This is a genomic window from Actinomadura barringtoniae, from assembly GCF_017573505.1.
GTDB classification, from domain to species: domain Bacteria; phylum Actinomycetota; class Actinomycetes; order Streptosporangiales; family Streptosporangiaceae; genus Spirillospora; species Spirillospora barringtoniae.
Map to the genome: position 1 here is coordinate 337534 of NZ_JAGEOJ010000005.1, position 56713 is coordinate 394246.

General features: G+C 71.3%; 50 protein-coding genes and 1 pseudogene (1 of these 51 cut by a window edge). 20 read left to right on the forward strand and 31 right to left on the reverse strand.

Translation table 11 applies throughout. The features are described from left to right. Positions 1-58 precede the first annotated feature (58 nt). The 3 genes from J4573_RS14385 to J4573_RS14395 all read right to left on the reverse strand — a co-directional run bounded on the left by J4573_RS14385 (position 59) and on the right by J4573_RS14395 (position 2794). Positions 59-1015: an LLM class F420-dependent oxidoreductase gene (locus J4573_RS14385; RefSeq protein WP_208255930.1), complete on the reverse strand. Its 957-nt coding sequence runs from the start codon at positions 1013-1015 to the stop codon at positions 59-61. Positions 1016-1049: 34 nt separating this feature from the next. Continuing rightward, on the reverse strand, positions 1050-1817 hold the full coding sequence (locus J4573_RS14390) for an SDR family oxidoreductase (RefSeq protein WP_208255931.1): 768 nt from the start codon (positions 1815-1817) through the stop codon (positions 1050-1052). A gap of 74 nt (positions 1818-1891) precedes the next feature. Beyond that, a complete protein-coding gene (locus tag J4573_RS14395; RefSeq protein WP_208255932.1) occupies positions 1892-2794 on the reverse strand; it encodes a LysR family transcriptional regulator in 903 nt (300 codons plus the stop codon). A gap of 81 nt (positions 2795-2875) precedes the next feature. On the opposite strand from J4573_RS14395, the gene J4573_RS14400 reads away from it, so the two are divergent. From J4573_RS14400 to J4573_RS14410, 3 genes are read left to right on the forward strand one after another with little or no spacing between them, the layout of a single operon-like run. Further along, a complete protein-coding gene (locus tag J4573_RS14400) occupies positions 2876-4099 on the forward strand; it encodes an MFS transporter (RefSeq protein WP_208255933.1) in 1224 nt (407 codons plus the stop codon). Beyond that, a complete protein-coding gene (locus tag J4573_RS14405) occupies positions 4096-4533 on the forward strand; it encodes a Zn-ribbon domain-containing OB-fold protein (RefSeq protein ID WP_208255934.1) in 438 nt (145 codons plus the stop codon). Before J4573_RS14400 ends, J4573_RS14405 begins: the two co-directional genes overlap by 4 nt. 29 nt (positions 4534-4562) lie before the next feature. Next, entirely contained in the window at positions 4563-5720 is a 1158-nt protein-coding gene (locus J4573_RS14410; RefSeq protein WP_243773051.1) for a lipid-transfer protein, read from the forward strand. Here J4573_RS14410 and J4573_RS14415 read toward each other — a convergent pair. Beyond that, a complete protein-coding gene (locus J4573_RS14415; RefSeq protein WP_208255936.1) occupies positions 5707-6075 on the reverse strand; it encodes a DoxX family protein in 369 nt (122 codons plus the stop codon). The two genes, J4573_RS14410 and J4573_RS14415, sit on opposite strands and share 14 nt — an antisense overlap. A 138-nt stretch (positions 6076-6213) precedes the next feature. On the opposite strand from J4573_RS14415, the gene J4573_RS14420 reads away from it, so the two are divergent. Genes J4573_RS14420 through J4573_RS14430 form a run of 3 tightly spaced genes read left to right on the forward strand, consistent with a single transcriptional unit; the run spans position 6214 to position 9576 of the window. After that, positions 6214-6882, forward strand: a complete 669-nt coding sequence (locus J4573_RS14420; RefSeq protein ID WP_243772964.1) for an ABC transporter ATP-binding protein — start codon at positions 6214-6216, stop codon at positions 6880-6882. Then, positions 6879-8996, forward strand: coding sequence for a YhgE/Pip domain-containing protein (locus J4573_RS14425; RefSeq protein ID WP_208255937.1), 2118 nt, complete (start codon positions 6879-6881; stop codon positions 8994-8996). Before J4573_RS14420 ends, J4573_RS14425 begins: the two co-directional genes overlap by 4 nt. Before the next feature lie 4 nt (positions 8997-9000). Continuing rightward, entirely contained in the window at positions 9001-9576 is a 576-nt protein-coding gene (locus J4573_RS14430; RefSeq protein ID WP_208255938.1) for a TetR/AcrR family transcriptional regulator, read from the forward strand. A 90-nt stretch (positions 9577-9666) separates the two neighbouring features. Here J4573_RS14430 and J4573_RS14435 read toward each other — a convergent pair whose 3' ends face one another. Together J4573_RS14435 and J4573_RS14440 are read right to left on the reverse strand one after the other, a co-directional pair. Next, the gene (locus J4573_RS14435) at positions 9667-10002 is read right to left on the reverse strand and encodes a hypothetical protein (RefSeq protein ID WP_208255939.1); all 336 of its coding nucleotides are present in this window, start codon (positions 10000-10002) and stop codon (positions 9667-9669) included. A gap of 70 nt (positions 10003-10072) precedes the next feature. Beyond that, positions 10073-10543 (reverse strand): MarR family winged helix-turn-helix transcriptional regulator, encoded by a 471-nt coding sequence (locus tag J4573_RS14440; protein WP_208255940.1) that lies wholly within the window; start codon positions 10541-10543, stop codon positions 10073-10075. Positions 10544-10811: 268 nt separating this feature from the next. On the opposite strand from J4573_RS14440, the gene J4573_RS14445 reads away from it, so the two are divergent. Then, positions 10812-11252, forward strand: a complete 441-nt coding sequence (locus J4573_RS14445; RefSeq protein WP_208255941.1) for a hypothetical protein — start codon at positions 10812-10814, stop codon at positions 11250-11252. A gap of 157 nt (positions 11253-11409) precedes the next feature. On the opposite strand, the gene J4573_RS14450 is transcribed toward J4573_RS14445, so the two are convergent. The 5 genes from J4573_RS14450 to J4573_RS14470 are packed head-to-tail and all read right to left on the reverse strand — an operon-like array spanning position 11410 to position 17707. Next, entirely contained in the window at positions 11410-12981 is a 1572-nt protein-coding gene (locus J4573_RS14450) for an acyl-CoA synthetase (protein ID WP_208255942.1), read from the reverse strand. Between the two features lie 54 nt (positions 12982-13035). Beyond that, entirely contained in the window at positions 13036-14193 is a 1158-nt protein-coding gene (locus J4573_RS14455) for a thiolase family protein (RefSeq protein WP_208255943.1), read from the reverse strand. After that, positions 14186-15226, reverse strand: a complete 1041-nt coding sequence (locus tag J4573_RS14460; protein ID WP_208255944.1) for a thiolase family protein — start codon at positions 15224-15226, stop codon at positions 14186-14188. The genes J4573_RS14455 and J4573_RS14460 overlap by 8 nt, the downstream gene beginning before the upstream one ends. Beyond that, the gene (locus J4573_RS14465; RefSeq protein WP_208255945.1) at positions 15223-16152 is read right to left on the reverse strand and encodes a Zn-ribbon domain-containing OB-fold protein; all 930 of its coding nucleotides are present in this window, start codon (positions 16150-16152) and stop codon (positions 15223-15225) included. The genes J4573_RS14460 and J4573_RS14465 overlap by 4 nt, the downstream gene beginning before the upstream one ends. Then, positions 16142-17707: an acyl-CoA synthetase gene (locus J4573_RS14470; protein ID WP_208255946.1), complete on the reverse strand. Its 1566-nt coding sequence runs from the start codon at positions 17705-17707 to the stop codon at positions 16142-16144. The genes J4573_RS14465 and J4573_RS14470 overlap by 11 nt, the downstream gene beginning before the upstream one ends. 149 nt (positions 17708-17856) lie before the next feature. Here J4573_RS14470 and J4573_RS14475 point away from each other — a divergent pair, with 149 nt between their 5' ends. Further along, a complete protein-coding gene (locus J4573_RS14475) occupies positions 17857-18669 on the forward strand; it encodes a crotonase/enoyl-CoA hydratase family protein (protein ID WP_372442836.1) in 813 nt (270 codons plus the stop codon). Here the strand turns inward: J4573_RS14475 and J4573_RS14480 are convergent. After that, positions 18654-20375, reverse strand: a complete 1722-nt coding sequence (locus tag J4573_RS14480; protein WP_208255948.1) for a vWA domain-containing protein — start codon at positions 20373-20375, stop codon at positions 18654-18656. The genes J4573_RS14475 and J4573_RS14480 overlap by 16 nt on opposite strands. A gap of 769 nt (positions 20376-21144) precedes the next feature. Between J4573_RS14480 and J4573_RS14485 the strand changes: the two genes are divergently transcribed. The 6 genes from J4573_RS14485 (at position 21145) to J4573_RS14510 (ending at position 26459) form a co-directional block, all read left to right on the forward strand. Then, the gene (locus J4573_RS14485) at positions 21145-23544 is read left to right on the forward strand and encodes a sensor histidine kinase (RefSeq protein ID WP_208255949.1); all 2400 of its coding nucleotides are present in this window, start codon (positions 21145-21147) and stop codon (positions 23542-23544) included. Then, positions 23541-23954, forward strand: a complete 414-nt coding sequence (locus tag J4573_RS14490) for a roadblock/LC7 domain-containing protein (RefSeq protein WP_208255950.1) — start codon at positions 23541-23543, stop codon at positions 23952-23954. Before J4573_RS14485 ends, J4573_RS14490 begins: the two co-directional genes overlap by 4 nt. A 6-nt stretch (positions 23955-23960) precedes the next feature. Further along, the gene (locus J4573_RS14495) at positions 23961-24332 is read left to right on the forward strand and encodes a DUF742 domain-containing protein (RefSeq protein ID WP_208255951.1); all 372 of its coding nucleotides are present in this window, start codon (positions 23961-23963) and stop codon (positions 24330-24332) included. Further along, positions 24310-24906 (forward strand): GTP-binding protein, encoded by a 597-nt coding sequence (locus tag J4573_RS14500; protein ID WP_208255952.1) that lies wholly within the window; start codon positions 24310-24312, stop codon positions 24904-24906. The genes J4573_RS14495 and J4573_RS14500 overlap by 23 nt, the downstream gene beginning before the upstream one ends. 102 nt (positions 24907-25008) lie before the next feature. Then, the gene (locus tag J4573_RS14505; RefSeq protein ID WP_208255953.1) at positions 25009-25512 is read left to right on the forward strand and encodes a SigE family RNA polymerase sigma factor; all 504 of its coding nucleotides are present in this window, start codon (positions 25009-25011) and stop codon (positions 25510-25512) included. After that, on the forward strand, positions 25509-26459 hold the full coding sequence (locus J4573_RS14510) for a hypothetical protein (RefSeq protein WP_208255954.1): 951 nt from the start codon (positions 25509-25511) through the stop codon (positions 26457-26459). Before J4573_RS14505 ends, J4573_RS14510 begins: the two co-directional genes overlap by 4 nt. A gap of 77 nt (positions 26460-26536) precedes the next feature. Here the strand turns inward: J4573_RS14510 and J4573_RS14515 are convergent, their stop codons facing one another. Beyond that, on the reverse strand, positions 26537-27646 hold the full coding sequence (locus J4573_RS14515; RefSeq protein ID WP_208255955.1) for an NAD(P)H-dependent flavin oxidoreductase: 1110 nt from the start codon (positions 27644-27646) through the stop codon (positions 26537-26539). Positions 27647-27761: 115 nt separating this feature from the next. Next, on the reverse strand, positions 27762-28778 hold the full coding sequence (gene pgfA / locus J4573_RS14520; RefSeq protein WP_208255956.1) for a cell envelope lipid trafficking protein PgfA: 1017 nt from the start codon (positions 28776-28778) through the stop codon (positions 27762-27764). A 123-nt stretch (positions 28779-28901) separates the two neighbouring features. Here pgfA and J4573_RS14525 point away from each other — a divergent pair, with 123 nt between their 5' ends. From J4573_RS14525 to J4573_RS53965, 3 genes are read left to right on the forward strand one after another with little or no spacing between them, the layout of a single operon-like run. Continuing rightward, positions 28902-30479 (forward strand): MFS transporter, encoded by a 1578-nt coding sequence (locus tag J4573_RS14525; RefSeq protein WP_208255957.1) that lies wholly within the window; start codon positions 28902-28904, stop codon positions 30477-30479. A 41-nt stretch (positions 30480-30520) separates the two neighbouring features. Then, entirely contained in the window at positions 30521-31315 is a 795-nt protein-coding gene (locus J4573_RS14530) for a methyltransferase domain-containing protein (protein WP_208255958.1), read from the forward strand. Beyond that, entirely contained in the window at positions 31312-32553 is a 1242-nt protein-coding gene (locus tag J4573_RS53965; RefSeq protein ID WP_243772965.1) for an acyltransferase family protein, read from the forward strand. Before J4573_RS14530 ends, J4573_RS53965 begins: the two co-directional genes overlap by 4 nt. A gap of 2152 nt (positions 32554-34705) precedes the next feature. Here J4573_RS53965 and J4573_RS53970 read toward each other — a convergent pair. From J4573_RS53970 to J4573_RS14595, 14 genes and pseudogenes are all read right to left on the reverse strand, one after another. Beyond that, positions 34706-36835: pseudogene (locus J4573_RS53970) on the reverse strand (alpha-(1->3)-arabinofuranosyltransferase domain-containing protein); the annotation flags it as partial. 53 nt (positions 36836-36888) lie between these two features. Further along, on the reverse strand, positions 36889-38187 hold the full coding sequence (locus tag J4573_RS14540) for a glycosyltransferase family 4 protein (protein WP_243772966.1): 1299 nt from the start codon (positions 38185-38187) through the stop codon (positions 36889-36891). Positions 38188-38189: 2 nt separating this feature from the next. Further along, positions 38190-38984, reverse strand: a complete 795-nt coding sequence (locus tag J4573_RS14545; protein WP_208255961.1) for a glycosyltransferase — start codon at positions 38982-38984, stop codon at positions 38190-38192. Positions 38985-39003: 19 nt separating this feature from the next. Continuing rightward, complete coding sequence (locus J4573_RS55295) at positions 39004-39135, reverse strand: hypothetical protein (RefSeq protein ID WP_279575462.1); 132 nt, start codon at positions 39133-39135, stop codon at positions 39004-39006. After that, positions 39135-40778: an MmpA family trehalose lipid delivery protein gene (locus tag J4573_RS14550; RefSeq protein ID WP_208255962.1), complete on the reverse strand. Its 1644-nt coding sequence runs from the start codon at positions 40776-40778 to the stop codon at positions 39135-39137. Before J4573_RS14550 ends, J4573_RS55295 begins: the two co-directional genes overlap by 1 nt. 22 nt (positions 40779-40800) lie before the next feature. Further along, a complete protein-coding gene (locus J4573_RS14555; RefSeq protein ID WP_208255963.1) occupies positions 40801-41349 on the reverse strand; it encodes a hypothetical protein in 549 nt (182 codons plus the stop codon). 57 nt (positions 41350-41406) lie between these two features. After that, a complete protein-coding gene (locus tag J4573_RS14560; RefSeq protein WP_208255964.1) occupies positions 41407-41853 on the reverse strand; it encodes a hypothetical protein in 447 nt (148 codons plus the stop codon). Positions 41854-42033: 180 nt separating this feature from the next. Next, positions 42034-44214 carry an acyl-CoA dehydrogenase family protein gene (locus tag J4573_RS14565; protein WP_208255965.1) on the reverse strand — a complete coding sequence of 727 codons (2181 nt, stop codon included), beginning with the start codon at positions 44212-44214 and terminating at the stop codon, positions 42034-42036. A 52-nt stretch (positions 44215-44266) separates the two neighbouring features. Beyond that, entirely contained in the window at positions 44267-44560 is a 294-nt protein-coding gene (locus J4573_RS14570) for a hypothetical protein (RefSeq protein WP_208255966.1), read from the reverse strand. 87 nt (positions 44561-44647) lie between these two features. Then, positions 44648-46486, reverse strand: coding sequence for a hypothetical protein (locus J4573_RS14575; RefSeq protein ID WP_208255967.1), 1839 nt, complete (start codon positions 46484-46486; stop codon positions 44648-44650). A gap of 75 nt (positions 46487-46561) precedes the next feature. Next, positions 46562-47449, reverse strand: coding sequence for an EI24 domain-containing protein (locus J4573_RS14580; protein WP_307796631.1), 888 nt, complete (start codon positions 47447-47449; stop codon positions 46562-46564). Between the two features lie 10 nt (positions 47450-47459). Continuing rightward, positions 47460-48329 carry an SDR family NAD(P)-dependent oxidoreductase gene (locus J4573_RS14585; protein WP_208255968.1) on the reverse strand — a complete coding sequence of 290 codons (870 nt, stop codon included), beginning with the start codon at positions 48327-48329 and terminating at the stop codon, positions 47460-47462. Between the two features lie 58 nt (positions 48330-48387). Then, positions 48388-50196: an alpha/beta hydrolase gene (locus J4573_RS14590; protein ID WP_208255969.1), complete on the reverse strand. Its 1809-nt coding sequence runs from the start codon at positions 50194-50196 to the stop codon at positions 48388-48390. A gap of 68 nt (positions 50197-50264) precedes the next feature. Then, the gene (locus J4573_RS14595; RefSeq protein ID WP_208255970.1) at positions 50265-50843 is read right to left on the reverse strand and encodes a TIGR03086 family metal-binding protein; all 579 of its coding nucleotides are present in this window, start codon (positions 50841-50843) and stop codon (positions 50265-50267) included. A 64-nt stretch (positions 50844-50907) separates the two neighbouring features. Between J4573_RS14595 and J4573_RS14600 the strand changes: the two genes are divergently transcribed. Then, positions 50908-51675, forward strand: a complete 768-nt coding sequence (locus J4573_RS14600) for an AraC family transcriptional regulator (RefSeq protein ID WP_208255971.1) — start codon at positions 50908-50910, stop codon at positions 51673-51675. Between the two features lie 84 nt (positions 51676-51759). Then, positions 51760-52809, forward strand: a complete 1050-nt coding sequence (locus tag J4573_RS14605; protein ID WP_208255972.1) for a TIGR03118 family protein — start codon at positions 51760-51762, stop codon at positions 52807-52809. On the opposite strand, the gene J4573_RS14610 is transcribed toward J4573_RS14605, so the two are convergent. From J4573_RS14610 to J4573_RS14620, 3 genes are all read right to left on the reverse strand, one after another. Further along, positions 52793-53701, reverse strand: coding sequence for a phosphotransferase (locus J4573_RS14610; RefSeq protein WP_208255973.1), 909 nt, complete (start codon positions 53699-53701; stop codon positions 52793-52795). The two genes, J4573_RS14605 and J4573_RS14610, sit on opposite strands and share 17 nt — an antisense overlap. A gap of 4 nt (positions 53702-53705) precedes the next feature. Further along, complete coding sequence (locus J4573_RS14615) at positions 53706-55178, reverse strand: methionine--tRNA ligase (RefSeq protein WP_208255974.1); 1473 nt, start codon at positions 55176-55178, stop codon at positions 53706-53708. A 202-nt stretch (positions 55179-55380) separates the two neighbouring features. Further along, positions 55381-55854, reverse strand: coding sequence for a winged helix-turn-helix transcriptional regulator (locus tag J4573_RS14620; RefSeq protein WP_208255975.1), 474 nt, complete (start codon positions 55852-55854; stop codon positions 55381-55383). A gap of 112 nt (positions 55855-55966) precedes the next feature. On the opposite strand from J4573_RS14620, the gene J4573_RS14625 reads away from it, so the two are divergent. Further along, positions 55967-56713, forward strand: partial view of an MFS transporter gene (locus tag J4573_RS14625; protein WP_208255976.1) — the 5' end (the start) only. 777 nt of this gene lie beyond the right edge of the window; 747 of the gene's 1524 nt are visible here — the first part of the coding sequence; its start codon is at positions 55967-55969; its stop codon lies off the right edge, out of view.

Here is a 56713-nt window from a genome sequence, read left to right on the forward strand (position 1 = left end):
TCGACTACAGAACGTTCCAGGCAAGCACCGGCCGTCCCGGGTCAACGCGAGGTAAAGATCACGAGGTGGGGGCGAGGGCGCGGACCGCGTCCAGCGGGGACAGGCCGCCGCCCGGAACGATCGCCAGCACCGGCGTGGTCAGCCCGTTGTCCACGTACTCGCGCACGCGGGCGACGCAGTCCTCGGGCGAGCCGTGCACGATGAGATCGTCGACGACCTCGTCCGGGATGACCTCCAGCGCCTTCTTGCGGTCGCCGGCCGCCCACGCGTCGTTCATCGGCTTGAGGGCCTCGCCGCGGCCGAGCCACTCGTGGAAGGCCCGGTAGACCGGGACGGTCATGTACGCGGCGATCATCCAGCGGCCGATCGCGCGCGCCTCGGCGGCGTCGCCCGTCGGGCAGACGAACAGCCGCGCGATCAGCTCGGGGTCCTCGCCGAGCTCGCCGCGCACGGTACGGACGTCGTGCGGCGCCAGCCAGTTGGTGATCGCGCCGTCGGCCTCGCGCGCCGCCAGCCGCAGCATGCCGGGCCGCAGCGCCGCGAGCACGATCGGGGGCGGGGTCTCGGGCGCCTTCTCCAGCTTGAAGCCCTTGACGGTGAAGGTGTCGTACTCCTGCTTGACCTTCTCGCCGGTGAGCGCGGTCCGCAGGAAGCGCAGGGTGTCGCGTACGCGCTTGTAGGGCTCCTCGAACGGGATGCCGTTCCAGCGTTCGACGATGGTGTCGGAGGAGGTGCCGATGCCCATCACGAACCGGCCGGGGGCCAGGTCGGCCAGCGTCGCGGTCTGCTGGGCGAGCAGGCCCGGGCCGCGCGTGTAGACCGGCACGATCGCAGGGCCGAGGCGCAGGCTCGGCGCCCACTGCGAGGCGAGGGCCAGCGGGGTGAACGCGTCGGTGCCGTTGGTCTCGGCCGACCACGCGTCGGTGTAGCCCAGGTCGGGCAGCTCGGAGATGATCTGCTGGTGCTCGGCCAGCGGAACGCCGGTCAGCGGAATGGTCAGACCCCAGCGGGACATGCGCGCTCTCCTCTTCCTCTTCTGGCTGATGCGGTCAGGCGATGGAGGGACGGATGACGGCGCCGCCGTCGACGACCATGGTCTGCCCGGTCATCCACGAGGCGGTGTCGCCGGCCAGGAAGACGGCGGCGTTGGCGATGTCCTCGGGCTCGCCGATGCGGCCGAGCGGCATGTACTTGCTGATCTGCTCCTCGTTGTTCTCCCACAGGGCGCGGGCGAGGGCGGTCTTCACCAGGCCGGGCGCGATGCAGTTGACCCGCGCCTTCGGCGCGAGCTCCATCGCGAACTGCCGGGTGATGTGGATGACGGCGGCCTTGGTGGCGTTGTAGTAGCCGATGCCGTGCTCGGTGACCAGGCCGCCGACCGAGGCGATGTTGATGATCGAGCCGCCGCGCTCCCGCATGGACTTCTTCCAGGCCAGCTGGGTCCACTGGACGACCGCGAACTGGTTGACCTGCACGGTCTTCTCGGCTGCGGCGGGTTCGATGTCGACCATGGAGCCGAAGTGCGGGCTGGTGCCGGCGTTGTTGATCAGTACGTCCACGCCGCCGAACTCGGCGATCGCGGCGTCGAAGCACGCGGCGGCCTGCTCGGCGTCGCCCACGTGCGCGGCCTTGGCGAGCACGCCGACCTCGGGGTGGGCGGCGCGGAGCTCCGCGGCGACCTCGTCCAGCGCCTCCTGCTTGCGCGAGGACAGCACGACGTTGGCCCCCTCGGCGGCCAGGCCGGCGGCGATCGCCTTGCCGATGCCCCGCGAGCCGCCCGTGATCAAGGCGGTCTTGCCCTGCAGTCCAGTCCGCATTCCCACTCCTCCGCTGTCCGAGATCGCGCCATCAGAATCCGGCTCGGTTTCACTGTATCGAAGTGACTGACGAGTCAGTTATCTCGCTCCCGACATTGCGACCGGCCGACGACGAACCGCCGGAAGGCCTCCACCGCGGGCGGTCTGGTCCGTACGGACACCCAGGTCAGCCCGATCGTGCGGACCGCGCCGCGGTCGGCCAGCGCCACATGGTGAACGCCCGGGACCTCGTCGGCATGATCACCGTGGAGCGGTGCCACCAGCGCGACGCCCAGCCCCGCCGCGACCAGCCCCCGCACGGTCTGCAGCTCCTCCCCCTCGAACGCGATCCGCGGCCGGAACCCGGCCTCGGCCGCCAGCCGCTCCAGGATCGCCCGCAGCCCGCCGCCCTGCCGGATCCCGATGAACGTCTCGTCCGCCAGCTCGTTCACCCTCACCCGCTTCCGCCGCGCCAGCCGGTGGTCGGCGGGCACCGCCAGCTGAAGCCGCTCGGTCACCAGCGGCGCCCACTCCAGCTCGGGGCCCTGCGGGCGCGGGCTGGAGATCGCCAGATCCGCCCGGCCGCTCCGGACGGCCGTCTCGATCAGATCGTTCCCGCCCTGGATCAGCCGGAACGTCACCCGCGGATGGTCGCGCCGGAACGCCCCGAGCAGCTCGGGGACCAGCCCGGCGCCCTGGGTGTGCAGGAACGCCAGCGCGACCTCGCCGCTCTCGGGGTCGGTGGCCTGCGCGAGCGCGCGGCGGGCGGACTCCTCCTCGGCGACCAGGCGGTGGGCGTGCTCGACGAACACCTCGCCGTACCGGCTCAGCCGCACGCCGCGCCCCTCCCGATCGAACAGCGGCACGTCCAGCTCGGCCTCCAGCCGGGCGATCGCGCGCGACAGCCCGGGCTGTGAGATGCGCAGTTCCTCGGCGGCGTTGGTCACATGCCCGAGCTCGGCCACCGCCAGGAACCAGCGCACGGTCTCCAGATCCATGGCTTTCATGCTAGTCACGCATCAGTTTGAGAAAAGAGATTCATTGGACGCATGAGGTGTGGTGGATCGAACCTGGACGTCATGGTCGCCCTCACCCCCGCCCCCGCCCCCGCCACCGAGGCCGAACGCCACCGGCTCGGCTCCCCCGGACTCCGCCGCGTCAACCTCGCGCTCTTCGCCGCCGGGCTGACCACGTTCATCTCGCTCTACTGCGCGCAGGCGCTGCTTCCCGAACTGTCGGGCGACCTCAGCGTCTCGCCGTCGCAGGCCAGCCTGCTGGTCTCGCTGGCCACCGGCGCGCTGGCGCTGGCGATCATCCCGGTGAGCTCGCTGTCGGAACGGTACGGGCGGACCCGCGTGATGCTGGTGTCCTCGTTCGCGTCGGTCGCGGTCGGGCTGCTGCTGCCGCTGTGCCCCACGTTCACCGCGCTGGCGGTCGTCCGGGCCGCGCAGGGCGTGGCGCTGGCCGGGGTGCCGGCGGTCGCGATGGCCTACCTGGCCGAGGAGGTGCACCCCTCGTCGCTGGGCGGCGCGATGGGGCGGTACGTGGCGGGGACGGCGATCGGCGGCGTGCTCGGGCGGGTCATTCCGGCGCTGGTGACCGACGTGGCGGGCTGGCGGTGGGCGTTCGCGGCGACGGGCCTGGTCACGCTCGGGTTCACGGTCCTGTTCTGGGCGCTGCTGCCGCCGTCGCGGTTCTTCGCGCCGGGCCGGGCCGACCACCGGGCGCTGCGCACGCACCTGCGCGAGCCTGGGCTGCGGCGGCTCTACCTGACGGCGCTGGTATTGATGGGCGGCTTCGTGACCGTCTTCAACTTCCTACCGTTCCGGCTGCTGGAGGCGCCGTTCAGCCTGCCGCAGGGCGTGGTCGGGCTGATCGCGGTGACCAACCTGGCGGGATCGTTCTCCTCCGCGCGGGCCGGGATGCTGGCCGACCGGTTCGGGCGGCGGCCGGTGCTGCTCGGCGCGGTCCTGCTGGCGGCGACCGGGCTGGCGCTGATGTTCCCGGCGTCGCTGCCGCTGGTGGCCGCCGGGCTGCTGATGTTCACGTGCGGCTTCATGGCGGCGCACGCGGTGGCCAGCGGCTGGGTCGGGGCGCTCGCCTCCTCCGGCCGCGCCCAGGCCTCGGCGCTCTACCTCTTCTCCTACTACATGGGCAGCAGCGTCGGCGGTTCTATGGGCGGCGTCGCCTACGACCGGACGCACTGGGCCGGTACGGGGCTCTATGTGCTCGCGCTGCTGGCGGTCGCGGTGGTGGCCGCCCTTGATTTGAACGGTCGCTTGGTTGGTAAGCTACGCGGGTGAGCACTCCACGTCGGCCCGCCATCGAGGGCTGGTTCAGGACCGATGACGGCGGGACCCGGCTGCTCGGGACCCGCTGCTCGTCCTGCGGCACCCCTTACTTCCCCCGCAACGAACTGGCCTGCCGCAACCCCGGCTGCACCGGCCCCAAGGATGGCTCGGAGCTGCAGGAGTACGCGTTCTCCAGCCGCGGCACGGTCTGGTCGTACGCCGACGCGCGCTACCAGCCGCCCCCGCCCTACGTCTCCCCCGAACCGTTCGTGCCGTACGCCATCGCGGCGGTGGAGCTGACCGAGGAGCGCATCGTCGTGCTCGGCCAGGCCACGGTCGGCGTCGAGGACCTCGAGGTCGGCATGCCGGTCGAGCTCACCGAGGACACGCTCTACGAGGACGACGAGGCGACCTACACGGTGTGGAAGTGGAGGCCGGTGCAGTGACCGACGACATCGCCGTCCTGGGTGCGGGCATGCACCCGTGGGGCAAGTGGGGCCGCAACTTCGTGGAGTACGGCCTGGCGGCGGCGCGCGCCGCGCTGGCCGACGCGGGCCTGTCCTGGCCGGACGTCCAGTACGTCGCGGGCGCCGACACGATCCGCAACGGCTACCCGGGCTTCATCGCGGGCGCGACGTTCGCCCAGGCGCTCGGCTGGTCGGGCGCCCGCGTCTCCAGCTCGTACGCCGCCTGCGCGTCCGGCGCCCAGGCGATCGGCAACGCCCGCGCGCAGATCCTCGCCGGGCTGTGCGACGTCGCGCTGGTGGTGGGCGCCGACGCCGCGCCCAAGGGGTTCTTCAAGCCGGTCGGCGGCGATCGCCCCGACGACCCGGACTGGCTGCGGTTCCGCCTGCTCGGCGCCACCAACCCGATCTACTTCGCGCTCGCCGCGCGCCGCCGGATGGCGCTGCACGGCGCGACCCTCGACGACTTCGCGGCCGTCAAGGTCAAGAACGCCCGGCACGGCCTGTCCAACCCGAACGCGCGCTACCGCAAGGAGGTCACGGCCGAGGACGTCCGCGAGTCGGCCGTCGTCGCCGACCCGCTGCGGCTGCTGGACATCTGCGCGACCAGCGACGGCGGCGCGGCCATCGTGCTGACCTCGATGGACTTCGCCCGCCGGCACGGCGTCACCGACCCGGTGCGCATCCCGGCGCTGTCCACGGTCACGCCGACGTTCCCCAAGACCGTGATCGACCTGCCCGACTTCGCCACCGACTCGGCGATGACCGTTCCGCCGCCCGACGTGCCGTTCCGTTCGGCGCTGCCGCAGGCGGCGTACGAGGAGGCCGGGATCGGGCCCGAGGACCTGTCGGTGGCCGAGGTCTACGACCTGTCGACCGCGCTCGAACTGGACTGGTACGAGGACATCGGCCTGTGCGAGGTCGGCGGCGCCGAGGACCTGCTCCGCTCGGGCGCGACCGCGATCGGGGGCCGCATCCCGGTCAACCCGTCGGGCGGGCTGGCCTGCTTCGGCGAGGCCATCCCGGCGCAGGCGATCGCGCAGGTCTGCGAACTCACCTGGCAGCTGCGCGGCCAGGCCGAGGGCCGTCAGGTCGAGAACGCCCGTACCGGCATCGCCGTCAACCAGGGCCTGTTCGGCCACGGCTCGGCGATCATCACCGTCCGCTAGCGACCTTCAAGGCCCACGCCACGAGCGGCACCTGCACGGGCAGGCGCGCGTACACCCCTGCCTTGAGCGGCAGCGGCTTGTCGCGCCAGTCCCGTGCCATCTTCACGTTCGCCGGGAAGACCGCGACGAACAGGGCGGCGGTAGCGAGCGCGCCCTTGCGGCGTGTCTTCGGGTTGGCGACCAGGGCGGCGCACGCCAGCTCGGCCACGCCGCTCAGGTAGGTCCACGTGCGCGCCTTGCCGGGCAGCTGCTCGGGAACGATCGCGTCATAGGGCTTGGGCAGCACGAAGTGCGTGACGCCCGCAGATGCCATGAGCACGGCCAGGTTCCGGGCCGCCCGGGACGATTCCGTCATGCGCAGAGTCTGCCATATGAGACCGAAGGTCTAATAGAGCGCCCGACGTGGCGGACCTCACCACCGGGCGCGGTATCGATCCGGGTCATGCGGACGTAAATTTAGACTGACCAGTCAGTCTAAAAATGAGGTCGGAACATGACTGCGGTACGGGTGGAGACCCAGGGGCTCTCGCTGCGCGGGGCCCGCGGATGGGTCTTCCACGACGTCGTGCTGAAGGTGCCCGCGGGCGGCCTGGCGGCGGTGAGCGGCATCGCCGGCTCCGGTCGCACCGCCCTGCTCCTCACCCTGGGCGGCCGGATGAGACCCACCGAGGGCGAGGCGAGCGTCGGCGGGCTGTGGCTCGCCCGCGACCTGCGCGCCGTGCAGCGGGTCGCCGCCCTCGGCGTGGTCGCCGGGGTGAACGAGCTGGAGCCCACGCTGTCGGCGCGCGAGCACCTGAGCGAGGCGCTCGACCTGCGCGAGGGGTTCTTCGGCCGGTGGCGCGGACGCGACGCGCGCATCCGCCGGGCCCTCGAACGCGTCGGCCTCGACATCGACCCGAAGACGCTCGCCCAGGACCTGGCCCCCGACGAAACACAGCTGCTCGGCGCCGCGATCGCCCTGGTCGGCGAGCCCGGGCTGCTCCTGCTGGACGACGTCGACGAGGGCCTGCCCGCCGACATGCAGCGCGCCCTGTGGCAGCGGCTGCACGCCATAGCCGAGTCCGGCGTGACCCTCGTCGCGACCTGCCACGACCCCGCCCCCGCCGAAGATCTCGCCCAGATCGTCCGGCTTCCCGTCGCTGCGAAGGTGACCTCCCGATGAGACTCCCCGCTCTGCACTCAGGCGGGTTGGAGCTGCGCCGCTTCTCCCGCAACCGGCTGACCCGCATCGCGGTGGCAGGCCTCGTGCTGCTGCCGCTGCTGTACGCGGGGCTGTACCTGTGGTCGTTCTGGGACCCGTACGCCCGCCTCCAGCACGTGCCCGTCGCGCTCGTCGTCGACGACCACCCCGCCAAGGCCGGCGGCAGGACCGTTCACGCGGGCGCCGACCTCGCCGACGAGCTGAAGAAGCGCAAGGTCTTCGACTGGAAGACCGTGGACGAGAGCACCGCCGAGGACGGCGTGCGGTCCGGCCGCTACTACATGGCGCTCACGATCCCGTCCGACTTCAGTTCGCACATCGCCTCCCCCAGCGGCTCGGGCTCTCCCACGACGGCGGCGCTGAAGCTGCGGATGAACGACGCCAACAACTACGTCGTCGGCACGCTCGCGCAGGCGGCCTTCAAGGAGGTCAGCACCGCCGCGGGCAGCAAGGCGACGAACGGCTACTTCGACCAGATCTTCGTCTCGTTCGGCAAGCTGCACGGCGAGCTCGGCAAGGCCGCCGACGGTGCGGGGAAGCTCGCGGGCGGCGCGGGCGAGCTCGCCGACGGCAGCGGCAAGGCGCACGACGGCGCGGGCAAGCTGGCGAACGGCCTGGGCCAGGCGCACAGCGCGGGCAAGCAGCTCACGTCCGGCCTTGGAACGCTCCATGACGGCACCGGCCAGCTCTCCGACGGGAGCCGCCAGGTCGCCGACGGCATGCAGCGCCTCACCACCGTGGTCGACCAGGCGAGCGACACCGTCGTCCCGCTCCTGCGCGAGCACGCGCCGGAGATCCGTTCCGCCGCGCTGATCGTCGCCGAGGGCGCCGACAAGCTCGCGGGCGCCGCCAACGAACTGCCCGCCCGCTCCCACGATGCCCTCCGCCAGGCGCGCACCGCGCAGGCCGACCTCGACCGCTACCTGGCCGCACACCCCGAGGTGCCGTCGAACGTGCGGCACGAGCTGACCCGGGCCGCCGCGCAGGTCGTCGACATCGCACGCCAGGTCGACACGTTCATCCAGGCGCACACCGCCGACCTCAAGAAGCTCGCCGCCGACGCCCACAAGGCCGAGACCATCGCCCGCAAGGTCGCCGCCGACGCGCCCCGCCTGGCGGGCAAGGTCGAGGCCGCCCGCCGCGACGTCGACCGCCTGAACGGCGGCGCCCGGCAGGTCGCCACCGGCGCCTCCCGCATCGACGCGGGCACCGGCCAGGCCCTCGCCGGAACGGCCAAGCTGACCGGCGGCCTCGGGCAGCTCTCGGACGGAGCCGTCACCCTCGACACCGCACTCGCGCAGATCTCGACCGGCAGCCAGAAGCTCGCCGACGGCAATGGACAACTCGCGAGCGGCCTGAAGAAGGGCACACGTGAGGTCCCCTCGTACGGCGACCAGGAGCGCGCTGACCGCGCCGACATGATGAGCAGCCCGGTCAAGCTGGCCAGCGCCACCGACAACAAGGCGCCCAACTACGGCACCGGGTTCGCGCCCTTCTTCGTGCCGCTGGCGCTGTGGGTCGGCGGGATGGTCATCTACATGCTGCTGCGGCCGCTCAGCCCGCGCGCGCTCGCGAGCACGGCCCCCGCCTGGCGCGTCGCGCTCGCGGGCTGGCTTCCCGCCGCGGCGATCGGTGTGGCCCAGGTAGGCGTCGTCCTGGCCGTCCTGCACTTCGCCCTCGGACTGCAAGCCGCGCACTGGCTCGGCCTGATCGCGTTCCTGTCCCTCGCCTCGGCCGCGTTCCTGGCCGTCATCCAGTGGGTGAACGCCCGCTTCGGACCGGTCGGCCGCATCATCGCGCTGGCGCTCCTCATGCTCCAGCTGACCTCGGCCGCGGGCACCTACCCGATCGAGACGAGCCCCGGCTTCTTCCAGTCGATCCAGCCGTTCCTGCCGATGCCCTGGGTCGTCACCGCCGTACGGCACCTGATCAGCGGCGGGACGATGACGCCGGTGTGGCAAGGTGGTGCCGTCCTGGCGGCGTTCCTGATCGGTGGGCTGGCGCTCACCGCGCTCGCCGCCCGCAAGAACCGCGTGTGGACGGTCAAGCGTCTGCACCCCGCACTGAAACTCTGAGGCGATGAGCAGGACGACGACGCGCGAGCGGCTGTTCACCTCGGCGATCGAGCTGATCGCCGAGAACGGCTTCACCGCGACCACGGTGGACCAGATCGCCGAGCACGCGGGCGTCGCCAAGGGGACCGTCTACTACAACTTCGGCAGCAAGGCGGCACTGTTCTCGGCGCTGCTGGACTACGGCATCGAACGGCTGGCGACCGCGCTGCGCGAGGCGGCCGAGGGGCGCACGCCGCTGAACGCGCTGGAGGCCGTGGTCGGCGCCGAGCTGGCCTTCATCGGCGAGCACGAGTCGTTCGCCCGCCTGCTGATCGCCGAGGCCTGGCGGTCGGGCGGCGACTGGCGGCACGCCGCCCGGCTCATCCGCGAGCAGGCCGTCGGCGTCATCGCCGACGTGCTGCGCTCGGCCGTCGCGGCCCGCGAGCTGCGCGAGGACCTGGACATCGGGATCGCGGCGTCGGCGGTGTTCGGGATGGTCATCACGGTCGCCCTCGACTGGCGCACCCTCCAGCCCGACCGCCCCCGAACGGAGATCCACGCCACCCTCATGGACCTGCTGAGGGGCCGCCTAGCCGGCTGAACCAACGCCGATCTTGCTCTCAGCGCCCCATTTCGGCGGGTTGAGGGGCGCTGAGAGCAAGATCGGCGTGTTGGGGCCGGCGGGATGAGGTCAGCGGGGGCGGAACTTGGCGCCGGTGATGTCGATGTAGCCGGGCGTCTCGGCGATGCAGCGGTAGACGCGCGAGCCTCGCTCGAACTCGTCCTTGGACGGCGGCAGCACGTCGATCTGCCATTTCCACGACCGGTACTTGACGAAGGGGCCCTGGAGCGAACGCGTCAGGATCTTCCTGGAGCAGACCTTGCGGACGGTCGGGTTCTTGGCGAGCAGGTTCTTGTCCCCGGTCTGGCCGTCCGGCGGCATGGCGGCGATCGCGAACACCTCGCGGCCGTGCTTGCCCCGGCCGGCGCCCAGCACGTCGATGAGCTCGTAGCCGGGGATGTCCATGGTGCTCCTGATACGGGGGGCAGGCAGCACCCTAGTTGATCACGCTAGGCGATCATGGCCCGTCGGACGATCACGGCATCCGGCGAACCTCGTCGATGACCTTGGGCATCAGCGCGTTGTTCTCTTTCATCCAGTCGATCAGCACCTGGACCTTGTCGTCGTCGAGCTTGGCGACCTCGTCGTCGAAGGCCGTCGCGACCGGGCCGAAGTAGCGGCCGAACCGCTCCAGGCTCTCGGGGACCAGCTCGATGATGACGCGCCGCCGGTCGTCGGGGTCGCGGGTGCGCTTGACGTGGCCGGCCTTCTCCAGGCGGTCGATGACGGCCGTGATCGCGCCGCCGGTGGTGATGCCCATGAGCTGCGCGAGCTGGCCCGGGGTCTGCGGGCCGTCCAGGTGGAGCGCGTTGATGCACTGTGCGTCGGTGACGTTCATGCCCGCCTTGGTGGCGGTGGCGTGGTGCAGGAGCACTGTCCACATCGTGCCGCGCTGGATCGCCTCCTCCAGCTCCCGCAGCTTCTGCTCGCGCTCCGGCGTCGTCACTCCAGCACCCCTTTTCAAAATTTCTCTAAAGTAGAGCGACTCTTGTGAAGAGAGTCTAGCTCCTTGCCGTCATGGGAGCCAGCCTGCCCGTGTGGCGAACCAGACACCCGCGGGGCCATCAGTTCGTCCGGACACGACATATCATGGATTTTGTTAGGGCTGCTAACCAGGCTCCCCGACAGGCCCCGCTCCCACAAGGATCCGGGGCCGACCCGCCCGGGAGCTTGTGAAATCTTTCACGAGTCCAGAACGGGGGCTCATCTTGAGCATGCACACGCTCTCCACCGACGCGGTCGCCCTCACGCCCGGCGCCACCGCGACCACCCACTTCAGCCTGGGCGACCTCGTCCCGGGCGAACGCGGCACCGAGACCTTCACGGTCAGGTTCCGCGGCGACGCCGACGCCGCGGTCGCCCTCTACGCGGCCGTCAGCCCCGACGACGGACAGCTCGCCAGGCGCCTGCACATCGGGATCTTCGAGCGGTCCCGCGGGCTGCTGCCCTTCCCGGTCTTCAGCGGCACCCTCGCCGACCTGGCCGGACGCGACCGCTTCGAGCGCGGCATCGGCCGCTGGACGGGCCGCGGGGACGGCACCGACCGCGAGGTCTCCTACGAGGTCAGCTGGCGGCTGCCGAAGGAGGCGACCGGCCTGGACGGCCGGCGCGCCGAGGTCGAACTGACCCTGGAGGCGCACGCGCTCGCGGCGTGACCGAGCTCACCCCGGAGTGTGGATGAATCGTCAAGTAAACACGCGTTATATCTTGTGAACGGATTCACAAGATCCCCCCGCCTCAAGTGCGAACGTCCCGGCCCATCCCCGTGGGGCCGGGGCGTTCCTTGTTTCCCCGGCCCGTTCCGAACGGCCTTCAAGCCTGCTCGGCGATCTCCTTGGCCCACCTGTAGTCGGCCTTGCCCGCCGGCGAACGCTTCATCTCCGGAACGAAGGCGTACGTGCGCGGGACCTTGTAGCCCGACAGCTCCTTGCGGCAGTGCGCGTCCAGGTCCTCGACCGCGGGCGCCTCACCGTTCGGCTGCACGACGGCGGCCACGCGACTGCCCCAGCGCTCGTCCGGGATGCCGGTGACGACCGCGTCGTACACACCGGGATGGCCCTTCAGCACGGCCTCGACCTCTTCGGGGAAGACCTTCTCACCGCCGGTGTTGATGGCCTGCGAGCCCCGCCCGTACACCGCGATCGAACCGTCGGCCTCGACCGTGGCGATGTCGCCGGTGAGCAGCCAGCGCTTGCCCTCCGCCTCCGGGAACGTGCGCGCCGTCTTCTCCGGGTCGTTGTAGTAGCCGCGCGCGATCCAGCCCGAGCGCGCCACCTGGCCGATCACCCCGGACCCCGGCTCGACGACCTTGAGCGCGTCGTCCAGCACGGTCACGTTCTCCACGTCCGGCGCGAACTTCAGGCCCTTCTCCGGGGTCGAGCCCGCGACCGCCGCGGCGGTGGAACCGGACTCGGTCGACCCGAACCTGTCCATGATCATGACGTTCGGCATCGCGGCCGCGAGCCGGTCGCGGATCTTGCCGGTCAGGATCGCGCCGGTCGAGACATAGGCCAGCAGCGACGACAGGTCGTAGGCGCCCGGGTTCTTCTCCAGCGCCTCGACCATCGGGATCGCCATCGCGTCGCCGGTGATCGTCAGCGAGTTGACCTTCTCCCTCTCGATCGTCTTCCAGACCGTGCCGGCCTCGAAGCGCCGCTCGTACACCAGCGTCGCGCCCATGCACCAGGCGATCCAGGTGGCCATCTGCGCGGCGCCGTGCATCAGCGGCGCGATCGGCATCATCACCATCGGCCCGCTGCCCGCCGCCAGGTCGACGACGTCCTGCGGCTTGCCCGGGCGGGGGAACGTCGGGTTCCAGAACGCGAAGAGCAGGCCCTCGGTCCCCCACATCACGCCCTTCGGCATACCGGTCGTTCCGCCGGTGTAGATGATGTAGGTGTCCTCGCCGCTGCGTTCGGGGAAGCCCCGCGTGGGCGGCTGGGCGGCGAGCGCGTCCTCGTACCGCACCGCGCCCGGCACGCTCGACGGGCCGCCGACCGAGATCAGGTGCCGCAGCTTCGGCGCGTCCGGCACCGTCGCCGCCACGCGGTCGTCGAACTCCGGGTCGTACATCAGCACGACGCTGTCGGAGTCCCGGTAGATGTAGAGCAGCTCGCTCTCCACGTACCGGTAGTTCACGTTGATGGGGACGGCCCGGACCTTCAGCGTCGCGAGCAGCCCGGCCGCGTACTCGACGCCGTTGTAGAGCTGGATCGCGACGTGCTGCCCCGGCTCCACCCCCACGCTCAGCAGGTGGTGGGCGAGCCGGTTGGCCTCGGCGTCCAGTTCGGCGTAGGTGAGGCGACGGTCGCCGCAGACCAGCGCGACGCGGTCCCCGATCGCGTCCGCGATCCCCTCGAAAAGGTCGGCGTGGTTGAACTCCATCGGAGGTCCTCCGGAGAGTCGTACGGGGGGTGGTGGGGGTGAAGAGGTGTGGAGCTAGGGCTTGTCGCTGCCGACGATCCACATCGCGTAGAACTGCGCGCCGCCGCCGTAGGCGTGGCCGAGCGCGCGGCGGGCGCCCTCGACCTGGTGCTCTCCGGCCGTGCCGCGCACCTGCATGGCCGCCTCGGCGAAGCGGATCATGCCGGACGCGCCGATCGGGTTGGACGACAGCACGCCGCCCGAGGCGTTCCAGGGGATGTCGCCCTCCATGGACGTCGCGCCGCCCTCGGTGAGCTTCCAGCCCTCGCCCTCGCCGCAGAAGCCGAGGTTCTCCAGCCACATCGGCTCGTACCAGGAGAACGGCACGTAGACCTCGGCGACGTCCAGCTCGCGGCGCGGATCGGAGATGCCGGCCTGCCGGTAGACGTCGGCCGCGGCGTCCTTGCCGCCCTGCGGGTTCACGGTGTCGCGGCCGGCGAAGAAGATCGGCTCGGAGCGCATCGAGGTGCCCTGCACCCAGGCGGGCTTGTGCGGGGCCTTCTTGGCGGCGTCCTCCGAGGCGAGCACCATCGCGCACGCGCCGTCCGAGGACGGGCAGGTCTCCAGGTAGCGGATCGGCTCCCACAGCATGGGCGTCGACTCGACCATCTCGCGGGAGATGTTCGGGATCTTCAGGTGGGCGTACGGGTTCTTCAGCGCGTTCTGCCGGTCCTTGACCGCGACGAGCGTGCCGATGTGGTCGGGCGCGCCGGACCGCCGCATGTACGCGCGGATGTGCGGGGCGAAGTAGCCGCCCGCGCCGACGACCAGCGAGGTGCTGTGCGGGCCGCCGACCGTGAGCGCCCACGTCGCGTTCGACTCCGACTGCTTCTCGAACGCCACGGTGAGCACCCGCTGGTGCACACCGGACTGGATCATGCTCGCGGCGACGATCGCGGTGGAGCCGCCGACCGACCCGGCCGTGTGCACCCGCATCATCGGCTTGCCGGTCGCGCCGAGCGCGTCGGCGAGGTAGGACTCGGGCATCATGACGCCCTCGAACATGTCCGGCGCCTTGCCGATGACGACGGCGTCGATGTCCTTCCAGGTCAGGCCCGCGTCCTCCAGCGCGCGCAGCGCTGCCTCACGGACCAGCCCGGCCATCGAGACGTCCAGCCGCTTGGTCTTGTACGCGGTCTGACCCACGCCGATGATCGCGCACGGGTTACCCATGGTTCTCTCCCGAAAGGACGCAGACGAGGTTCTGCTGGAGGCAGGGGCCGCTGGTCGCGTGGCCGAGCGTCCGGCCCGCCGAGCCGTCGTGGATGCGTGCGGCCGCCTCGCCGAGGCGGATCAGGCCGGTCGCCATCACCGGGTTGGCCGACAGCGGGCCGCCGGACGGGTTGACCGTGACCTCCTCGCCGAGGCCGAGCGCCTCGCGCAGGATCAGCTCCTCGTGGCTGAACTGGGCGTGCAACTCGGCGACCTCGATGCCGGTGGCTCCGGCCCGTTCACCCGCTATGCGCGCGGACGCCGAACGGGACAGGTCGCGGACGCCGAGGGACTGCGGATCGGCGCGATGGTCGATGCCGCGGATCCAGGCGGGACGTTCGCACAGCTCGCGGGCCTTGTCGCCCGCCGCCAGCACGATCACCGCGGCGCCGTCCGCCTCGGCGGCGACGTCGTGGGTCCGCAGCGGTGCGACGTCGTAGGGCGCGTCGGCCGCCGGGTCGTCCAGGTGCAGCGCGAACGGGTTGTCGCGACCGGCCGCGCGGGACCGGGCGGCGATCGCCCGCAGGTCGTCCTCCTTGGCGCCCGAACGGTCGAGGTAGGCGCGGGCCTGCAGCGCGGCCAGCGAGACCGAGTCGGCGCCGAGCGGCACCAGGTAGTACGGGTCGAGCTGCTGGGTCATGACCTCGCGCAGCGAACCCTGGCTGGGCTTGCCGAACCCGTACACCAGCGCGGTGTCGAACTCGCCGTGCTGCATCTTCACCCAGGCCTCGTAGAGGGCCCAGGCGGCGTCCATCTCCACGTGGCTCTCGGAGATCGGCGGCCAGGCGCCGACCGCGTCCAGCGCGGACACGAACGAGAACGGCGCGCCGATCAGGTAGTCGCACGAGCCCGAGCAGGTGAAGTCGAACCGGCTCATGCCGGTCTCGGCCTTGATCTCGCCGAAGATCGGCAGCAGCATCTCGGTCTCGGAGAGCCCCTGGTCGGTCGCGGCGTGGCGGGTCTGCTTGAACGCGACGATCGCTACGTCTCTCACATGTACTCCTGGATGGCCTCGAAGGAGACGTCGTCCTCGCCGGACGGCTCGAACCACCGGATGTTCTGGATGGTGGCGCCCCACTCCTCGCGCGGCTTCCACACCGCCTTGACGCGCATCCCCATCCGCACCTTGTCGGCGTCGATGCCCGCGACCAGCGTCAGCATCGCGATGTCCGCGCCGTCCAGCAGCACGTAGGCGGACACGAACGGGACCTGCGGCGCGCGCGGGTCGGGCAGGTTGTTGACCGCGAAGGTGGTGACGGTGCCGGTGTCGGCGACCTCCACCTCCTGGGAGGTCGGCACGCCGTCCTTCGGGCACAGGCCCTTCATCGGCACGGTGACCTTGCCGCAGATCTCGCACTTGTGGCCGAGGATGCGGCCCTCGGCCATGCCCTCGAAGAAGCGCTCCAGCGCCCGGCCGGGCTTCAGCTCGAACTCCAGCCGGGTCGGCGAGGTGATCATCGTGACCTCGGGCTGGAACGCCTCGATGTCGGCGATCGAGCCGGTGCGCTCGGCGCGGTACTTCGGCCGCACCCGCATGCCGGTCCTCAGGCGCTTCGGCGGCTCGGCGCCGCGCTCGTGCACGCCCACGTCCAGCGCGTGCACGAACGCGGTGTCGGCGCCGTCGGGCTTGATGAGCGCCCAGGCGAACGGGCGGTCCAGCGGATGGCTGCCGAGCGGCTCGGCCACCCACGACCAGCTCTCGACCGTTCCGGCAGGGCCGACCTCGACGAACTCCTCGGTGACCGCGTCGCCGGTGTCCGGGTCGTACTCCAGCGGCGGGAACAGCACCCGGCCCGCCTCGGTGCGGACGCCGACCAGCCGGCCGTCGCGCAGCTCGGTGAGGAAGCGGCCGATGACCGGGCCGACCGACCGCGTGTAGCCGCCCGGGAACTCAAGGACGTGGTTGACCTCAGATGGCACTGTCGCGGTCCTTCCAGTACGGGTCGCGGAGCTTTCTCTTGAGGAGCTTTCCGTTCGGCTCGCGCGGAAGGGTCTCGATGTAGTCGATGGACCGGGGCCACTTCATCTTCGCCAGCCGGCCCTCGAGGAACGCGAAGATCTCGGCGGTCAGCGCCTCGCCGGGCGCGACGCCCGCGGCGGGCTCGACGACGGCCTTGATCTCCTCGCCCCACTCGTCGTTGGGGATCCCGAAGACGGCCACGTCCGCGACCTTGTCGAACAGGATGATCTCGTTCTCGATCTCGGCGGGGTAGATGTTCGCGCCACCCGAGATGATCATGTCCGCCTTGCGGTCGGACAGGAACAGGAACCCGTCGTCGGTGAGGTAGCCGATGTCGCCGACGGTGAAGTAGTCGCGCAGCCGGTCCTTCTCGGTCTTGGCCCGGTCGCCCTTGTACTCGAACTCGGTGCCCGCCATCTTCATGTAGATGGTGCCGGGCGTGCCGTTCGGGACCTCGTTGCCGTCGTTGTCGACGATGAGCAGCTCGCTGATCGGCCACTTGTTGCCGACCGTGCCCGGGTGCGCCAGCCAGTCCTTCGGCGAGGCGATCGTGCCGCCGCCCTCGGTGGCCGCGTAGTACTCCCAGATGCACTCGCCCCACCAGTCGATCATCTGGTGCTTGATCGGGACGGGGCACGGGGCGGCCGCGTGGATCGCCCACTTCATGCTCGACACGTCGTACTTGGAACGCGTCTCCTCCGGCAACGTCAGCATGCGCTTGAAGTGCGTCGGCACCATGTGCGTGCTGCTGATCCGGTGCTTCTCGATCAGCTGGAGGCAGTCCTCGGCCTCCCACTTGTCGACGTACACGATCGTGTGGCCGAGATGCAGGAACGAGCCGCCGAACTGGGTGACGGCCGTGTGATAGTTCGGCGAGGTGATGAGGTGCGCCTCGGCGTTGCCGCCGCCCGGCGCCCCCGGCGTGCAGCCGAAGAAGCTGAGCAGGAACGTCATCAGCTCGGCGCTGTCGTCGGGGTCGATCCCGGCGAGCTTGCGGCGCACGCCCTTCGGCCGCCCGGTCGTGCCGGACGTGTAGTGCATCGTGGCGCCGTTGCTGCGGTCCTCGGGGTTGGTGTCCGGCTGCCCGGCGACCAGTTCCTCGTACGGCCGGAAGCCCTCGACGTCGCCGAACGCGAACCGCCGGTGGGCCTCGATGCCCGACTCCTCCGCGCCGCGCGCGCCCTCGGCGGCGTACCGCTCGTGGACGAAGAACGCCTTGGCGTCGGAGTCGGCGACGATGTAGCCGATCTCGGGCCCGGTGAGGTGCCAGTTGATCGGCGTGTAGTACCAGCCGGCCTGGAGCGCGGCGAGGTAGAGCACGAGGCCCTCCACACCGTTCGGCACCAGCCCGCACAGGCCGTCGCCCTTCTCCAGCCCGAGATCGCGCAGCGCATGGACCAGGCGGTTCGAACGGGCCAGCAGGTCACCCGCCGAATACTGCGTCCCTTCGGGATCGACGGCCGCGATCCACTCCGGATCGGCTTGCGCCAGCCTCCAAAAGCCCAACGAACCCATCGGCTCTCCCTCGACACGGTCGACAGTGAGCGCCGCCACACTCCGGCACCCGGCGAGGAAAGTAGATCACGTTCTCGTTTTGGGAGGCAAGACCTGTTGACGAGCCAACCTCTTCACTAGAATCTGTTCTTGTTTTCCGACCTGGAGGAATGATGGAACGGCTGCCGATCAGCACCGAGCACTGCACCGTCGAGCAGGACGGCCACGTGGTCATCGTCACCATGAACCGCCCCGAGGCCCGTAACGCGCTGAGCTCGGCCATGCTCGTCGGCCTCGCCGACGCCTGGGCCTACATGTCCGAGACCCCCGAGGTCCGCGTGGGCATCCTCACCGGATCCAACGGAACGTTCTGCGCCGGAGCCGACCTCAAGGCGATGGGCACGCCGCCCTCCGACCCCAAGGTCCAGGAGCGGATGCAACAGATCCCCAACTTCCATTGGAAGGGCCTGCTGCGCGAGGGCCAGCCGACCAAGCCCCTCATCTGTGCCATCGAGGGCTACGCCGTGGCCGGCGGCACCGAACTCCTCGTCGGCACGGACCTTCGCGTGGTCGCCGAGGACGCCACCCTGGGCCTGTACGAGGCCAAGCGCGGCCTGTTCCCGATGGGCGGCTGCGCGATCCGGCTCCCCCGCCAGATCGGCTACGCGGCAGCGATGGACATCCTCCTCACCGCCCGCTCTGTCACCCCCCAAGAAGCCCTGGCCATGGGTCTCATCAACAAGGTCGTCCCCTCCGGCACGGCTCTGGATGCCGCCCGCGAACTGGCCGACCAGATCGCCGGGTGCGGGCCCCTCGCCGTCCAGGGCATCCTCCGCACCTACCGCGAGACCCAGCACCTCTCCGAGGAAGAGGCCCTCAAGATCTCCGACGAGATCGGCTGGCCCGTCATCGGCTCCGAGGACGCCAAGGAAGGCTCCAAGGCCTTCAAGGAGAAGCGTCCGCCCGTCTACAAAGGCAAGTAAGCACAGGCCGAGTTGGCATGAGCGGTCCGGCAGACCGGACCGCCATGCGGCGGCTTGGGCCTCGGCTTCGGCTTCGGCTTCGGAGGCTTGGGCGTGGGCGGCTTCGGCTTGGGCGGGGTGTCCTTCTTGGGCCTGTTGTAGATCGTGCAGCTCACGGCGGCGTCGAGCGGGACGTTGACCTTGAAGGCGGTGCCTCCGCTGTTGGTGACGCCGACCTTGGAGCCGTCGTCGAGGTTGACGCAGACGGCGTTCTTGCCGCCCTGGGTGACCAGGGTGTGGCCGGAGTGCTGGGTCTCGCCGACGGTGATGCCGGCGCTCGTCGTCGAGCCCGTGTAGTTCATCTCGAACGAGATCGAGCCGGTGCCGTCGTCGCTGGTCGTGTCCGAGGTGGGCACGCCGGTGACGCCCGGCGTGGTGGTGGTCGCGTTGAACGTCCATCCCGCGCCGGCGTTCTCGGAGCCGCTGACGTTCTCGCCCGTGTTGCCCGCGGGCACGATCTGCTTGATGACCGAGAGCGAGGTGTCGCACTGCTGCAGGATCAGGTTGTGGATCGCGTCGCCGGCGGCCTCGTAGTCGTCGACCTGGAAGTAGTCCGCGGCGCTCAGGTTGCTCCCGCCGAACGCGGTCGGGCCTGAGATGGACCGCAGGTTGAGCGCGGTGAGGCCGGTCGCGCCCTTGCCGATGCCGAGGGCGAGCGTCCGCGTCCCCTTCTTCTTGAGGGCGTTGGCGGAGAAGATGCCGTTCTCCACCTCGGAGATGCGCGTGGTCCCGCCGCTGCCCTCCAGGTCGCCGTAGTAGGTGGGGTTGCCGTCGGTGAGCACGATCGCGAGCTCGTACTTCTGCGACGCCTGGGCGGGCTTCCACAGCGCCTGGTCCCAGTTGGTGCCGCTGCCGAGCGCCCAGCCCGCGTACCGCGCCTTCACCGCGTCCGCGCCCGCCTTGGTCGAGACGGAGCTGAGCGCCGGGTGGTTCTGCGTCCCCGCGCTCGGCGACCCGCGGTCGAAGCTGTAGAGCGCCATCCGCGACGGCGTGCCGACCAGGCCGTCGGTGATCTTGTCGGCGGCCTTCTTCAGGTTCGGCAGGGCGCTGCCCACCGACGACGACAGGTCCAGGACGAGCGCCACGTCGAGCCCGCAGCGGGTCGGCAGCGGCGGGTTGTTCCGCGACTGCTGCCAGATCCCGTCCGAGGCGGTCAGCTGCCCCCTGGTCGTGTCGTACATGAACTCCTTGGTCGAGTGGTAGGTGGTGTCGGGCTGCAGGGCGGGCGTCTGGAAGACGTACGGCTGCTCGGTCGACGAGGAGCCGCTGCCCGGCCCGGTGCGCAGGCTCGGGTTGGTGTACCAGCCCGCGGGCGCGGCGATCTGCTTCACGTAGAAGCGCTTGCCGTTGTTGGCGCCGCCGGTGTCGGGCACGGTGAACGAGCAGTCGCCGTCGCCGTCCGAGGTGCAGACACCCCAGGTGCCGTCGACGGGCGAGGTGTCGCCTTCCGCGGCGTACAGGCCGAGCCGGACCCCGGCCAGCGGCGCGACCGCCCCGATCCCCGTCCGGTCGCCGCCGGTCTTCACCGTGACGACCGAGGTGTCGGCGCTGGGCGGCGGTACGGTCCGGGGCGCCGACCATCCGCCCGTCACGATCGCGGCAGCCACCACTGCCGTCGCCATCGCCGTCGTGAGAACCGTCCGGCGCCGCCCTGCCTCGTGCCTCATCCACCCACCCCGAAATGATCATCGATCCTGAGGCGTGCCTTCCCTGCGAGCCCCGGCGGGCAAACGACCCGGGAGCCGGAATGACCAGCACTTTGCGGTGCCTCAGCTGCGCTCCTCCCGCCACAAACGGACAAACAAGGTCTGATCTACCCTCCGCGACCGGGACCTGATGGCCGAGGTCGGACAGCACGAACACACTCCGTCGCCATTTTCCGCCGCACGAGGCCGACTTCATGATCAATAACCGCCTCGCCTCGCCGGGAATTGCCACTTCCTTGATGGTCTTGACGCACGACCATCTCCCCAGTGAAGGGTCATGAATTGTTCGGAACGATAGTCAGGTCGGCGCATAAGTGACTCTCAGGCCGAATATGGCGTGGCCGCAAACAGTCGGGTCCGGCAGTAAGGGCACCTGCCGGACCCGACTTACTTGATCTTCTTGCCCTCGGCAGGACGGGAACCCGGCGCGCAAACCGGGCGGTATTCGATCACCGAACGACCTCTTGCGCTCCCGATTCCCGGGGGCAATCATGTTGTGCCACGCTCACAGCGCCGGGGGAATCCGGGCCGGCCAGGGGGAATGCACGATGCCGTGCATTCATTTGGGGGCCCTCAATAGGCCACGGCCGGATCAGGTGCCGAGCCGCATTAGGGGAATGGCCGGACTTCAGCATGCCCTTTGGAAGTCCGGACCGGAATGAAAGGCGATGCCGTTGAGCACTCTTTGGCGAAGTCGGCTTACAGGCTCTCGGCCGCGAAGGGGTGAACGATGAGCCCCGCGAAGGCCGAGCCGGACGCCACCACCGCGGACGAGGCCCACGGCAGACCGCACCGCAGGCCGCGGCGCCGCCCGGTGTGGGTCCGCATCGCGGCCCTGCTGGTGGTGCCGCTGCTGTCGCTCGTCGCCATCTGGGCCTTCGCCGCGAACCTCACGCTCGACGCCGCCCTCAGCAAGTCCGCCGCCGAGCGCGCCAACGACAAGATCGGCCTACCGGGGTCCCTGGTCTCGTCGAACCTCCAGGCGGAGCGAGCCTTGTCGGTGGTGTTCCTGACCACCGGCGATCGGGGGCGGGCGCAGCTGGCCGAACAGCGGGCCCGTACCGACACCGCCGAGGCGGCGTTCCGCCGCACCGCGCTCTCCCCCAAGGTGCGCTCCGACGCGGGCGCCGACATCCGGCAGCGGCTGGACGATGTCTCCGCCAAGCTCAGCGAGCTGCGCGGCCTGCGCGCCGCGATCGACGGCCGCTCGATCGACAGGGCCGAGGCGATCAGCCGCTACGACACCCTCCTGGACTCGACGCTGCGCCTGTTCAGCGGCCTGGTCATCATCAAGGACATCGGCATCATCCAGTCCGGCCGCGCGCTCATCAACATCGGCTGGTCGCGCGAGTACATGATGCGCGAGGACTGCCTGATGCTCGCCGCGCAGGCGCAGCACGGCCGGCTGACCGCCGCCGAACGGGGCGACTTCGCGCGCTGGGCGGGCGCGAGCCGGGGGTTCTATCAGGTCGGCACCGTCGACCTGAACAGCCGGCTGTCCCCCACGATGGACACGTTCACCCAGTCCCCCGACTACCGGCGCTACCGCGAGCTCGAGGACGAGATCATCGCCTCGGGCGGCCGTCCGACCGCCGCCCAGCTGACCGAGTGGGCGCAGCTGACCCCGCGGCTGAACGCCGGCTGGGCGCAGGTGGTCAACGCCACGGGCGCCGTCCTCACCGAGCAGGCCAAGCCGATCGGCCAGTCGATCGCCCGCCAGCTCGTCGTGGCCGGCGGGCTCGGCCTGGCCGCGGTGCTGGTGTCGGTCGTCCTGTCGGTGCTGTTCGGCCGCGGCCTCGGCCGGGAGCTGCGCGAGCTGCAGCGGGTCGCCCGGCATCTCGCCGAGGACCGGCTGCCGTCGGTCGTGGCACGGCTGCGCCGCGGTGAACGGGTGGACCTGAGCGCCGAGGCGCCGCCGCTGACGGTCGGGCGCACGGCCGAGGTCGGCCGGGTCGCCGACGCGCTCACCCAGGTGCAGCACACCGCCGTGGCGAGCGCGATCGGCGAGGCGAGCCTCCGCCAGGGCATCAACCGCGTCTTCCTCAACCTCGCGTGGCGCAGCCAGTCGCTCCTGCACCGCCAGCTGCAGCTGCTGGACTCGATGGAGCGCCGTGCCGACTCCGAGGTGCTGGAGGACCTGTTCCGGCTGGACCACCTCACGACCCGCATGCGCCGGCACGCCGAGGGCCTGGTGATCCTCTCGGGCGCGTCGCCCGGACGCGGCTGGAGCCGCCCCCTGCCGATGGTGGACGTGCTGCGCGCCGCGGTGGCCGAGGTGGAGGACTACGCGCGGGTCGAGGTCTCGACGAACGAGGAGATCTCGCTGGTCGGCACCGCCGCCGCGGACATCGTCCACCTGCTGGCCGAGCTGATCGAGAACGCCACCATGTTCTCGCCGCCCAACACCGAGGTGTCGGTGCGCGGCGAGCCGGTCGGCCAGGGCTACGCGATCGAGATCGTTGACCGCGGCATCGGCCTGGACGAGGCCGAACGGGCACGGCTCAACCAGATCCTCGCCCGGCCGCCGGAGTTCGACTTCGCCGACACCGACCGGCTCGGGCTGTTCGTCGTCGGCCGGCTGGCCGCCCGCCGCAAAGTGCGGGTCGGCCTGCAGCCCTCGTTCTACGGCGGGACGACCGCGATCGTCGTGCTGCCGCACGCCCTGGTGGTGAGCGCGCTCGAAGCGGGTCCCGCGCCGGCGTCGCTGCCCGAGGGCGGCCAGGAACTCCCGCCACGGCAGCGCGCGGACGAAGGCGCCCGGGGCCCCGCCGAAGGGGGCCCCGCCGAAGGGGTCCCCGCCGAGGGGCCGCCGCCGGCGTGGCCTCCCGTACCGGGCGATGCGGCGTCGCCGGTCCACGCGAGCCCGGCCTCCGGGACCGCCGACAAGCCCGTGCTCACCCGGCGCAAGCGGATGGAGAACCTCGTACCCCAGTTGCGGGCGAGCGCGCAGGCCCGGGGCGCCTCCCAGGAGCCGGGCCGGTCCTGGGCGGAGGTTCCCGCGGAACGCACGGAACAGGAGGCGACGGACACGCGCGACCTGTGGGGGGCCATCCAGGGCGGATGGGAACGGGGTCGCGACGACGAAACAGAGGCTGCGCCCGACCAGGCGCCGGGGGAAGGAACGGAATGACACAGTCCGACATCGGCGGTGAGCTCGGCTGGATGCTCGACGATCTCGTCGACCGGGTGGGCGAGGTCCGCAAGGCCCTGGTGCTGTCCAGGGACGGCCTGATCATGGGCGCCACGCGCGGGATGACCCGCGAGGACGCCGAGTTCCTGGCCGCGCTCGCCGCGGGGTTCTTCAGCCTGGCCTCCGGCGCCCGCGATCACCTGGACGCGGGCGACGTCCGGCAGGCGGTGATCGAGCTCGACGAGGGCCTGTTCTTCGTCGTGCCCGCCGGGGTCGGCAGCTGCCTGGCCCTGCTCAGCCGCGCGGGCAGCAATGCCGGCCTGGTGAGCTACGAGATGACGATGCTGGTCAAACGGGTCAGCCGGCACCTGGCCGCCAAGCCGCGCAACGCCGGCCTCGGCGCGGAGTGACGGGCGATGAGCGGCCATCGCGAACGATGGCTGGACGATGAGGCCGGCCCCCTCGTCCGCCCGTACGCCATCACCCGTGGCCGGACCCGGGCGCGCGGCGCCCCGCTGGACCTGGTGACCATCCTGGTCGCCTCCGGCGAGGCCGTGCCGCCCAGGTCCCGCCTGTCGCCGGAGCAGCTGCGCCTGCTCTGGCTGTGCCAGATCCCGCACACCGTGGCGGACCTGGCCTCTCGCCTCGAACTGCCGTTGGGAGTCATCCGGGTGCTGGTGGACGAGCTCATCGAGCACCGGCTGCTCCGGGTCGACCTGCCCGCGCCGACCGAGCTCCCCGATCTCGCGACGTTGAGGAGGATCCGTGACCAGCTACGAACGATCTGACGGCGGCACCGCGCCGCGGGCCGCCTACAAGATTCTCGTGGCCGGGGGCTTCGGCGCCGGAAAGACCACGATGGTCGGCGCGGTGAGCGAGATCCGCCCACTGCAGACCGAGGAGGCGCTCACCGAGGCGAGCGTGGGCGTCGACGACCTGAGCGACCTGGAGCGCAAGACCACCACGACCGTCGCCATGGACTTCGGCCGCATCACGCTGCGGGGCGGCCTGTCGGTCTACCTGTTCGGCACGCCCGGGCAGGAGCGGTTCTGGTTCATGTGGGAGGAGCTCGCGCGCGGCGCGCTGGGCGCGGTCGTCATGGTGGACACGCGCCGCATCACCGCGAGCTTCGCCTCCATCGACTACTTCGAGCAGCGCGCGGAGCCGTTCGTCATCGCGGTCAACCGCTTCGACGGGTCCATCGAGTACACCGAGGACGAGATCCGCACCGCCCTGGACGTGGACGCCAGAATCCCGATCATCCTGTTCGACGCGCGCGATCGGGAGTCGGCCAAGTACGTGCTGATCGAGCTTCTGGAGCATGCCATCCGCCAGCCGCGCCCGGCCCCGGCCCGCCTCTGACGGCTCGGTCGGAATGATCCGTTTCTGGCACGGAACGCCGAACGCGGCATAGGTTCATGCCCTCCCTGGTGTCTATGGGAGTGACATCAGGGAGGAGCCGCCGTGAAGCGAGAGGCGCGTGAGAGTTTCGCCGCGTTCGTCGCGGCCCGGTCCGCCGGGCTGATGCGGACGGCGTACGTGCTCACCGGCGACCAGCACGCTGCCGAGGACCTGCTCCAGACGGCCTTGACCAAGACCGCGGCGCGCTGGAAGAACGTGGTCGACAACCCCGAGGCGTACGTCCGCAAGGTCATGTACCACGAGCAGGTCAACCGCTGGAAACGGCGCGGGCGGGAGTCCGCGCTGCCCGCCTCGTGGGAGCAGACCGACCGCGACCGGAGCGGCGACGTCGATCTCCGGCTCTCGCTGCAGCAGGCGCTCCTGGCCCTGCCGCCGCGGAAGCGGGCGGTGCTCGTGTTGCGCTACTTCGAGGACCTGCCCGAGTCGCAGGTCGCCGAGATCCTCGGCTGCTCGGTCGGGACCGTGCGCAGCCAGACCCACCGGGCCATCGCGCGGCTGCGCGAACTGGTGCCCGATCTGACTCTGGAGCTGGAGAGGACGTCATGACCGCCGACATGCTCAAGGAGGCGCTCGAGGCGATCGCCGACCGGGCCGAGCCGGTCGACGGAATGGCCGAACGGGCCCTGCGGCGGGCCACCGGGCGCCGCCGCACACGGGCGATCGCCGGGGCGTCGCTCGCCCTGGCCGCCGCCATCGCCGTCCCGGCCACGGTCGTTCAGGCTCAGGGCGAGAGCGGATCTTCGAGCAAGAAGCCGCAGGTGCTCGCCCCGGCCACCGGCGGCCTGCCGTCCAACACGGCCGCGGAGTTGCAGGCCGCCAAGGCGTGCATGCGCGACGGTCCGCCCACCGGGAACATGGGCGAGGACCGGCCCGATCTGGGGAAGCTGCCCGACTTCCGGCTCGCGGTCAGGCAGCGGGTCGGCGGGCAGGGCGGGCAGTTCGTCGCCGAGGTGGCCAGCGAGAAGGGGTTCGTGCTCTGCTCGGGCAGCTCCAAGGAGGGCAATGCCGAGCCTCCGACCTTCCACCCCTGGGTCGGCAGCGCGGCGAAGGGCGGCCTCTGGGACTTCACCGCCCCGGTGCGGGTCGACGCGATCACCATCGTCTCGGCGATCGGGGAGAACGGCGCGGGTTCCTCCGGGGATCAGTTGCACGCCCTCGTCACCGGCCGCGTCAAGTCGGACGTCGCACGCGTCGTCGTCACCTGGAACTTCGGCCGCACGACGCAGGCCACCCTCCGGAACGGCTTCTTCATCTCCCGCGTGGCCAGCAAGATGATCCCCGACAAGACGGCGACCGGCCCGATGTCCAAAGGGGCGATGACCCAGCAGGACGATCGCCTGCTCTCGGTGTCCGGCTACGGCGCCGACGGCCAGCTCGTGTACATCTTCCGTCCGCAGGGCGAAGATACCGGCCGTTTCGTGCCCGAGGACTGCGCCGACGGCATCACCGGGCCCAAGCCTGCCCTCTGCCAGGACCTCGGCAGCAGGTACTGAGCAGACGACGCAGGGCCCCGGCCATGGAGGTGGCCGGGGCCCTGCGGGGCGCCGTGGGGTCGTGGGGGTCTTGGGGGTCAGGCTTCGGTGATGGTGTTGAGGCGTTCGAGTGCCTCGACGTACTCCTCGATGATGTCGTAGACCACCTGGGCGGCAGGCTTGACCTGGTTCATCGAGCCGACGATCTGGCCGACCGGGAAGGTGACCAGCTCGCCGTCGCCGGAACGGGCGATGCGCGGCAGCGCGTCGGCGACCAGCATGAACTGCATGGGCATCGGGAGGTAGCCGGGCGACTTCTCGCCCTCCCATGCCTCGGTCCAGGCGGTCTTGAGGAAGCGGGCGGGCTTGCCGGTCCAGGCGCGGGAGCGCACGGTGTCGCGCGAGGTCGCCTTGAGCAGCTTGGGGAGGGCGCGTTCGGGGGTGTCGGCCTCGTCGACCGTCAGCCAGATCGAGCCGGTCCACACGCCGTCCGCGCCGAGCGCCATGCCCGCGGCCATCTGGCGGCCGCGGCCGATGCCGCCGGCGGCCAGGACCATGGTGTCCTCGCCGACCGCGTCCACGACCTCGGGGATGAGGACCATGGTGGACACGTCGCCGGTGTGGCCGCCCGCCTCGGTGCCCTGCGCGACGATGATGTCGACGCCGGCCTCGACCTGCTTGCGGGCGTGGCGGGCGTTGGACGCCAGGCCCGCGACCTTGACGCCGTGCCCGTGGGCCTCCTCGACGACGTCGGCGGGCGGCGGGCCGAGCGCGCTCGCCAGCAGCGCGATCGGGTGCTTCAGCGCGATCTCGACCTGGGGCCTGGCCGTCTGGTCGGTCCAGCCGAGCAGGGCCCTGCCGGCCTTCTCGGTGGACGGCTCGACGCCGTGCTCGGCGAGCAGGTCGTCGAGGAACTTGCGATGCTCGGCCGGGATCATCCCCTGGAGCTTGCCGAGCAGTTCCTCGGCGTCGCCCAGGTCGCTGCCCTCGTACTTGGCGGGCATGACCACGTCCACGCCGTACGGCTTGCCGCCGACGTGCTCGTCGATCCACTTGAGCTCGAGCTCGAGCTCCTCGGGTGAGAAGTACAGCGCGCCGAGCACGCCCATGCCGCCGGCGCGGCTCACCGCGGCGACGACGTCGCGGCAGTGACTGAACGCGAAGATCGGGTACTCAATGCCGAATAGTTCGGTGACTCGTGTCCGCACGTTGCGACCATAAGCCCGCCGGGCATCAAACTGCAACAGGTTCTAGTTTCTAATCTGGGCAGCACGAAGCAGAGGCCCGGATGACCTAGAACACGTATCAGAGTTAGCGGGAGGGTCAGGGCTGCTGGGTGGGCAGCTGGACGTCGCCGAACCGCCCGTCGGACTGGCGCACCGGCTTCTTCGGGGCGCGCGCGGCCCGCCGGTTGGCGAGCACGCCGACGATCAGGCCGAGCAGCAGCAGGCTGAGCCCGACGAAGATCGACCCGACCGGGATGTAGCTGCGCACCGCGTTGATCTTGAGGGCGCTGTCGTTGGACAGGTCGATCAGGCCCTTCTGGTCCTTGTCGACCGTGTTGAGATCGGCCTGCGCGACGGTCATCGTGCCCCGCCCGTCCGGCGTCTGGACCGTGCTGTGGATGTTCTGCCTGACCTTCACCGGCACGCCGGTGCGCGGGTCGACCCAGAAGCTGATCTGGGCGGACGAATAGCGGTCGACCTTCTGGTCGGGCGCCTTCGGGTCCATCCCGAGCAGCTTGGCGGGCAGCTTGGTGTCCAGCGCCGCCGTCTTGGTGTTGGGGATCTGCTGGTCGAAGCGGTAGACCTTCAGCCCGTCCACCTTCTCGGTGGCGGCGTAGCGCATCGGCGAGGACTGCCTGGTGGTCATGTCGAAGAACGGGTAGTCCCGCTTCTGTACGTTCGCCAGCGGGAACACCAGCGCGTAACCGGACAGCTTCACCGAGTTGTCGCCGTCGACGTTCACGCCGCAGCACTGCACGAGCTCGGCGGTGCGCCGGTCGAGCGCGATCCGGAAGCCCTGGATCTGGATCGGCTTGTCCGGCTTGGCCTCGTCGAAGATGTTGGTGGTGGAGTCCCACACCGCGATCCGGTTGTCGCCGTTGTTGGCCCGCACGTCCCCGCGGACGGTGTTGTTGGCCATCAGCGTGACGCCGGTCTTGGCCTTCAGCGTCGTCGCGTCGAAGTAGGTCGCGTTGTGCGCCTCGAGGCGGGTGAGCTGGTACCGGTTCAGCGGCAGCAGGACCACCTGGTCGGCCACATAGAACCTGACCAACGGCGCGAGAGCGAGGAAGAACGCTCCGAGGGCGATCAGGACGAGTCCGACCGAACGCCGCATCAACACCTCCCGGGAACTGCCGGAGATTCGCTCACCACGGGTCGAATCCGGCGTGTCCGCGCTACCCTACAGGACCCTCTCCAACCGTCAGTCCAATAGCCGAACTCCCCCAGAAAGGCCATTGTGACCAGGCATTTCCGCCTTCCGGAGCGGCGCTGGGCCGCCCTGCTGGTGGTGCTGGGCGCGGCCTTCATGGACCTGGTGGACGTGACGATCGTGGGGGTGGCGCTCCGCCCGATCCAGAGCGATCTCGGGGCCTCGTACGCCACCGGCCAGTGGATCACCGCCGGCTACGCGCTGGCGTTCGCGCTGCTCCTGGTGACCGGCGGCCGGCTCGGCGACATCCATGGCCGCCGCCGCGTCTTCATGATCGGCGTCGCCGGCTTCACGGTGGCCTCGGCGCTGGCGGCGACCGCCGTCACGCCGGGCATGCTGATCACCGCCCGGATCGCGCAGGGCGCGTTCGGCGGGGTGATGGTGCCACAGGTGATGTCGATCATCGCCACCGAGTTCCCGCTGGGCCGCGGCCGGACGGCGGCGATCAGCCTGTACGGGATCGTGCTCGGCCTCGGCCAGGTCAGCGGCCCGCTGCTCGGCGGCCTGCTCGCGGGCGGCCACGCCACCGGCCACGGCGGGGCCTCCGGGGCGGGCTTCGGCGCGGACCCCGGAACGGGCTTGGGCGGGGGCGTCGGCGGGGGCTTCGATGGGGGCCTCGACGCGGGGTTCGGCGTCGGCTGGCGGGCGATCTTCCTGGTCAACATCCCGATCGGGCTGGCGGCGCTGGCCGGGGCGGCGCGCTGGCTGCGCGAGTCGCGGGCGGACCGGCCCGAACGGCTCGACCTGGCGGGCGTGCTGCTGATCAGCGTGACCTCGTTCCTGCTCGCCTATCCCCTCGTGCAGGGGCGCGAGCAGGGCTGGCCGCCGTGGGCCGTCGCGTCCCTGATCGCGGGCGTTCCGATGGCTGCGGCGTTCACGTTCCACCAGCGGCGCCGCGAACGGGCCGGACGGCCGGTGCTCGTCCCGACGCGGCTGTTCCGGCTGCGCTCGTTCAGCGGCGGGCTGGTACTGCTGCTCGTGCTGTTCTGCGGGGTCTCCGGCTACTTCATCGTGCTCGCCTGGACGCTGCAGTTCGGGCTGGGCTGGACGCCGATGCACGTGGCGCTGACCGGGCTGGCCTGGCCCGCCGGGATCGCCTGTACGGCCCAGCTCACCAACCGTTTCGGGCCGCCGCGCGCCCGCCTCCTCGTACGGATCGGGACACCGATCATGACCCTCGGCACGGCGGGCCTGGCCGCGACCGTCCTCGATCGCGGGAACGCCGTCACCACCTGGGATCTGACGCCCTGGATGTTCGGGGCGGGCGTCGGCATGGGCCTCACCATCCCGATCCTGTCCAACCTGGTGCTGGGCGAGCTTCCCGAGGCGGACGCGGGCGCCGCGTCCGGCCTGCTCAACTCGGTGATCCAGATCGGCAACGCCCTCGGGGTGGCGCTCGGCGGAGTGATCTTCTTCGGCGAGGGTGGGGCGGCCCCGGCCGACTTCCCGGGCGCGGGCGCACGGGCCCTGCTCTGCAGCGCCGCCGCGTTCGCCCTGGCCGCCCTGCTGTCGCCGCTGCTCCCGCGCCGCGTCCCCGGCACCGGGCCCGGCCTCGATGACGAGCGGCCCGCCGACACCTCCCGCCTACTGCGTACCGACAGGTAGGCTCCGTCCAACGTTCCGACCTCCCACCCCCTGAGGTGCCCATGTCCCCAGGGCTCCCCCAGCCCACCGAGCACCGCGCGACGCTGGCCCGCTCGGTACGGCTGCTCAGCGCGTTCCGCCGGGAGCAGACCGACCCGGAGTACTTCTACGGGCTGATGGCCAGGGACACCGTCGCCCAGCTGCGCACCTACATCCGCCTCGACGGCGCGACCGTGATCGACGTGGGCACCGGGACCGGCCTGTTCGCCCGGGAGCTGGCCGCCGCGGGCGCCCGCTGCGCGGGCATCGATCATGAGCTGGCCGAGCTCGTCTCGCTCGGCGAGCCGGGCCGCAACACCCTCGTCGCCAGTGCGCTGGCCCTGCCCTTCCGGTCCGGCTCGGCCGATGTGTGCTTCTCCTCCAACGTGCTGGAGCACGTGCCGAACCCCTGGCAGATGGCCGACGAGATGGTCCGGGTGACCAGGCCCGGCGGGATCGTCTTCCTCTCGTTCACCAACTGGCTCTCGCCCTGGGGCGGCCACGAGACCTCGCCCTGGCACTACCTGGGCGGCGAACGGGCCGCCCGCCGCTATGAGCGCCGCAACGGCAGGCCGCCCAAGAACCTCTTCCGGCAGAGCCTGCACCCGGTGTCGGTCGCCGGCGCGCTGGCCTGGTCGCGCAGCCGCGATGACGTGGAGATCCTCGACGCCGTCCCGCGCTACCACCCGCGCTGGGCGAACGGCATCATCCGCGTTCCCGGGCTGCGCGAGCTGGCCACCTGGAACCTGGTCCTGGTCCTGCGCCGCCTCCCGGCGAACGAACCCCAGGCCAGTGACCCTCAGGATCAGCGGGGATGAGCCCGGCCGGGACCGCGACCGGAGCGGCGCGCAGGCCACGGGCGGCGGCCGCGGCGGGCCATCTCGCCAACCTGGACGGGCTGCGGGCCGTCGCCGCGCTGTCGATCCTGGTGTTCCACGTCGCCAGCACCGGCGGCCAGATCCGGCTCGAAGGCTGGCAGTGGCTGTTCAACGGCGGCCAGATCGGGGTTCCGGTCTTCTTCGTCCTGTCGGGATTCCTGCTCTACCGGCCCTGGGTGCGGTCCTTGCTGGAGGGCCGCCCCAACCCCCGTACGGTCGGCTACCTGATCAAGCGGGCCCTGCGCATCCTGCCCGCGTACTGGCTGGTCATCGCCTGTTACATGGTCACGGCGGGACGCGCGCACGTGGCCGAGCCGCAGGCCTGGATCCCGCTGCTGACGCTGACCCACACCTACGACCCGGCCTCCTGGTACGACAGCTCGCTCGGCCCGGCGCACCTCGGGCAGATGTGGACGCTGGTCGTCGAGGCCGCCTGGTACCTGGTCCTGCCCCTGATCGCGGCGGCGCTGTCGTGGTGGGCCTCCCGCGCCGAGCCCACGCTGAGCGCCTACTGCCGGCGCCTGCTCTGGGGGCTGGCCGCCCTGGCCGCGATCTCACCGCTCTACTCGATCGCGATCTTCGTTCCGGACCGGCACCCGCTGCTCGGCCTCTGGCTGCCGCGCTTCTTCGCCTGGTTCGCGCTCGGCATGGCGCTGGCGGTGCTGGTCGTCTGGGCGCGGCTGGAGCCCGCCGGGACGGTCGCACGCGCCTGCCGTACGGTCTCGGCCTCGTGGGGCGTGTGCTGGCTCGGCGCCGCGATGCTGTTCGCGCTCGGCGCCTCGCCGCTGGCCGGGCCGCTCGACCTGCTCACGCCCGACGCGTTCTGGACCTCAGAGGCGCACATCTTCGTGAACGGCCTGTGCGCGCTGGCACTGGTCGCCCCGGTGGCCCTCGCGCCGCCCGAGGGCCAGCCGGGCCTGGACGCGATCCTGGGCAACCGGGTGATGCGCTTCCTCGGGAAGATCTCCTACGGGATCTTCCTGTGGCAGATGCTGCTGGTCGTCGGCTGGTTCCGCTGGACCGACCGGGCGTTCAACGGCGATCTGCCGATCGATCTCCCGGTGCTGGCGGCGGCGACCATCGCACTGGCGACGGTGAGCCACTACCTGGTGGAACGCCCGTTCCAGCTGCTGGCTCACCGGGAGCGGAAGCCGCGTCGTCCGGCGCCGCCCAGCTGATCCTGATCCGCCCGCCCGTCGGAACGGGCTGATCGGGCCCGTGCCCGGGGCCGTCCCCGTTCGTCCCGCCGCCGTTCTTGACCTTGCGGCCCTTCGGCCGCCACAGCTCGATGACCAGCCGGGCCACGATGACCAGCGCCAGCAGCTGCGGAACGACGTCGCCGAGCAGGCCGCTCGGCGCGGCCGGGTTGTCCAGCAGGTCGAAGCGGACGCCCACGGCCAGGCAGCCGGTGCCCGCGATCATGACACCGGCGATCAGCCAGGGCGACGCCAGGAACCGCAGCGCCCGCGACGTCCGGGTACGGGCCCACGCGAAGAGCACGGCCGCCGCCCCGGTCACGGCCACCCCCGGGATCCCGGCCACCCACAGCCCGGTCACCGCGGCGAGCCCGACCGCCGCCCACACCGGCCAGCCCGTGCCCGCCACGAGCGGCAGCGGACGGCGTTCCCGCCCGTTCCGCATGGGGATCAGGACGACCAGCAGCAGCACGAGCAGCAGGTTGAGCCCGGCCACGACCACGATGCGCTGGGCCCGGTCGGGCGTGTAGGTGAGCTTGACGACGCCGTTCGTGCCCGCCGGGACGACCCAGCCCTGCTTCCAGCCGTCCAGCCGCACCGGGCGCAGTTCGTTGCCGCCGACCGTGGCCTTCCAGCCGGTGTTGAAGTTCTCGTTCACCGTGAGGAACGAGCGCTTGGCCGCGTCGACCGCGACCTCGCGCGACCCTGCCGACCACTTGCGGATCTGGACCGGCTGCGGGCCGTCGTCCGGCCCGGCCGTGTTGCCGACCACCGCGGAGTCGATCCGGTACGGGTCGAACGGCATGGCCGACAGGTGGTTCTGACCGGCCTTCAGCGGCGTCTTCCCGCAGGCGGTGAAGCGCAGCGGCCGACCCTCCAGAAGGTCGCCCATCGTGCCGCTGACCGAGGTGTTCACGGTCGCGCCGCCGACCTTGAGGCGCGGGCCGAAACCGCAGGTGAGCTTGAACGGGAAGTCCCGGTTGTCGGGCAGCGGCTTCACCCCGGGAACGACCAGATCGGTGACCTGGATGGGCTGCAGGCTGCCGCCACGGGCGAACGTCACGGTCAGCCGGTCGGTGTCCAGCGGCGCGAAGACGAGCTTGCCGTCCGCCCCGGCGAGCCCTTCCCGGACATCGCCGCGCACGCCCTCGACGCGCATCCGCAGCGGCCCGCTCGCGCCCGGCGGCCGCTTGACCGTGACGGTGGAGACCTTGGTGGTCTTGCCCCACAGGACCGTGTAGGAGGGGTTGTTGTCCTTGTCGCCGGCGATCCAGGTCGTCTTCGGGTCGCCGTCGAACGCCGATCTCGCCTGGTCGGCCGGGTGCGTGGAGAGCGTGGAGCTCGCCGCGACGACCGGCCCGCCCTTGCCCGCCGCCGTGTACTGGGCGATGAGCCGGGGGTCGGTGAGCACGGTCGTTCCGGAGATCGCCGCGCGGCCCTGCGCGGCCGAGGTGAAGGTGCGGTCGAAGCCGTCGCCCTCTTCGTCGGTGCTTCCGAGCGAGGGGTCGCAGACCCAGCGGTCGCTGCCCTTCATGCACTCCGAGGCGTCCCCCTGCGCGCGGCTGAGGACGTAGGTCGCGTCCTTGCGTCCGGGGTCGGGAAGCATGAACGTCCGGCCCGGCTTGACGCCGCCGATCGCGAGGTCGGCGATCCCGGCCCTGGTGAACGCGGGGACGGCGACCTGGGAGGCCATCGAGACGATGCGGATGCGGAGCCAGCGAGTCGGCCCGGCCGGGGCCTGGAGCGGCTGCGCGGCGGTGCCCGGCTTGACGTTCTGGGTGATCGCGCCGCGTTCGGTCTGCACCTCGACGCGGCCGACCGGCGGGCCGATGTCCTTGTTGTCGACGAACGCGGCGGTGAGCTTCTTCGGGTCGGTCGGCTGCTGGAGGTCGACCCGAAGCCACTGCCCCTCGGGGCCGTTCCAGCCGCCGGTCAGCCAGGAGGTGACCGGGTTGCCGTCCAGCGCGGCGTACGGGGTGGCGCCGGTCTTGCGCGCCTGCGGGATCGCGTCGGCTCCGGCGGCGGAGGTGGACGCGGTGACGTCCTTGATGCCGGTGTAGGCGGCGGTCGTGGCGTAGCGGTTCCAGCCGTCGTCCAGGACGTCGTCGGCCTCGCCGGACTGCCCGATGGACAGGGTCTGGGAGGTCTGATGGAGCTCGCCGAAGTTGCGCGTCAGCGAGCGCTGGGAGTCCGAGACGACCGGGGATCCGCCCAGGTCGGGGGCGTCGTCGTTGACCAGGGCGGGCCGCCCGTTCAGGGCCTTGTCGTCGGCCATGGTCAGCAGCGACTCCGGCCCCCCGTACACGCGCAGCGGGTTGGTCGCGTCGCTGAGGCTGGCGACGTCGTCGGCGCCCTCGACCTCGTACACCTCCAGCGGCGGGTACTTCTGGTCGACCGCCGAGACCGTGTCGTCGCTGAGGGCGCCGCCGACCGGCTGTTCGCCGCCGAACGTGGCGACCTTCTTCAGGCCCGGGGAGGCGTCGAGGGACTGGTGGAGCCGGGCGGGCCAGGCGCCGCGCAGCGTCTCCCTGCTGAGGTCGTTGCGTACGAGGACGTACCGCATGCCCATCCGGCCCAGGAACTCGGCCAGGCCCGGTGAGCTCCGCCCCGACCTGACCTGAAGGTCGATCGCGTCGAGGGCGCGCGTGTAGCCGGGCGAGCCCGCCGGAACGAGCTGCCGTACGCCCCAGCGCGCCGACAGGAGCGGCTGGACGATGTCGTCCATCGGCCGCCCCCACAGGTATTCGCCGAACGAGGCGCCGGGCAGGGCCAGCACGCCCTGTTCCCCCGCCTGGGCGTTCAGCCAGGAGGCGGCGTCGCGCCAGTACTTGGGCACCTGGGCGAAGTCGCCGGGCCCCGACAGCCCGCTGGACAGTGCCGGAGCCGTGATGCCCGCCAGGGCCGCGAACGCCACTGCTTGGAGGCTGATGAGTGAGCGTGCGAGGGTGCGTGAACCGGCCCTCGCGCCCGTCCAGGGCTTGGGCGCCCGCCAGGGTCTCGGGGCGGTGACCAGCAGGTGGGTGAGCCCGAGCGCCAGCGGAAGCCGGACCACCGCGTCGAACTTGTGCAGGTTGCGGAGCGGCGCGAGCGGGCCGTCCAGCAGGTCGCGCGTCTGCGCGGCGAACGGTCCGGGGATGTCGCTGAGGTGCCCGGCCGAGATGATCACGAGTCCGGCGAGCAGCGTGAGCAGCAGGAAGGTCCGTTCGGGCAGCAGGCGGCGCAGCAGCCCGGCCAGGCCGAGCGCGGCCAGCAGGCCCGTGCACATCATCGCGAACGGGCTGAGCGACAGGTCGTGCCCGACCGGCCACCAGACCTGCCCGTCCACCAGCAGGTAGTTCACCCAGCGCTCGGCGCCGCGGAAGGTGTTGATCAGGCCGGTCGGGCCGGTCGTGGTCTCGGCCTTCTCGGTGTAGGTCAGCCAGGAGAAGCCGTACGTGCCCGTGAGCAGCAGCGGCAGCAGCCACCAGGCCGTCGCGGCGCCGGCCGCCAGCGACCACCAGCCCAGCAGGCGGATGCGCGGCGCGCGGCGCGGCCGGGTCACCAGGTAGATGAACGGGACGACCAGCACGGCCACGGTCGCGGTCGCGTTGATGCCGCCGCAGCAGGCGATCGCGAGACCCGACCGGGCCGCCGCCCGCACCCGGCCGCCGCCCTCGATCGCGGTGATCAGCGGCAGCACGATCCATGGCAGCATCGCCAGCGGCAGGTACTCCGAGGAGATCTGCCCGAGCAGCGACAGCCCGCTCGGCGCCAGCGCGTAGGCCAGGCCGCCGACCAGCCGGGTCACCGGTCCGCCGATGCCGAGGCGTTCGGCGAGGCGCCGGGTGCCGAGGAACGCCAGGCACATCAGCAGGGTCAGCCAGAGCCGCTGGGTGATCCACGGCGGCATCCCGATCAGGTTGCCGAGCGCGTGGAACGGGCCCACCGGGAACAGGTAGCCGACCGCCTGGTTCTGCAGCTGGCCGAACTGTTCGGGATCCCACAGGTGCAGGGCGCGGCCGAGGAACCCGTCCGGGTTCACGGCCATGTCGATCTTGGTGTCGGCGAGGATCTTGCCGGGCCGGGTGCCGAACGCCAGAACGGCCAGCGCCAGGCAGCAGACCAGCGCGCGCAAGCGGTCCTGGAGCCGGGGGTCGATCGGATCGGGCTCGGCGGGCTCCGGCCGTTCGGGCGGAGGCGGCTCGGCGGGCTGCGGCTCGCCGGTGCGCCACTCTATGGCAGGGGGCTGGTCGGATCGATGCCGATCCGTCTCTCCCACCGCCATGGTCGCGCCCTCCGCCCCAACGCTCTGCTAATCCGGGCTACTCGTTGTCCGGGCTACTCGGGACGGCCGAGCAACCGCTCCAGCGGGGTCGCGGGGCGCACGGATCCCGCGGCGCCCACTTCGGCCAGCAGCGCGTCGCGGTCGGGGCCTTCCGCCACCCGCGGCTGACCGTCACCGTACCGGTGGACGACGTGTGCGTCGTCATCGGCGGTCGCGGCCGACCCGACCTGGACGGCCGCGCTGATCAGGCGTCCCATCCGTTCCGCGGTGCGCGGCCAGCCGAACTCGCCGGCCCAGCTCCGGCAGGCCTCGCTCAGCTCGGCCCGGCGGGCGGGGTCGTCCAGCTCCTTCAGCGCCCGCTCGACGACCTCGGCCGGCTCGTCGCCGGGATCGGCCAGCCAGCCGGTCCTGCCGTCGCGGACGGCGTCCCGCAGGCCGTCCACGTCGTGGGCCACGGTCGGCACCCCGAGCGCCGCGGCCTCGATCACGCTGAGGCCCCAGCCCTCGCCCTGGGAGGTCGACAGGTGCAGGTCGGCGCGCGCCACCAGGGCGGTCTTGGTGGCCTCGTCGACGAAGCCGTGCAGGATGACGGTCCCGGTCAGGCCGCGTTCCTTGATCTGCGCGGCGAGCGCGGGGGCCTCCGGGCCGTTCCCGACCAGGTGCAGGCGCAGGCCGGGGCGACGCTCGGCCAGACGTTCGGCCATGTCCAGGAGGCGGCCGAGGCGCTTGTGCGGAACGAGCCGGGTCACGCAGACCAGGTCCGGCTCGCCTCGCTCCACCTGGATCTCGGTGGGCTCGGTCTCGATCTGGGTGACGCCGTTGGGGACGACGTAGGCGGGCCCGGTCCAGCGGAGCCTTTCCCTGACGGCCTTGCGGGTGGACGTGGAGACGACCACGAAGGCGTGGCGGCGGTAGGTCCAGCGGGTGACCGGCCCCTCCAGGACCTTGCCGATCCAGGCCAGCCAGCCCGGGAAGTAAAGGCCGAACTGGGCGTCGTGGACGTGGTGGACCACGCAGAAGACCGGAACCCTGCGCGGCAGGACCCAAGGGGTGAAGAACGGGATGCCGTTCTGGCAGTCGATGACGGCGTCGAACGAGCGGCGGTGGCCCAGCGTCCAGGCCAGCACGAGCGGGTAGATCGTGAAGCGGCCACCCAGGCGGACCAGGTCCACGCCCTCGACCGTCTCGCGGCGCGCCTGACCAGGGGCCCGGCACGTGACGTACGTGACCTTGGCACCCTCGGCGGCGTACCGCCGGGCGAGCTCCCACGCGTAGCGCTCGGCGCCGCCCGCTGCGGGATGCCAAGGATCCCGCCAGTTGACGATCGCCAGCCGCAGGCCGCCGACGTTCATGGTCATCCTGGCCCGGCGCCCGACGTCGAGGGGACCGTGCCGTCCGCGCGGACGATGGTGTGGTGGGTGGCGGGCGCCAGGAACGTGCTGCGGGCCCGGATCTGGACGATGTCGCGCAGGCACTGGAACGAGTGCCGCCGCACCGAGTAGGTGCTGCCGGCGCGGTCCTTCCAGACGACCGGGATGTCGGTCACCGCGGCGCCGCGGCGGACGCAGTGCATGAGCAGTTCGACGTCGAACGAGAAGCCCGCCGTCCGCAGGTCGGCGGCGGACGCCCTGGCCAGCGGCCCGGCGAAGAACTTGAAGCCGCACTGGGTGTCGGCGATGCCCCCGGCCAGGTCGCGCACCACCCGGTTGAAGGTGATCGCGCCCAGGCGGCGCAGGGGGTGCCCGTAGGCCTCCACGATCGAGTCGTGATGGCGCCGGGAGCCGACGACGACCGGATGGCCTTCGCGGAGGAGGTCGAGGACATCGTCCAGGGCGGCCAGATCGGTGGCCATGTCGGCGTCGCAGAAGCCGACGTGGGGGGCGCGGGTGGCGAGCAGACCGGCACGTACGGCGGCGCCCTTGCCGCGCTGCGCACAGTGCAGAAGCCGCACCGGAACGGGTCCCTGCCAGTTCCGGACGATGTCGGCCGTGCCGTCGGTGCTGGCGTTGTCGACCACGATCACCTCGGCGCGCACAGGAAGCTCTGCGAGCTTCTTACAGAGCACGGAGAGCCCAACCGGGAGACGTTCGGCCTCGTTGTAGGCCGGTACGACGATCTCCAGGGCGGCGGAGCGGGGGTGGTCGCCCATCAGGCCATCGCGCGGCGCGTCAGCGCGAGCCGTAGTTGTACAGCGGCTTGATGACCGGGTCCTTCTGAGAGGCGTTCGAGATCTGCACCGCGCCGAACGAGGCGCCGGCGGCCAGCAGAACGCCCGCCAGTGCGGCGATGGCAATACGCATCAGGGGGTCCTTCGACGGGAGGAGTTACGGCCGAGTAGCTGGGGGACCAGAGTAGGGCCTGAGGCCAGGAATGACCAGAAAATCACCGCAACCGCGACAATCCAGGCAGTCACCACCGGCGCGACCGGCACTTTCTTCTCCGGGACGGCACTCGTCCCGGAGATCCTGTATAGCACCAGATCACGGCCCCTGTAGGCCTCTTCCGCACCAGGGACGGCAGCATCCCCGGCGTCGACGGCGACGTACCGGATCCCCTCGTGAGCGAGGGCCTCGGCGGTCGGCGCCCTCATGATCGGGTCCAGCGCGACGGCCCGCGGATCCTCCGCAGCGACCGTCGTGGTCCCGACCGTCACCGCGTCGTTGATGATCACTCGGCGGGGCAGGTAGCGCTGCAGCGGGTCCAGGACCCGGCGGCCGTGGTTCCAGGGGTAGCTGCGGTAGGCCGCCCATGGCGCCACGGCCACGTCCCCGGGCACCGAATCGGCCGCGATGATCTTCCGCGCCCGCGCCCAGTCATCCGGGTAGTCGACCGCCCGGAGCGCACCCGCCGCCCCCCAAGCGAGCGTCGGGAGCAGGATCACGGGCACCGCCACGGCACACGCTGCGACAAAGCCGAGCCGGGCCTCGATCAACCGGTCCGCCGCCAGCCCGAGCCCGACGGCGACCAGCACGGCCAGCGGCGCCACGAACTGCTGGCCGTCGCGGACCACCGAGAACCCTGACCAGATGTCGATCAGGCCCTTGAGCAGGCCGGGAACGGTTCCGAGTGCCGCGATCGCGAAGCCCACGGCCGCCGCGATGGGCAACGCCCTGTCCCTGCCGTACTTCCCGTACGCGATCAGGGCGCCGACGACCACCAGGAGCCAGAGCACCGCCACCACCGGCGTCCCGTAGCCGCTCGGCACGGTCTCGCCGTTCCACACGCCGCCCAGTGTGAACAGACTGCCGAGCGCTCCGAACGGGGTGTCGGCCCGGGCGGCGAACGTCTCGACCGCCGCGCCGTCGCCCGGCACTCCGCCCGGCCGCAGGAACGCCGGAACCAGCCAGGGCAGGCTGAGCGCACCGACCGCCCCGATGACCTTGAGAGCGTCCGCCCGCCTGGGCCCGCACAGCGTGATCACCACGGCGGTGAGGCCGGAGACCGCGAGCGCCGCGAACCCTCCGGTGGCGGCCGGGATCAGAGCTATCACCAGTCGCCGGCCGTCGCCCTTCATGGCCGCGGCGACCACCCACGGGAGCGCCGCGTACCCCAGCAGCAACGCCCACTGCCCAAGGAGCAGCCGTTCCGCCACGAACGGGTTCCAGGCGTAGCAGACACCCGCCGCCAGCCTCGGGATCAGCCGCTGCGACGGCACCAGCGAGGCCGCCGCCGAGCACGCCATCACGAAGATCGCCAGCAGGATCAGCTTCTGCGCGAGGTCGGCGGGCATCACCGTGCTCAGCGCGGTCACGAAGGCATCGCTCGGCACGTGCCGCGGCATCACCCCGGTCAGCCCGAAGGTCATCCGGCTGAACGTGGGGTCCGGGACGAAGACCATGTCGTACGACAGCACGAAGCCGGGCGCGAGCCCCGGCCCCACCGCCGCCAGCCCGAGCCCCAGCCCGGTGAGCGCGGCCGCAAGGTGCCGCATACGCCCTGTCATCAGGCGAAAGAGGCTATCCGACTCAGTGCGAGAAGGGCTCCACGCAGGAGCCCTCCATGGTCGGGCCGTCGACCTCGATCAGGACGCGGGTGGGGCGCAGGTCGCCGTACACGCAGGCCCGCTGCCCCACGATCACCCAGAAGCCGACCAGCTGCTGGGTCGTGCCGGCCGTCGTGACCTGGATCTGCTTGGCGGAGACGCGGTCGCGCGGCTGGCCGAGGTCGAGCAGGATCCGTTCGACCGACTTCTCGGAGAAGTCACCGGACTCGCGCAAGGACTGGAGGCGCGGCCGGATGCGGGCCGCCGCCGCGTTCCCCAGGCGCCGGTCGTTCGCGGACAGCTCGGCCCGTTGCTTCCAGCCGTTGTTCTCCTGCTGGTGGGGAGCCATGTCGCCACCGCCGCGGGTTGTGTTCTCGTCGTACGGGCTTGGGGGCGCGCTCGGAGACGCGCTCGGAGACCCGCTCCGGCTGGCCGTCGGCGACGAGTTGACGTGCTGGGTGCCGCAGGCCGCCAGTGCGAGCGAGGCGGCTGCGAACGCGGCGACCGGCACGGCCCGGCGCGAGATCGTCATGGAGCGATTCTCGCGGCGGGCGTGCCGGTCGTACATGAGTACGCGTACTCAATCCGCTCAGTAGACGGGGCGGTAGCTGCCCTTGCCGCACGCCTTGACCTTGAGGACGCCCTTGGACTTGCGGATCAGGCACTCGGCGACCCACAGGTGCTGGGCGTTGCCAAGGGTGATCTTGCGCGGCCAGGTGATCGTGCGGTTGTGGCCGTACGGGCGGGCGTTCGGGCTGGTGTGGACGTCGGTGTGGGTGCCCCTGGTCGTGACGAAGCGGATCATCGCGTAGTTCTTGCCCACGCAGCGGTCCCGGACCTTGGCCATGGTGATGGTGACCGTGCCCTTGCCGCGCACGTAGTTGCCCCAGCCCGAGACGCAGTCGATGGTGTTCTTGGTCTGCCAGTGGCGGGGCTTGGCGGCGGCGGTCGCCGTCACGTCCGCACCCGCGCTCCCCGCCCCGATCGTGCCGAGCACCAGCGCGCCACTCGCGATCACGGTCAAGCCACGTCGCATTCGAGCTCCTCCTCGCTACCGTCGCGGCGGCTCCCTGACCGTCGCCGCCGCCCCCGAAATGCTGGCAGCGGGGCGACGGCGGTTCGTCCTTTCATGTGCAGGAGTGACGTACGCCACTGCGGCGGCACGGTGGTGGCTCTGTGGCGGCGCGGTGTTCGCCGGATGTTGGCCGTACGGTCTTCAGCGGGTGGGGTCGGGGTCGCGGGGCAGGCCCAGGATGCGCTCCCCGATGACGTTGAGGTTGACCTCCGTCGTACCACCGCCGATGGTCATCGCGCGCGAGGCCAGCAGGTAGCGGGTCCACCTGCGGCGCAGGTCCGAACGCCAGCCGCCGGTGAGGGCGCCCTCGTCGCCGAGGAGGGTGAAGCCGAACTCGGTGACCTGCTGCCCGTGCTCCATCGCGACGAGCTTGCGGACGTTGGCGGTGGCGCCCGGGTCGGTGCCCGAGATCTGCTTGAGGGTGGCGCGGAGGCCGAGGAGCGCGAACGCGTGCTCGTCGCAGGCGAGCCGCCCGATGCCGTCGCGGACCAGCGGGTCGTCCGCGACGCCGAGTTCGGTGGCGAGCGCGACCAGCTTGGGCACGTCGCCGCCGAGCTGGAACGAGCTGGTCAGGCCGACGCGTTCGTTGGCGAGGGTGTTGCGGGCGACCCGCCAGCCCTCGTTGACCGGGCCGACCACGCGGTCGTCGGGCACGAAGACGCCGTCCAGGAAGACCTCGTTGAAGACGGCGTCGCCGGTGCACTCGCACAGCGGGCGGATCTCGATGCCCGGGGACGACATGTCGACAAGGAAATACGTGATCCCGTCGTGCTTGGGCCGGTCGGGGTCGGTGCGGGCGATGCAGATGCCCCACTGGGCGTCGCGGGCCAGCGACGTCCAGATCTTCTGGCCGGTGATCGACCAGCCGCCTTCGACGCGTTCGGCCCGCGTGGTGAGGCCCGCCAGGTCCGAGCCGGCACCCGGCTCGGAGAACAGCTGGCACCAGATGATCTCCCCGCGCAGCGTCGGCGGGAGGAAGCGTTCCTGCTGCTCGGGCGTGCCGTACTGGACCAGGGACGGCACCGCCCAGGCCGCGATCATCAGCGGAACGGGCCGTACCTTGGCGGCCTTCAACTCCTGCTGGATCACGATCTGCTCGACCGGGCCCGCGGCCTTGCCCCACGGCTCGGGCAGGTGCGGGGTCACCCAGCCGCCGGCCGCCATCGCGGCCCGCTGCTCGGTGATCTCCATCGCGGCCAGCTCGGCGACCCGCGCGCGGACATCGGAACGCAGGGAGAGGGCCTCGGCCGGGATCTCGATGTCCATGGGCCGCCGTACGCCCGCGACGGCCAGCGCGGCGACCTCGGCTCGGGCGGCGGACGCCTTGCCGAGCAGGGCGCGCAGCGTGAGGGCGCGGCGGTAGAGCAGGTGGGCGTCGTGCTCGAAGGTGTAGCCGATGCCGCCGTGGACCTGAACGTTGCCCTCGGCGCACTCGACCGCGGCGTCGGCGGCGAGCGCGGCGGCCACCCCGACGGCGTAGCCGCGCTGCTCGTCGTCCTCGGTGAGGGCCCGTACGGCATCCCAGACGGCGGCGCGGGCGCGTTCCAGCGCGATCAGCATCCGGCCGCACTTGTGCTTGACACCCTGGAACTGGCCGATCGGCCGCCCGAACTGCTCGCGGAGCTTGGCGTACGCGACCGCCTCGTCCAGCGCGCGGCCCGCGACGCCGCAGGCCTCGGCGCCGAGCAGCACGACCGCGAGCTCGCGCGCGTTCACGCCGGTCAGGATGCGGTCGGCCTCGGCGTCCCGTACGGTCACCGCGCCGAGGGGGCGGGTGAGGTCGAGCGCTTCGAGGTGCTCGACCTCGGCGTGCTCCACGACCGCCCAGCGGCCGTCGGTGAGCGGGAGGACGAACAGGTCGGCGAGCTGCGCACCGAGCACGGGCTGAACAGTTCCCGAGACCCGGCCCTCGGTGTCGACGAGGGCGCCCGCGGTGGGGAGCGCCACGGCGGCGGTACGGGAGCCGTCGGCGAGAGCCGGGAGGACGTCGGCCTTGAGCTTGTCGCTGCCGCCCGCCTGGATGAGAGCCGACGCGAGGACGGTCGGGACGTACGCCCCGGGCGCGATGGTGCGGCCCAGCTCTTCCAGCGCGACGGCCTGTTCGAGCAGGCCGTACCCCTGGCCGCCGTGCTCCTCGGGGAGGTGCAGGCCGAGGAGGCCCTGGGCGGCGAGCGCCTGCCAGAAGCCGGGGTGCGCCGGGGCTTCACCGCGTTCGGCGGACCCGACCGCCTCCCGCACCGACTCGGACGTGACGTGCCGTTCCGCGAACCCGCGTACGGACGCCGCCAGCGCCTCGTGCTCCTCGGTCAAGCCGATCGCCATGACTCGCCACCTCTCCTCGGGGTGAGCCACAGCCTATTAGAACGACATTCGGTCAGGACAGCAGGACGGCGACGAGGACGCCGAACAGCACGACGAGGCAGGCGACGAGGACCGCCGCCGCCGTACGGACGGGATGAGCCTCGGGCTCTGCCGGCCTGACGGACCGTCGTCGGCGCGCGTCCGCGTTGGCGTTCGCGTCCGCGTTCGCCGGTACGAGGCGTTCCCTGGCGATGCTGGGCGCCTCGGGGTCGGGTACGGGGACGGGCATCGTCCCCGGCGGACCGTCGATGATCGGCGGGATCGGGCCCGTGGGAGCGTCATCGGCGTGATCGTCGTTCTCCGGCACGCACGGCAGCGTAAGCGAGAGATCACATTGCGCGCACGGTTCACCGACCAACCGGTATCTCGATCGGGGTGAGTCGAGGGCGGGTCTCTAGCCCGCGACCTTCAGCTGCTGGAAGAACTGCGTCACGTCCGGCCACATCTTGCGGTGGGTGTTCGGCACCGACACGAACGCCACCGCGGGCGTCTTGCGTCCGGTGTCGATGACCGCCGTGCCCACGACCTCGCCGGTGGCCTTCACGCCCGGCCGCTTGTAGGTCAGGTAGGAAACGATCAGCCAGCCCTTGTGGCCGTCGACGTTGAGCTCGGAGAAGGAGTAAGGCGCCTTGTGGTGCGGGAAGCCGTAGTAGTTGGCCTCCAGCCCGCTCGCCGCCAGCGCCGTCACCGTCTTCAGGCTCTCGGGGCCCTTGTAGGCCGACTGCAGCGTCGGGATCAGCGTGCCGGTGAGGGCCTGCCCGTACCAGAGCCGCGCGCCGTGCTTCTCGGTGACGAGGATCTGCTGGCCCGACCAGCCCGCGATGCCGAGCTTGTTCTTCTTGCTCGGCACCTGCCAGGGACCGGCGAACCGCGGGTAGGCCAGCCCGGAGTGAGCGTCGGTGACCCGGCCCAGCATCTTGCCGGGCTTGCCGGCGAACGGCTTGAACGGCTTGACCGGGGGGAGCTGGACCTTCGGCTCCTCCGGCTGCGGCGGCGCGTCCGGCGCGACGGGGCGGTTCTGCTTGCCCTCGGAGGCCGCGGGCGCGCTGTCGTCGCCGTTCTTCATGAAGTAGACGCCGCCGGCCGCGATGATCGCGATCACCAGCAGCCCGACCCCGCCGAACAGGACGAGCCTGGACCGGCTGCCCCCGCCGTCGAACGGGTCGCGGTCATGGCCGCGGTCGTGATCGCGGCCCCGATCCCGGTCGCGTTCGGCGCGGCGCGATGAGGCGGCCTTCTTGCCGGAGTCGCCCAGGTCGTCGGAGGTGCGCCCGCCGAGCTTGGCGTCGGCGCTCTCCTCGTCCTCCATCCACTCGGGCATCCGCCAGTTGCCGCTGCTGGGCTTGCCCGGCTTGGGCGGGGTCGCGGGCCCGATCTGCTCCACGGGAGCGTACTTGCCGTCGGGGTCGCTCTCGGAACCGCCGCTGCCGTCGAACAGCGAGCCCTCCCAGGCCTGCGCGCCGGGAACGTTGCTCCGGGGCGGCAGTTCGGTCTCGCGCTGAACGGGAGGGCTTCCGGCCACCGCGAGATCGTCGTCGCCCGTGGCTCCAGGGGCGTACGGGTCCGCACTGGGCGCATACGGGTCGGACGCCCCAGGCCCGTACGGCTCGGCGCCGGACGCGGCAGGGGCAGCGCCGGGTGCGCCGGACGCGTACGGATCGGCGCCGGATGCGTAGGGGTCGGCACCGGACGCGGCGGGCGCGTACGGGTCGGCACCGGGTGTGGCGGCGTACGGGTCGGCCTCGAGCGCGGAGGCCGCCGCGTACGGGTCGGCCTCCGGGGCCGCCGTTCCGGGGTCGGGCTGCTCGGCCTCGGCGGCCGGGGGCACTGCGGGCGTGGCGTACGGGTCGGTGTCGGCGCCCACCTCAGGGACCGGAGCGACCTTGATGTCGTCGTTCTCGGGGACGCGCGGCTCCTCGGCGGCACCGGCGAGCGGGTCGGACTCGGCGGGCTGGGCCTCGGGCGCGCTCGCGGGCCCGGCGGCGGCCTCGGGCTCGGGCTCGGCGCCGGGCTGCGGGCCCGGGGCCTCGACCTTGCCCCAGACGTCGTGCGGCTCCTCGCCCGAGAAGTCGGTGCGGCCCTCGGGCGCGGGCAGGCGGACCTCGGGCACCTTCGCCTCGGGGAAGGTCATCCGAGGCGTTGCGGCCTCGGCCGCGCCCGGCTCCTGGCCGCCGTCGGGCACGTCATCGCTCATCTCGGTCCAGCGCACGGAGCGCTCCCCCTGATCGGACATGCGGCACACGTTAGTGGAAGATCGCCCATTGCGGACCGGCCAGTAATCACGGCCAGGACACATCTTTCTATCGCATCAGTGATACCGGTGATGATCACCGTCACCCCCCGTGACCAGGGGATCGTCGGCGAGTCGCTCCCTGGCCAGCAGCGTTCCACCCGCCACCGCACCCGGCATGGCGAGCACAGCGCCCAGTGGAATGAGGAAGACCCCGAATACGGCTGCGCCGAAACCGATGGCGAGCAGTCGATTGCGCTTGAGAATCGCGAAGCGCTCCTTGCGACGCAGACCACGCCGTTCGAGCGCGATCGCGGTCAGCTCGCCAGCGAGAAAGTAACCGGAAACACACGCCGCGATGACCGGAACCACGGTCTGGCCCACGACCGGCAGGAACCCGCAGACGAAGAAGACGATCGCGAACAGCACGGCGATCACGCCCAGGAGCGCCGCGTCCTTGATCGCTCGGCCGATCTGCACGAGCAGCGGCGTGTCCGGGTCCGGCGGGGCGCCGCCCTGCGACTCCTCGACCCGTACCGCGATGCTCTCGTAGAACGGGTCGCCGACCGCCAGCGTCAGCGCCGTGAAGGTCAGCACGGCCAGGAACGCCGACGCGCCGAAGATCGCGATCCCGGCGATCACCCGCAGGGTGTCGCGGGCGCTCTCGGACCAGTGGTCGGCGAACGGCGTGACCCAGTCGGCCACGTCGCCGAGGTTCACGGCCAGCGTGATCAGCGCCGCCGCGTACACCACCAGCACGATCAGCGCCGGGATCAGGCCGAACAGCCACTGCCCCGGGTGCCGGAGCATCCAGCCGATGCCGCGGAGGAAGTAGCCGACCCCGGTGAAAAGGTCGCCGACCTTCTGCTTGCGCGCCGGCCGCTGCTGCTGCGCCTGCGGCGGTGGCCACGGGCCCTGGCCTTGGCTCGGGTCCTGACCCTGGCCCTGGTGGTACGGCGAATTCACGCGCCCAACGCTATCGGGCGTTGAGGGCCACAAGCTCCGCAGAACGTTCCCAGACGGCCCGCTGAAGGTCCCGATCCTTGCGCGCGCCGTTCTCCGGCAGGAACCGGGCGCCGGGCGTCGAGGAGTGGAAGCCGCCCGTACGGCCCTCGAAGGCGGGGTCGACCGCCAGCCTGAGCGCCATCCGCGCGCCCTGCTCGGGCCTGCGGAGGAACGGCGTCCGCGAGACGGCCCTGCCGACCGGTCCGCTGCCGGGCACGTCCCTGACCAGGCCGGTCGCGACGAGGCCCGGGCACATGGCGTTCGCGGTGACACCGGTGCCCGACATCCGTTCGGCGAGCTCCTGGGTGAAGAGGATGTTGAGCAGCTTGCTCCGCCCGTAGACACGGAAGGACCCGGGCGGCCCGTAGTCGCCGGGCTCGGCGAACCGTTCTGCGTCCACGCGGCCCGCGTTGCGGTGCGCCTCGGAGGCGACGACCACGACCCGGGTGGGCGCGGACTTCTCCAGCGGGTCGAGGAGCAGGTTGGTCAGCAGGAACGGTCCCAGGTGGTTGGTCGCGACCATGTGGTCGAAGCCGTCCGCGCTCACCGCGGCCCGCATCTCGTGGACCCCGGCGTTGTTGACCAGCACGTCCAGGCGCCCGTAGCGCTCGGCGATCCGTTCGGCGGCCGCGCGCACGTCGGCCTGTACGGACAGGTCGGCCAGGAACGTCTCGACGACCGCGCCGGGAACGCCGCGTTCCAGCTCGGCGACCGTGGCCTCACTCTTGCCGGCGTTCCGGCAGACGATGCCGATCCGGTAGCCCGCGCGGGCCAGCCCCCGGGCGATCTCCTTGCCGATGCCCGAGGTGGCACCGGTCACGATGGCGATCTTGTCGTCCATCCCCCAACCCTCCCGGAGCCGTTGTGCGCCGGGAAGGCCCAAGGAATGTCAGGAATCGTCAGGGCGTGGCGCCGGCGGACGGGCTGGGCACCAGGGCCGGGTTGCGGTCGTGGCACGTGCGCACGCCCGGCAGCCGGTCGTCCAGCAGGAAGTCGTCGACGACCTTGTGGGTGCACGCGCCCATCGGATAAAAGCCGTGGCCGCCTGAGGTGTTGGTCACCAGGACCGAGTCCGCCAGTTGACCGTTCACCCCGCGCGCCCAGGCGATCGGCGTCGCCGCGTCGTTGGTGTTGGCGACCAGCAGGATCGTCGGCGCCCCGTCGGCGCGGATGGCGCGCCCGGCGTTGGTGAGCGACGGCGCGGGCCACTCGGCGCACCTCATCAGCGTCGACTGGACGAACTCGCCGAAGAACGGCGCGACGGTCATCGCCTCCTTGCCGCCCTCCTCGGCGGCCTGCGGCGTCCGTTCGTCCGGCGGGATGTGGCGGCACATGATCGCCTGGAACGACCCGTCCGCCTCGATCGACTCGTCGGGCTCGCCGGTCGCCGCTCCCGAGTCGCCGGGCTCGTCGGTCGCCGTCCCCGAGTCGCCGGGCGACGCCGTCTGGCCGGGCTCCTGCTCCGGCTCGTCACCCTTACCGCCGCCGCCCGAGTCCTCGCCGGACATGGCGCGGATGCCGGTGCCGTCGCCCTTGAACGCCAGGGCCAGCGCCTGCTCGGCGCTGGGCCAGACCGCCTCGCTGTAGGAGGCCTGCGACAGCACGCCGAGCGTCTCCTCCGCGGTGACCGGCGGAATGTCGCCCTTGGCGGGCTCCGGCGCCTTCTTCAGGTGCTCCATGAGGTCGCTGAACTTGTCCATGACCTCGCGCTGCGTCTTGCCCATCGGGCAGTCGGGCCGCTGAACGCAGGTCTGCACCAGCACCTGGAACCCGGTCTCGAACCCCTGCGCCTGCGCGGTGGGATCGGCGGGCCAGCCGTTCGGGTTGGCGACCGAGTCCAGCACCATCCGGCCCACGTGCGAGGGGAACTGGTCGGCGTAGAACTGCCCGAGGACCGTTCCGTACGAGACGCCCATGTAGTTCAGCTTGGGATCGCCGAGCACGCCGCGCACGACGTCCAGATCGCGCGCGGTGTTGTCGGTGCCGACCTCGTTCAGCAGCTTGCCCGACTTGGTCTCGCAGCCGTCCACGAAGAGCTTCGAGGCGGCCTCGGGGTCCTGGGACCGTTCGGCCACCTCGGCCATCCGCTTGGTGATCTCGCAGAGCACCGGGCTGCTCTGCCCGACCCCGCGCGGGTCCATCCCCACGACGTCATAGCGGTCGCGGATGTTCTGGGTGAAGAAGTCCTTGGCCTCGTACGCGAAGTCCAGACCCGAGCCGCCCGGCCCGCCCGGGTTGGTCAGCAGCGAGCCGATCCGCTGGGACTTGTCGGCGGCCGGAAGCCGGTTGACGGCCAGCTCGATCGTCTCGCCGTCCGGTTGGGAGTAGTCGAGCGGCACCTTGATCTTCGCGCACTCGAACCCCGCCTTCGGATCGTCCGAAGGCCCCTCCGAGTCGCCCGGCGCCGCCGAATCACCCGCCGCAGGCGAATCCCCCGCCGCAGGCGAATCCCCCGCCGCGGCCGAGTCACCGGCCGACGCGCACGGGGCCCAGTCCGGCTTCTGCTCGTAGAACTGCCGCAGCCCCGCGGGCGTGCCGGACGTGGACGCGGCCGGTGACGACGCGGCGGCGGACGTGGACGAGGCCGTCGCGGACGGATGCGAGGCGAGCTCGGCCTTGCCGCTGCCCCCGCCCCCGCAACCCGCCGCCGCGGCCACCAGCGCGAACGCGCCGACCGCGGCGGCTCCCAGGCGCATATGACTCGACATCAGTTCCCCCCGAACGGGGAACTACCCACCGAATCACTCCAACCGCCATCAGCAGGGCAAAGAATGGATCATGGCGTCCATCCCGGGTCGCGTCCGGACAGCGCCAGGGCCCGTTCGAACGCCGTGGCGGACCCGGCCACCGGCACCGGCTCGGCGAACCCGTCGTACTGCCGGTAGACCGGGGCGTGCTCCTCGACCACGCTCAGGATGAGCTCGCCCAGCGCGTCCGAGACCCGGAACTCCTGCCCGGTCGCCGCCGCGACGTCCCACCCGTGCACGGTCATCTCCTTCAGAATCAGCTTGGCCACCTCCGGGGCCGCCATCTCCATCCCGGCGATCCCGATCTCGCCCTCCCATGCCGCCGGCTCCGCCCACGCCGCGAGCGCCTGGTCGAGCTGCGCCGCGTACGCCTCGGCGAAGCCCTCCTCCCCCGCGAAGTCGCGTTCCGTCAGCTCCTCGGGAATGTCCCGGCGCTGGGCCCGGCACTCCAGTCCATGCGAGGTGTAGAGCACCCAGTGGTTCACAAGGGTCCGTACGTCGAACTCCTTGCAAGGCGTGGCGCCCGACAGCTGCTCGGCCGAGACCCCACGGGCGACCCGGGCGGCCTCGGCCGCGCCTTCCTTCATGTGCGAGTGAAGTTCGTTCATGACAGAAAGCCTAGGAAGACACCCATCTGTCCCTCTTGAAGAAACGCGCCATTACGCTGGGGCAATGACCCCGCGAGGCGTCCTGCACCCGGACGAGCACGAGCCGATCGTGGACGTCGCCACACACGAGCCCAGCGCGCCGGCCGTGCCCTTCGTCGAGTTCTACTGGCACGTCCGCTGGCACGTGCAGACCCCGTACGACACCAAGGTGCTGGCCCACCCGAACATTCACCTGGTCTTCGAGGAGCCCGAGCCCCTCGTCTACGGAGTGGACCGCGGCCTTTTCGTACGCCGCCTAGAGGAAACCGGGCAGGTCCTGGGCATCAAGTTCCGCCCCGGCGGTTTCCGCCCGTTCACCGACCAGCCCATGTCGGCCCTGGCAGACCGCCGCATCCCGGCCACCGAGTTCTTCGGCGAGGAAATCCTCGCAACCAGCAAGGCAATCCTCTCCAGCAAGGACCTGGCCACCCCCGCAGAGGCCTTCCTCCTGCCCCGCCTACCTAAAACCCCCGACCCAGTGGCCCAAGACGTGGCGACGATGGTCGACCGCATGACCACCGCCCCGAACCTCTTCCGCGTGGACCAGGCGGCCGGAGAGCTCAACGTCTCGGTCCGCACGCTCCAGCGCCTCTTCTCCGAGTACGTGGGCGCCAGCCCCAAATGGGTCCTGCGCCGCGCCCGCCTCCACGAGGCCGCCGCCCGCGCCGACCAGGGAACGACCATCGACTGGGCCGCCCTGGCCGCCGACCTGGGCTACTCCGACCAGGCCCACCTCACCCGAGACTTCACCGCCGCCGTAGGAACGCCCCCGGCGACCTACGCCCGCCGCTGACCGGGAAAGGCCAACGCACGAACCGCGAAACCGTCCGGTCCGTGTTCTCCGCAGACGCAAACGCGACAGAAGCGGAGGTTTCCAATGATCAGAAAGCGCGGGAGCGTCGCGGCGGCGGGCCTGGCCCTGGCAGGGCTCCTGGCGGCGCCCGCGGCTCCGGCCGCCGCCCAGAGCCGAGCCCAGACCAGGTTCGCCGAGGTGGACCTGGTCTCCGACATCCAGGGCCGGGCCAAGCTTCTCGACCCGAAGCTGGTCAACCCCTGGGGCGTCGCACTCGGGCCGGTCTCGGCCGTGTGGGTCGCCGACAACCACACCGACTCCACCACGTTCTACGCGGGCACCGTGGTCAAGATTCCGCTGGACGTGGCGGTCCAGGGCGGAGCCCCCACCGGCGAGGTCTTCAACAGCACAACAGACTTCAAGGTCAAGGGCAGCCCGGCGATGTTCATCCTGGACAGCGAGTCCGGCTTCCTCACCGCCTGGAACCTGGGCACCGGCGCAACCGCGGTGAAGGTCGGCAACGGTGGCCCAGGCGCGTCCTACAAGGGCCTGGCCCTGGCCCACACCGGCCACGGCCCAGTCCTCCTCGCGGCCGACTTCCACAACGCCCGCATCGACGTCTTCGACAAGACCTTCAAGCGAGTGACACCGCCCGGCTCCTTCCGGGATCCCGCCCTCCCGGCCGGCTACTCCCCCTTCAACGTGGCAGTGGTCAACGGGCTGGTCTTCGTCGCGTACGCACAGAAGGAGACCGACGGCGACGACGAGGTGGCCGGCCCCGGCAAGGGCTTCGTCGACGTCTTCACGACCTCTGGCGTGAAGCTCCACCGCTTCGCGAGCCAAGGCGCGCTGAACGCCCCCTGGGCCGTGGTGCAGGCCCCCCGAAGCTTCGGCACGTACGCGGGCGACATCCTCGTGGGCAACTTCGGTGACGGCCGCATCAACGCCTACGACGCGTTCGGCCACCCCAAGGGCCCGCTCATGGACAAGGCGAACAAGCCCATCACCATCGAAGGCCTCTGGGGACTCGCCCAGGGCAACGCCATAGCCGGAGGCTCCGGCAACCTGTGGTTCGCCGCCGGCATAGACGACGAGGAACACGGCCTCATGGGCCTCATCACCCCGGCCAAGTGACCCCGCCGGTCACCCGGTCCCTGATCAGCGCAGCGGCCTGGTCCGCGATCGCGTTGCCAGGTGGCCGGGTGACCAGGTCACTGAGCGCGAACATGTCCAGCACCCACCCCACGTACTCCCAGTCCTCCGGCGCATCCGGCGCCCCATCGGCGAACCCGCTACGACGGCCCGCCACGAACTCAGCCGGATAGTCATCGCCGAACCGAACCATGTTGGCGGCATCCCCATACGGGCACCCGGAGTAGGCGAACTCCCAATCCAGCACAGCATCAACCCGCCACGTCCCACCCGCACGCGTCACCAGGATGTTCTTCGGATTGATGTCCGCATGCACAAGCCGCGCCTGCTCATCGATCCCCCTGAGCGCCGGAGCGTGCGCCACACACAAATCCACCCAGGCCCGCCGCGTCCGAGCGTCCAACCGCGAGGTGGAGGCCATGCACGCCTCGGCGACCTCGGGCAACTGCCGCGACCAGGGCCGTTCCCACCGCGGATCGAGGCTCTCATCGACAAAGAACCCCGGCCGCTCAAAGCTCACCGCCCCGATCTCCGCGACAACCCTTCCCACCTCAACGCCCAGCTCCCCGAGCGCCTCCGCCCACTCCGCCAGAACGTGGCTGAGCAGCGTCCCCTCCACGTACTCCACGACCATCACCGGCCGGCGCCCCGGCCGCCCCACCCACAGCACCTCCGGAACGGGCACACGCCGCCGCCCCGCCGCCATGACAGCCGCCTCAATCTCCGGATCCGGCCCTCCGACCCGGGCCACAACCTGCCCGTCGGCCAAGGAAATCAGGCTCGTCTCATGCGAAAGCCCGCCCGCCAAAGGCGAGACGGCCACCACGTCCTGTCCCATCGCCTCAGCAACGCTCAAAACCTCGTCAGCATGCATTCCCTCAATCCTGCCGAACCCCCACCCGCCCAAAGAGCGGATTCGGGGAGGGCAGCGTGCCGTCACGGGACTCGCACTGGGCGGTCACACGAGCGGCGGCGTCGGGAAGGAAGGGCGCCAGGTAGGCGCCGATCGTTCGGCAGGCCGTTAGTAGCTCAGCCAGAACGGAGTCCAGAGCAGGGTCGTCGCGCTTGGCCAGCTCCCATGGACGCACCTGGTTGATGTAGCGATTGGCCTCGTCCACGATGTCCCAGACCGCGGAGGTTGCCCGCCGGAAGTCGAGGTCGGGCAGCGCGGCGTCGATGACCGCAGGCGCGCGTTGGATCACGTCGGCCAGCGCGCCTGTCCCTCCAACGGGCACCGTTCCGTCGCGGTAGCGGTGGATCATGCTGACGACCCGGTTGACCAGGTTGCCCAGCCCGTTGGCGAGCTCGTCATTGAAGCGGCCAACAAGCCGTTCATCCGTGAAGTCGACCTCGCCGACGCGAGGCGTCTCGCGCAGCAGCCACCAGCGGACGGCGTCGGTTCCGTAGCGTTCGGCGAGCGCGGCCGGGTCGGGCGTCACGCCACCGGACTTGCTGATCTTGCGGCCTCCGACCGTGAGGTAGTCGTGCACGAGAACGTCGGTCGGCGGCTTCTCGCTGGCGGAGAGCAGCATGGCGGGCCAGTAGACGGCGTGGAAGCGGAGCACGCCCTTGCCCACGAGATGGACGCGGCGGTCGGCGTCCGTCCACCAGCGCCGCAGGTCATCGCTGCCGGTGCCGTAGCCGAGGGCGGTGAGGTAGTTGCCCAGGGCGTCCCACCAGACGTAGATCACCTGGCTGGGGTCGCCGGGCACCGGGATGCCCCACCCGCGCGCCCGTTCGGTGGAACGGGAGACCGAGAAGTCCTTCAGGCCGCCCGCGATGAACGAGAGCACCTCGTTCCGGCGTTCGGCGGGCTCGATCCGCAGCTCGCCGGACTCGATCAGCCCGCGCAGCCGGTCGCCGTAGCGGGACAGGCGGAAGAACCAGTTCTCCTCCGAGACCGGCTGGGGTTCGGTGCCGTGCTCGGGACAGCGTCCGCCGGGCAGCTCGGACGGCGTGGAGAACTGCTCGCAGCCGACGCAGTAGAGGCCCTCGTAATGCTTGCGGTAGAGGTCGTCGGCACAGGCTCGCCAGAGGCGCTCCACCCCGGCTCGATGCCGCGGGTCGCGGCTGGTGCGGATGACGTCATCAACGGACAACGCCAGCGGGTCGGCGAGGGCGGTGAACGCGGCGGCGTTGGCGTCCACGAACTCCTGGACGCCCACCCCCGCGGCCTCGGCGGCCAGGACGTTCTTGAGCGAGTTGTCGTCGGTGCCGGCCTGGAAACGGACCTGCTCGCCCCGGCTCCTGTAGTGGCGGGCGAGCACGTCGGCCTGCACGAGTTCGAGCGCGAAGCCCAGATGCGGGCGCGCGTTCACGTACGGGATCGTGGTCGTGATGTAGGTGGTCATCGGAACCTCCGGAAGTCGGGGCTCCGACCCCGGACATGAATCGAGGCCCCGGTGACAGGGCCTCGGAAACGTCCGTGCAGCAGTCAGCGGCCCCGCGAGCGGGGCATCATCGCCTGACGTGCGTTCATGCTCCTCAGAATACGCGCGTAACCGTTCGGCCGCTCGCGATCGCCGCCCGGACTCGCGATCGTTGGCCGGGCGGTCAGGCGGTCGTTCGGCCGCTGGGGGTGGCGGAGGACTGGGCGGCCTCCTCGGCGACGCGGAGGTCGTACTCGTCGCGGGCGGCGGCGATCTCCTGGCGGTGGTCCTCGGTCCAGGTGACCAGGGCCTTGATCGTCGCGTGCAGGCTCGTCCCGAGCGGGGTCAGGTGGTAGTCGACGCGGGGCGGTACGACGGGGTGGACCGTACGGCAGACGAGACCGTCCCGTTCGAGATGCCGGAGCGTGCGGGTGAGCATGCGCTGACTGACACCGTCCACCAGCCGGCGCAGCTCGGTGAAGCGCAGGCTGCGCTCCTCCAGCAGGGCGATCACCAGCAGCGACCATTTGTCGGCGACCCGGTCCAGGATCTGCCGGGTCTCGCAGTCCTCGCGCGCGTCCCAGTGGGTCACGTCGAACGGCTGGTCAGGGGCGGTATCACCGGGGATACCGGGGGACTCCAATGTGCCGTCTTCCATACCGACTGATGGTGCCCGACGATGGGGTCAATTACAAGGGAGAACCGACAGGCCTAACAGTAACCATGCAGGTCCTGGCGGTTCTCACGGGATCGAAAGAGGGGTCGGAACGATGACGTCCACGGGTGTCCGCGCCTGGGCCGCGTTGCTGGTGCTGTGCGGGGCGATCTTCCTGGAGGGCATCGACATCGCGATGCTGAACGTCGCGCTGCCCGCGATCCGTACCGACCTCGGGCTGTCGACGGCGATGCTGAGCGGGGTCGTCAGCGCGTACGTGCTGGGCTACGGCGGGTTCATGCTGGTCGGCGGGCGCGCCGCCGACCTGTTCGGCCGCCGCAGGATGTTCCTGCTCTGGTTGGTGGTCTTCCTGGTGTTCTCCGGCCTCGGCGGGCTGGCGACCGAGGGCTGGATGCTGCTGGCGGCGCGGTTCGTGACCGGCGTCGCGGCCGCCTTCCTGGCGCCCGCCGGCCTCTCGCTGGTCACCGCGGCCTTCCCCGAGGGCCCGGCGCGGACCCGCGCGCTGTCGATCTACGCGGCGACGGGCGCGGGCGGCTTCACGCTCGGCCTGGTCGCGGGCGGCCTGCTCACGCCGCTCGGCTGGCGGTGGGTGTTCTTCGCGCCCGTCGCGATGTCCGCGCTCCTGCTGATCGCCGCCGTTCCGCTGGTCAAGGAGGTCGGCGTCACGGAGCGCGGGCGGCTGGACCTGCCCGGCGGCCTGCTGGTCACCGGCGCGATGTCGGCCCTGGTGTACGGCGTCGTACGGCTGGAGCACCCGTCCGCCTCCCCCGCCCTCACGGCCGCGGTCTTCGCCGCCGGCCTGCTCATGCTCGCGGCGTTCGTCGCGGTGGAACGACGCGTC

Excerpts from the sequence above, each read along its gene's own strand:
- J4573_RS14415 (WP_208255936.1), bottom strand. The coding sequence starts at position 6,075 with ATGACGGAATCGTCCCGGGCGGCCCGGAACCTGGCCGTGCTCATGGCA.
- J4573_RS14410 (WP_243773051.1), top strand. The coding sequence starts at position 4,563 with ATGCACCCGTGGGGCAAGTGGGGCCGCAACTTCGTGGAGTACGGCCTG.
- J4573_RS14430 (WP_208255938.1), top strand. The coding sequence starts at position 9,001 with ATGAGCAGGACGACGACGCGCGAGCGGCTGTTCACCTCGGCGATCGAG.
- J4573_RS14620 (WP_208255975.1), bottom strand. The coding sequence starts at position 55,854 with ATGGAAGACGGCACATTGGAGTCCCCCGGTATCCCCGGTGATACCGCC.
- J4573_RS55295 (WP_279575462.1), bottom strand. The coding sequence starts at position 39,135 with ATGCGTATTGCCATCGCCGCACTGGCGGGCGTTCTGCTGGCCGCCGGC.
- J4573_RS14480 (WP_208255948.1), bottom strand. The coding sequence starts at position 20,375 with ATGAGGCACGAGGCAGGGCGGCGCCGGACGGTTCTCACGACGGCGATG.
- J4573_RS14540 (WP_243772966.1), bottom strand. The coding sequence starts at position 38,187 with ATGAACGTCGGCGGCCTGCGGCTGGCGATCGTCAACTGGCGGGATCCT.
- J4573_RS14400 (WP_208255933.1), top strand. The coding sequence starts at position 2,876 with ATGGTCGCCCTCACCCCCGCCCCCGCCCCCGCCACCGAGGCCGAACGC.
- J4573_RS14475 (WP_372442836.1), top strand. The coding sequence starts at position 17,857 with ATGATGGAACGGCTGCCGATCAGCACCGAGCACTGCACCGTCGAGCAG.
- J4573_RS14595 (WP_208255970.1), bottom strand. The coding sequence starts at position 50,843 with ATGAACGAACTTCACTCGCACATGAAGGAAGGCGCGGCCGAGGCCGCC.
- J4573_RS14385 (WP_208255930.1), bottom strand. The coding sequence starts at position 1,015 with ATGTCCCGCTGGGGTCTGACCATTCCGCTGACCGGCGTTCCGCTGGCC.
- J4573_RS14455 (WP_208255943.1), bottom strand. The coding sequence starts at position 14,193 with ATGGGTAACCCGTGCGCGATCATCGGCGTGGGTCAGACCGCGTACAAG.
- J4573_RS14485 (WP_208255949.1), top strand. The coding sequence starts at position 21,145 with ATGAGCCCCGCGAAGGCCGAGCCGGACGCCACCACCGCGGACGAGGCC.
- J4573_RS14600 (WP_208255971.1), top strand. The coding sequence starts at position 50,908 with ATGACCCCGCGAGGCGTCCTGCACCCGGACGAGCACGAGCCGATCGTG.
- J4573_RS14445 (WP_208255941.1), top strand. The coding sequence starts at position 10,812 with ATGCACACGCTCTCCACCGACGCGGTCGCCCTCACGCCCGGCGCCACC.
- pgfA (WP_208255956.1), bottom strand. The coding sequence starts at position 28,778 with ATGCGGCGTTCGGTCGGACTCGTCCTGATCGCCCTCGGAGCGTTCTTC.
- J4573_RS14545 (WP_208255961.1), bottom strand. The coding sequence starts at position 38,984 with ATGGGCGACCACCCCCGCTCCGCCGCCCTGGAGATCGTCGTACCGGCC.
- J4573_RS14470 (WP_208255946.1), bottom strand. The coding sequence starts at position 17,707 with ATGGGTTCGTTGGGCTTTTGGAGGCTGGCGCAAGCCGATCCGGAGTGG.
- J4573_RS14610 (WP_208255973.1), bottom strand. The coding sequence starts at position 53,701 with ATGCATGCTGACGAGGTTTTGAGCGTTGCTGAGGCGATGGGACAGGAC.
- J4573_RS14590 (WP_208255969.1), bottom strand. The coding sequence starts at position 50,196 with ATGTCGAGTCATATGCGCCTGGGAGCCGCCGCGGTCGGCGCGTTCGCG.
- J4573_RS14510 (WP_208255954.1), top strand. The coding sequence starts at position 25,509 with ATGACCGCCGACATGCTCAAGGAGGCGCTCGAGGCGATCGCCGACCGG.
- J4573_RS14585 (WP_208255968.1), bottom strand. The coding sequence starts at position 48,329 with ATGGACGACAAGATCGCCATCGTGACCGGTGCCACCTCGGGCATCGGC.
- J4573_RS14425 (WP_208255937.1), top strand. The coding sequence starts at position 6,879 with ATGAGACTCCCCGCTCTGCACTCAGGCGGGTTGGAGCTGCGCCGCTTC.
- J4573_RS14450 (WP_208255942.1), bottom strand. The coding sequence starts at position 12,981 with ATGGAGTTCAACCACGCCGACCTTTTCGAGGGGATCGCGGACGCGATC.
- J4573_RS14420 (WP_243772964.1), top strand. The coding sequence starts at position 6,214 with ATGACTGCGGTACGGGTGGAGACCCAGGGGCTCTCGCTGCGCGGGGCC.
- J4573_RS14390 (WP_208255931.1), bottom strand. The coding sequence starts at position 1,817 with ATGCGGACTGGACTGCAGGGCAAGACCGCCTTGATCACGGGCGGCTCG.
- J4573_RS14550 (WP_208255962.1), bottom strand. The coding sequence starts at position 40,778 with ATGACAGGGCGTATGCGGCACCTTGCGGCCGCGCTCACCGGGCTGGGG.
- J4573_RS14575 (WP_208255967.1), bottom strand. The coding sequence starts at position 46,486 with ATGTCCGATCAGGGGGAGCGCTCCGTGCGCTGGACCGAGATGAGCGAT.
- J4573_RS14490 (WP_208255950.1), top strand. The coding sequence starts at position 23,541 with ATGACACAGTCCGACATCGGCGGTGAGCTCGGCTGGATGCTCGACGAT.
- J4573_RS14495 (WP_208255951.1), top strand. The coding sequence starts at position 23,961 with ATGAGCGGCCATCGCGAACGATGGCTGGACGATGAGGCCGGCCCCCTC.
- J4573_RS53965 (WP_243772965.1), top strand. The coding sequence starts at position 31,312 with ATGAGCCCGGCCGGGACCGCGACCGGAGCGGCGCGCAGGCCACGGGCG.
- J4573_RS14615 (WP_208255974.1), bottom strand. The coding sequence starts at position 55,178 with ATGACCACCTACATCACGACCACGATCCCGTACGTGAACGCGCGCCCG.
- J4573_RS14565 (WP_208255965.1), bottom strand. The coding sequence starts at position 44,214 with ATGGCGATCGGCTTGACCGAGGAGCACGAGGCGCTGGCGGCGTCCGTA.
- J4573_RS14395 (WP_208255932.1), bottom strand. The coding sequence starts at position 2,794 with ATGGATCTGGAGACCGTGCGCTGGTTCCTGGCGGTGGCCGAGCTCGGG.
- J4573_RS14530 (WP_208255958.1), top strand. The coding sequence starts at position 30,521 with ATGTCCCCAGGGCTCCCCCAGCCCACCGAGCACCGCGCGACGCTGGCC.
- J4573_RS14605 (WP_208255972.1), top strand. The coding sequence starts at position 51,760 with ATGATCAGAAAGCGCGGGAGCGTCGCGGCGGCGGGCCTGGCCCTGGCA.
- J4573_RS14555 (WP_208255963.1), bottom strand. The coding sequence starts at position 41,349 with ATGACGATCTCGCGCCGGGCCGTGCCGGTCGCCGCGTTCGCAGCCGCC.
- J4573_RS14435 (WP_208255939.1), bottom strand. The coding sequence starts at position 10,002 with ATGGACATCCCCGGCTACGAGCTCATCGACGTGCTGGGCGCCGGCCGG.
- J4573_RS14560 (WP_208255964.1), bottom strand. The coding sequence starts at position 41,853 with ATGCGACGTGGCTTGACCGTGATCGCGAGTGGCGCGCTGGTGCTCGGC.